61 protein-coding genes and 1 tRNA gene are annotated in these 49,981 nt (G+C 64.0%); 28 read left to right on the top strand and 34 right to left on the bottom strand.

Annotated features, from left to right (window positions below):
- The 24 genes from LL253_RS17820 to LL253_RS17705 form a co-directional block, all read right to left on the bottom strand.
- Nucleotides 1-262, bottom strand: a 262-nt coding sequence (locus tag LL253_RS17820) for a hypothetical protein (RefSeq protein WP_228228033.1), incomplete at its 3' end; no start/stop codon positions are given.
- A 10-nt stretch (nucleotides 263-272) separates the two neighbouring features.
- On the bottom strand, nucleotides 273-1,208 hold the full coding sequence (locus LL253_RS17815; RefSeq protein ID WP_228228032.1) for a phage tail tube protein: 936 nt from the start codon (nucleotides 1,206-1,208) through the stop codon (nucleotides 273-275).
- A 27-nt stretch (nucleotides 1,209-1,235) separates the two neighbouring features.
- Nucleotides 1,236-1,670 carry a hypothetical protein gene (locus tag LL253_RS17810; RefSeq protein WP_228228031.1) on the bottom strand — a complete coding sequence of 145 codons (435 nt, stop codon included), beginning with the start codon at nucleotides 1,668-1,670 and terminating at the stop codon, nucleotides 1,236-1,238.
- A gap of 3 nt (nucleotides 1,671-1,673) precedes the next feature.
- On the bottom strand, nucleotides 1,674-2,357 hold the full coding sequence (locus tag LL253_RS17805) for a DUF6441 family protein (protein WP_228228030.1): 684 nt from the start codon (nucleotides 2,355-2,357) through the stop codon (nucleotides 1,674-1,676).
- Entirely contained in the window at nucleotides 2,354-2,707 is a 354-nt protein-coding gene (locus LL253_RS17800; protein ID WP_228228029.1) for a head-tail joining protein, read from the bottom strand. The genes LL253_RS17805 and LL253_RS17800 overlap by 4 nt, the downstream gene beginning before the upstream one ends.
- A 2-nt stretch (nucleotides 2,708-2,709) precedes the next feature.
- On the bottom strand, nucleotides 2,710-3,048 hold the full coding sequence (locus LL253_RS17795) for a DUF2190 family protein (protein WP_228228028.1): 339 nt from the start codon (nucleotides 3,046-3,048) through the stop codon (nucleotides 2,710-2,712).
- 6 nt (nucleotides 3,049-3,054) lie between these two features.
- Nucleotides 3,055-3,282 (bottom strand): hypothetical protein, encoded by a 228-nt coding sequence (locus LL253_RS17790; protein ID WP_228228027.1) that lies wholly within the window; start codon nucleotides 3,280-3,282, stop codon nucleotides 3,055-3,057.
- Between the two features lie 56 nt (nucleotides 3,283-3,338).
- Entirely contained in the window at nucleotides 3,339-5,492 is a 2,154-nt protein-coding gene (locus tag LL253_RS17785) for a ClpP-like prohead protease/major capsid protein fusion protein (RefSeq protein WP_228228026.1), read from the bottom strand.
- The gene (locus tag LL253_RS17780; protein ID WP_228228025.1) at nucleotides 5,492-7,021 is read right to left on the bottom strand and encodes a phage portal protein; all 1,530 of its coding nucleotides are present in this window, start codon (nucleotides 7,019-7,021) and stop codon (nucleotides 5,492-5,494) included. Before LL253_RS17780 ends, LL253_RS17785 begins: the two co-directional genes overlap by 1 nt.
- 1 nt (nucleotide 7,022) lies before the next feature.
- Nucleotides 7,023-7,241: a phage head-tail joining protein gene (locus LL253_RS17775; RefSeq protein WP_228228024.1), complete on the bottom strand. Its 219-nt coding sequence runs from the start codon at nucleotides 7,239-7,241 to the stop codon at nucleotides 7,023-7,025.
- Between the two features lies 1 nt (nucleotide 7,242).
- Nucleotides 7,243-9,321, bottom strand: coding sequence for a terminase gpA endonuclease subunit (locus tag LL253_RS17770; RefSeq protein ID WP_228228023.1), 2,079 nt, complete (start codon nucleotides 9,319-9,321; stop codon nucleotides 7,243-7,245).
- Nucleotides 9,266-9,859 (bottom strand): hypothetical protein, encoded by a 594-nt coding sequence (locus LL253_RS17765; RefSeq protein ID WP_228228022.1) that lies wholly within the window; start codon nucleotides 9,857-9,859, stop codon nucleotides 9,266-9,268. The genes LL253_RS17770 and LL253_RS17765 overlap by 56 nt, the downstream gene beginning before the upstream one ends.
- Nucleotides 9,860-10,200: 341 nt before the next feature.
- Nucleotides 10,201-10,644, bottom strand: coding sequence for a hypothetical protein (locus LL253_RS17760; protein ID WP_228228021.1), 444 nt, complete (start codon nucleotides 10,642-10,644; stop codon nucleotides 10,201-10,203).
- Between the two features lie 257 nt (nucleotides 10,645-10,901).
- Nucleotides 10,902-14,120, bottom strand: coding sequence for a DNA primase (gene dnaG, locus LL253_RS17755; protein WP_228228020.1), 3,219 nt, complete (start codon nucleotides 14,118-14,120; stop codon nucleotides 10,902-10,904).
- A gap of 76 nt (nucleotides 14,121-14,196) precedes the next feature.
- Nucleotides 14,197-14,673: a hypothetical protein gene (locus LL253_RS17750; protein WP_228228019.1), complete on the bottom strand. Its 477-nt coding sequence runs from the start codon at nucleotides 14,671-14,673 to the stop codon at nucleotides 14,197-14,199.
- The gene (locus LL253_RS17745; RefSeq protein WP_228228018.1) at nucleotides 14,670-15,332 is read right to left on the bottom strand and encodes a hypothetical protein; all 663 of its coding nucleotides are present in this window, start codon (nucleotides 15,330-15,332) and stop codon (nucleotides 14,670-14,672) included. The genes LL253_RS17750 and LL253_RS17745 overlap by 4 nt, the downstream gene beginning before the upstream one ends.
- Nucleotides 15,329-15,763, bottom strand: a complete 435-nt coding sequence (locus LL253_RS17740; RefSeq protein WP_228228017.1) for a hypothetical protein — start codon at nucleotides 15,761-15,763, stop codon at nucleotides 15,329-15,331. The genes LL253_RS17745 and LL253_RS17740 overlap by 4 nt, the downstream gene beginning before the upstream one ends.
- 9 nt (nucleotides 15,764-15,772) lie before the next feature.
- Nucleotides 15,773-16,897 (bottom strand): DNA polymerase III subunit beta, encoded by a 1,125-nt coding sequence (dnaN, locus tag LL253_RS17735; protein ID WP_228228016.1) that lies wholly within the window; start codon nucleotides 16,895-16,897, stop codon nucleotides 15,773-15,775.
- Nucleotides 16,894-17,394 (bottom strand): hypothetical protein, encoded by a 501-nt coding sequence (locus LL253_RS17730; protein WP_228228015.1) that lies wholly within the window; start codon nucleotides 17,392-17,394, stop codon nucleotides 16,894-16,896. The genes dnaN and LL253_RS17730 overlap by 4 nt, the downstream gene beginning before the upstream one ends.
- Entirely contained in the window at nucleotides 17,391-18,200 is an 810-nt protein-coding gene (locus LL253_RS17725; protein WP_228228014.1) for a ParB/RepB/Spo0J family partition protein, read from the bottom strand. The genes LL253_RS17730 and LL253_RS17725 overlap by 4 nt, the downstream gene beginning before the upstream one ends.
- Complete coding sequence (locus tag LL253_RS17720) at nucleotides 18,197-19,996, bottom strand: ParB/RepB/Spo0J family partition protein (RefSeq protein WP_228228013.1); 1,800 nt, start codon at nucleotides 19,994-19,996, stop codon at nucleotides 18,197-18,199. Before LL253_RS17720 ends, LL253_RS17725 begins: the two co-directional genes overlap by 4 nt.
- 146 nt (nucleotides 19,997-20,142) lie before the next feature.
- On the bottom strand, nucleotides 20,143-20,646 hold the full coding sequence (locus tag LL253_RS17715) for a helix-turn-helix domain-containing protein (RefSeq protein ID WP_228228012.1): 504 nt from the start codon (nucleotides 20,644-20,646) through the stop codon (nucleotides 20,143-20,145).
- A gap of 25 nt (nucleotides 20,647-20,671) precedes the next feature.
- The gene (locus LL253_RS17710; protein WP_228228011.1) at nucleotides 20,672-21,166 is read right to left on the bottom strand and encodes a phage regulatory CII family protein; all 495 of its coding nucleotides are present in this window, start codon (nucleotides 21,164-21,166) and stop codon (nucleotides 20,672-20,674) included.
- A 3-nt stretch (nucleotides 21,167-21,169) separates the two neighbouring features.
- On the bottom strand, nucleotides 21,170-21,424 hold the full coding sequence (locus LL253_RS17705) for a hypothetical protein (protein ID WP_228228010.1): 255 nt from the start codon (nucleotides 21,422-21,424) through the stop codon (nucleotides 21,170-21,172).
- A gap of 161 nt (nucleotides 21,425-21,585) precedes the next feature.
- Between LL253_RS17705 and LL253_RS17700 the strand changes: the two genes are divergently transcribed.
- The 5 genes from LL253_RS17700 (at nucleotide 21,586) to LL253_RS17680 (ending at nucleotide 24,976) form a co-directional block, all read left to right on the top strand.
- Nucleotides 21,586-22,263 carry a S24 family peptidase gene (locus LL253_RS17700; RefSeq protein ID WP_228228009.1) on the top strand — a complete coding sequence of 226 codons (678 nt, stop codon included), beginning with the start codon at nucleotides 21,586-21,588 and terminating at the stop codon, nucleotides 22,261-22,263.
- A gap of 84 nt (nucleotides 22,264-22,347) precedes the next feature.
- Nucleotides 22,348-22,806 (top strand): hypothetical protein, encoded by a 459-nt coding sequence (locus LL253_RS17695; RefSeq protein WP_228228008.1) that lies wholly within the window; start codon nucleotides 22,348-22,350, stop codon nucleotides 22,804-22,806.
- A 169-nt stretch (nucleotides 22,807-22,975) separates the two neighbouring features.
- Nucleotides 22,976-23,218: a hypothetical protein gene (locus LL253_RS17690; protein ID WP_228228007.1), complete on the top strand. Its 243-nt coding sequence runs from the start codon at nucleotides 22,976-22,978 to the stop codon at nucleotides 23,216-23,218.
- Nucleotides 23,215-23,586: a hypothetical protein gene (locus tag LL253_RS17685; RefSeq protein WP_228228006.1), complete on the top strand. Its 372-nt coding sequence runs from the start codon at nucleotides 23,215-23,217 to the stop codon at nucleotides 23,584-23,586. Before LL253_RS17690 ends, LL253_RS17685 begins: the two co-directional genes overlap by 4 nt.
- Before the next feature lie 154 nt (nucleotides 23,587-23,740).
- Nucleotides 23,741-24,976, top strand: coding sequence for a hypothetical protein (locus LL253_RS17680; RefSeq protein WP_228228005.1), 1,236 nt, complete (start codon nucleotides 23,741-23,743; stop codon nucleotides 24,974-24,976).
- Between the two features lie 17 nt (nucleotides 24,977-24,993).
- Here LL253_RS17680 and LL253_RS17675 read toward each other — a convergent pair.
- From LL253_RS17675 to LL253_RS17630, 10 genes are all read right to left on the bottom strand, one after another.
- Nucleotides 24,994-25,067, bottom strand: a tRNA-Gly gene (locus LL253_RS17675).
- 27 nt (nucleotides 25,068-25,094) lie between these two features.
- Complete coding sequence (locus LL253_RS17670; protein WP_228228004.1) at nucleotides 25,095-26,228, bottom strand: tyrosine-type recombinase/integrase; 1,134 nt, start codon at nucleotides 26,226-26,228, stop codon at nucleotides 25,095-25,097.
- A complete protein-coding gene (locus LL253_RS17665) occupies nucleotides 26,201-26,428 on the bottom strand; it encodes a hypothetical protein (protein ID WP_228228003.1) in 228 nt (75 codons plus the stop codon). The genes LL253_RS17670 and LL253_RS17665 overlap by 28 nt, the downstream gene beginning before the upstream one ends.
- On the bottom strand, nucleotides 26,425-26,934 hold the full coding sequence (locus LL253_RS17660) for a hypothetical protein (protein WP_228228002.1): 510 nt from the start codon (nucleotides 26,932-26,934) through the stop codon (nucleotides 26,425-26,427). Before LL253_RS17660 ends, LL253_RS17665 begins: the two co-directional genes overlap by 4 nt.
- Nucleotides 26,931-27,239: a hypothetical protein gene (locus LL253_RS17655; protein WP_228228001.1), complete on the bottom strand. Its 309-nt coding sequence runs from the start codon at nucleotides 27,237-27,239 to the stop codon at nucleotides 26,931-26,933. Before LL253_RS17655 ends, LL253_RS17660 begins: the two co-directional genes overlap by 4 nt.
- A complete protein-coding gene (locus LL253_RS17650) occupies nucleotides 27,236-28,954 on the bottom strand; it encodes a DNA cytosine methyltransferase (protein WP_228228000.1) in 1,719 nt (572 codons plus the stop codon). The genes LL253_RS17655 and LL253_RS17650 overlap by 4 nt, the downstream gene beginning before the upstream one ends.
- A complete protein-coding gene (locus tag LL253_RS17645; RefSeq protein ID WP_228227999.1) occupies nucleotides 28,951-29,124 on the bottom strand; it encodes a hypothetical protein in 174 nt (57 codons plus the stop codon). The genes LL253_RS17650 and LL253_RS17645 overlap by 4 nt, the downstream gene beginning before the upstream one ends.
- Nucleotides 29,121-29,384, bottom strand: a complete 264-nt coding sequence (locus LL253_RS17640; RefSeq protein ID WP_228227998.1) for a hypothetical protein — start codon at nucleotides 29,382-29,384, stop codon at nucleotides 29,121-29,123. Before LL253_RS17640 ends, LL253_RS17645 begins: the two co-directional genes overlap by 4 nt.
- Nucleotides 29,381-29,527, bottom strand: a complete 147-nt coding sequence (locus LL253_RS17635; RefSeq protein ID WP_228227997.1) for a hypothetical protein — start codon at nucleotides 29,525-29,527, stop codon at nucleotides 29,381-29,383. Before LL253_RS17635 ends, LL253_RS17640 begins: the two co-directional genes overlap by 4 nt.
- A 359-nt stretch (nucleotides 29,528-29,886) precedes the next feature.
- Complete coding sequence (locus LL253_RS17630; protein WP_228227996.1) at nucleotides 29,887-30,552, bottom strand: LexA family protein; 666 nt, start codon at nucleotides 30,550-30,552, stop codon at nucleotides 29,887-29,889.
- 49 nt (nucleotides 30,553-30,601) lie between these two features.
- On the opposite strand from LL253_RS17630, the gene LL253_RS17625 reads away from it, so the two are divergent.
- The 23 genes from LL253_RS17625 to LL253_RS17515 all read left to right on the top strand — a co-directional run.
- Complete coding sequence (locus LL253_RS17625; protein ID WP_228227995.1) at nucleotides 30,602-30,865, top strand: helix-turn-helix domain-containing protein; 264 nt, start codon at nucleotides 30,602-30,604, stop codon at nucleotides 30,863-30,865.
- Nucleotides 30,865-31,368, top strand: a complete 504-nt coding sequence (locus tag LL253_RS17620; RefSeq protein ID WP_228227994.1) for a phage regulatory CII family protein — start codon at nucleotides 30,865-30,867, stop codon at nucleotides 31,366-31,368. Before LL253_RS17625 ends, LL253_RS17620 begins: the two co-directional genes overlap by 1 nt.
- Entirely contained in the window at nucleotides 31,365-32,081 is a 717-nt protein-coding gene (locus LL253_RS17615; protein WP_228227993.1) for a hypothetical protein, read from the top strand. Before LL253_RS17620 ends, LL253_RS17615 begins: the two co-directional genes overlap by 4 nt.
- A complete protein-coding gene (locus LL253_RS17610; RefSeq protein WP_228227992.1) occupies nucleotides 32,078-32,521 on the top strand; it encodes a hypothetical protein in 444 nt (147 codons plus the stop codon). The genes LL253_RS17615 and LL253_RS17610 overlap by 4 nt, the downstream gene beginning before the upstream one ends.
- A 34-nt stretch (nucleotides 32,522-32,555) precedes the next feature.
- The gene (locus LL253_RS17605; RefSeq protein ID WP_228227991.1) at nucleotides 32,556-33,200 is read left to right on the top strand and encodes a hypothetical protein; all 645 of its coding nucleotides are present in this window, start codon (nucleotides 32,556-32,558) and stop codon (nucleotides 33,198-33,200) included.
- A complete protein-coding gene (locus tag LL253_RS17600) occupies nucleotides 33,197-34,261 on the top strand; it encodes a DUF5131 family protein (protein WP_228227990.1) in 1,065 nt (354 codons plus the stop codon). Before LL253_RS17605 ends, LL253_RS17600 begins: the two co-directional genes overlap by 4 nt.
- Complete coding sequence (locus LL253_RS17595) at nucleotides 34,258-34,950, top strand: DNA-methyltransferase (protein WP_228227989.1); 693 nt, start codon at nucleotides 34,258-34,260, stop codon at nucleotides 34,948-34,950. The genes LL253_RS17600 and LL253_RS17595 overlap by 4 nt, the downstream gene beginning before the upstream one ends.
- 53 nt (nucleotides 34,951-35,003) lie before the next feature.
- A complete protein-coding gene (locus LL253_RS17590; RefSeq protein ID WP_228227988.1) occupies nucleotides 35,004-35,141 on the top strand; it encodes a hypothetical protein in 138 nt (45 codons plus the stop codon).
- A complete protein-coding gene (locus tag LL253_RS17585) occupies nucleotides 35,135-35,578 on the top strand; it encodes an ASCH domain-containing protein (RefSeq protein ID WP_228227987.1) in 444 nt (147 codons plus the stop codon). The genes LL253_RS17590 and LL253_RS17585 overlap by 7 nt, the downstream gene beginning before the upstream one ends.
- Nucleotides 35,575-36,003 (top strand): single-stranded DNA-binding protein, encoded by a 429-nt coding sequence (gene ssb, locus LL253_RS17580; protein ID WP_228227986.1) that lies wholly within the window; start codon nucleotides 35,575-35,577, stop codon nucleotides 36,001-36,003. The genes LL253_RS17585 and ssb overlap by 4 nt, the downstream gene beginning before the upstream one ends.
- Nucleotides 36,004-36,102: 99 nt before the next feature.
- The gene (locus LL253_RS17575; RefSeq protein ID WP_228227985.1) at nucleotides 36,103-39,171 is read left to right on the top strand and encodes a phage/plasmid primase, P4 family; all 3,069 of its coding nucleotides are present in this window, start codon (nucleotides 36,103-36,105) and stop codon (nucleotides 39,169-39,171) included.
- 258 nt (nucleotides 39,172-39,429) lie between these two features.
- Nucleotides 39,430-39,888: a hypothetical protein gene (locus LL253_RS17570; protein ID WP_228227984.1), complete on the top strand. Its 459-nt coding sequence runs from the start codon at nucleotides 39,430-39,432 to the stop codon at nucleotides 39,886-39,888.
- Between the two features lie 385 nt (nucleotides 39,889-40,273).
- Nucleotides 40,274-40,852 carry a hypothetical protein gene (locus LL253_RS17565; RefSeq protein ID WP_228227983.1) on the top strand — a complete coding sequence of 193 codons (579 nt, stop codon included), beginning with the start codon at nucleotides 40,274-40,276 and terminating at the stop codon, nucleotides 40,850-40,852.
- Nucleotides 40,849-42,963, top strand: coding sequence for a terminase gpA endonuclease subunit (locus tag LL253_RS17560; protein WP_228227982.1), 2,115 nt, complete (start codon nucleotides 40,849-40,851; stop codon nucleotides 42,961-42,963). The genes LL253_RS17565 and LL253_RS17560 overlap by 4 nt, the downstream gene beginning before the upstream one ends.
- Nucleotides 42,960-43,166, top strand: coding sequence for a phage head-tail joining protein (locus tag LL253_RS17555; protein ID WP_228227981.1), 207 nt, complete (start codon nucleotides 42,960-42,962; stop codon nucleotides 43,164-43,166). Before LL253_RS17560 ends, LL253_RS17555 begins: the two co-directional genes overlap by 4 nt.
- Nucleotide 43,167: 1 nt before the next feature.
- On the top strand, nucleotides 43,168-44,694 hold the full coding sequence (locus tag LL253_RS17550; RefSeq protein ID WP_228227980.1) for a phage portal protein: 1,527 nt from the start codon (nucleotides 43,168-43,170) through the stop codon (nucleotides 44,692-44,694).
- 7 nt (nucleotides 44,695-44,701) lie between these two features.
- Complete coding sequence (locus tag LL253_RS17545; RefSeq protein ID WP_228227979.1) at nucleotides 44,702-46,840, top strand: prohead protease/major capsid protein fusion protein; 2,139 nt, start codon at nucleotides 44,702-44,704, stop codon at nucleotides 46,838-46,840.
- 85 nt (nucleotides 46,841-46,925) lie between these two features.
- Complete coding sequence (locus tag LL253_RS17540; protein ID WP_228227978.1) at nucleotides 46,926-47,270, top strand: DUF2190 family protein; 345 nt, start codon at nucleotides 46,926-46,928, stop codon at nucleotides 47,268-47,270.
- 12 nt (nucleotides 47,271-47,282) lie between these two features.
- Nucleotides 47,283-47,624, top strand: a complete 342-nt coding sequence (locus tag LL253_RS17535; RefSeq protein WP_228227977.1) for a head-tail joining protein — start codon at nucleotides 47,283-47,285, stop codon at nucleotides 47,622-47,624.
- Between the two features lie 2 nt (nucleotides 47,625-47,626).
- Nucleotides 47,627-48,304 carry a DUF6441 family protein gene (locus LL253_RS17530; RefSeq protein ID WP_228228034.1) on the top strand — a complete coding sequence of 226 codons (678 nt, stop codon included), beginning with the start codon at nucleotides 47,627-47,629 and terminating at the stop codon, nucleotides 48,302-48,304.
- A gap of 5 nt (nucleotides 48,305-48,309) precedes the next feature.
- A complete protein-coding gene (locus LL253_RS17525; protein WP_228227976.1) occupies nucleotides 48,310-48,744 on the top strand; it encodes a hypothetical protein in 435 nt (144 codons plus the stop codon).
- A 28-nt stretch (nucleotides 48,745-48,772) separates the two neighbouring features.
- Nucleotides 48,773-49,708, top strand: coding sequence for a phage tail tube protein (locus LL253_RS17520; protein WP_228227975.1), 936 nt, complete (start codon nucleotides 48,773-48,775; stop codon nucleotides 49,706-49,708).
- Between the two features lie 11 nt (nucleotides 49,709-49,719).
- The coding region (locus LL253_RS17515; RefSeq protein WP_228227974.1) for a hypothetical protein at nucleotides 49,720-49,981 on the top strand (262 nt) is incomplete at its 3' end.

Raw genomic sequence — 49,981 nt, 5'->3', positions numbered from 1 at the left:
GGCGGATCGGGCGAACCTCCTCGATGACCTTGAACTGGTCCTGCTCCAGCACCAGCGCGCCATTTTCGACGGCATAGCGGCGGACCTTGCCGGTCTCGGCATCCGCGAAGATGATCTTGTCGATGCGCTCGCCTGTTTCAGCATCGACGACGCGGATTTCAGCCAAAACCTCGGCATCGGTCACGCCCATCTCGACGCAGGATGGAACCGGACGGGCACTATCGGCACCCATCTCGCCCTGATCTTCGACTTCGTCGCTCATGATGCGCTCCTCAGATATTCTGGACGGACGAAAGGGCGGTGCAAATGACCTTGTGACCCTCGGCGCCACTCGCCTGGCAGTTGAATTCGGCCATGATGCCGCCGGGCCCGGATACGGGACGCTTCACGCGCGGCAGAAACACCTTGGGAAAGGCGAATTTGATGGCGTGGGGTCCACCCACCCAGCCGACCTCGTCCAGATTGATCGGGGTTCCGCTAGTTGCTGCATTGAGCAAGTCCAGCGAACTGAAGCGAGCAGTGAAGCGGATCGCTGCCTGCACGACGCCGGGGACGACGCCGCCGATCCTGCCATCTTCCCGGATCACCTCGACCTTGTCCAAGCCGTTGGAAATGGCGATGTCGGCCGACACGATATTGCCCAGCGCCACACCGTCGCGCTTGATGACGCCGCTCGCCTGCGCAAAGCGCGGGCCTTGCCGTGTTCCCGCTAGCCCCGCGACGGACGTTGGCGAGTTTTGAGACTCTCCTTGGGCGATGAAAGACAGCGAGGCGTTTAGTAATCCGCTCCGCGCCATGCCGATGCGCATCTGGTTCAGCACGGCGCCATAATGCACGGAAAAAGCGGGCACATCAGGATTGCCGATTTCGATCGAATGGCTTGGAAGGCTGGCCTTTCCGGACTCGAACACATGCGTATAGGGGCCGGCTCCTGTCGTCACCGGCGCGCCGAACATGGCTTTGAGCCAATAGACGAAGGCGAACACGTCGATCGGGACCACGATATCGCCGTCGTTCGTCGCCACGTCATAGGTCGGATCAAGGCCCTCACGGCCAAAACCCAGCCGATCGTCTTCGATCAGTGGGCGTTCTTCGCCCATAGAATGCGAAACGAATGGCAGTTTCAGAAAACCGCTGGCGGGCGTGACGCCATAGGTGGTTTCGGTCACAGCATGCAGGACCGAATTGATGCCCATGCCAAAAGCCATGGCCAAACTCCTTGTTGTCAGTTGAATTCAGAGGGGTCGGTCACTCGAATAGGTGGCGACGATGTCGAAGGTCGCGCCCAATTCGGTGCGCGACCCGAAACTGCTCAATGGCTCGACGTCCAGGCCGCTGACGTCCAGATAGCCGACCAGCCCGCCAAGGAACCGATCGGCAGCGATCGCCGCACCGATCTTCCCGGCAATCCGGTCGATCACGACGCGCAGCGGCGTCGTCTGCTTATAGGCGCGCAGTTCCACCGGCACCCGGTGGACCCAATGCCAGGTCGGCGGACATAGGTCGACGCCTTCCTCTTCCAGCTGTCCGTCGCGCAGGGTGACGGTCTCGAACTCACCCGTGCGCCGCGCGCGCTCCGCGCCATCCTCCAGGCCGATGACCTCATGATCGGGCAGGGCAGCGCGGACCAGCGAAAGCACCGCCTGATCGACCTCATGACGAAGCGACATGGCTCAACGCCACCGGGCATTGAGGCGGGCCGCAATGCGATTTGCGGCGCGCCGTGTTGGACCATCAAGGTCGAGCAAACGCGGCTTCTTCACGGCTTTGACGAGTGTGAACATCAGCACGGGCTTGGCCTTGCGCGGCGCCATGCCGCGACGGCCGCGCAGGCGTCCTGCCGTCGCCTGCCGATATCCGCCAGACAGGCCGGAAACCACGTCGATGAATGCAAAGCCCTTGCCGCCCTCGAATGCGATGTCGAACTCTGCATTAAAATGCAGTTCGACTTCCTCGGGCGTCATCGCCGTGCCGCGCGACCGCTTGCCCAGCGACGACGCATAATTGCTCGCCCGCCGCCGGCGCGGCACTGCCTTGGTCGGTATCCACAACCATTTTCCGCCATTCACGGGACGGATCGTGGCGCCATCAATGTATGATGATATAATTTCAGGCGCAGCCGACCAAATATAGCCCGCTGGGTTGAGTGACCTGTCCGACTTTGGATAAACTTCGGCGCGCCAGGTATTTGCAAGCCGCCTTCCCAGCCCGGCGCTGGTCACTTGGTCGCGTAACTCAAGGGTCAGGTCGCGTGTTTCCTCGCGCATGATCTGCGTGATTTCGCTCGCGCACTCGCCTTCTATCACCTGCAGCAACTTGGTCAGCGATCCCGGCCGATACTCCGCCTTGATCTTCACCGCGCCGGCTCCACCGCCTCATAACCCATGGTCCAGGTCATGCCTTCGACATCCGACACCGGCTGACCGGTGAGGACCAGCTCCTCGGCCGGGACGAAAGCCTCATCGACGATCGCGCCGACGAGCAGCCGATCACCATCATTCAGTTCGGGCGCTTGCGAGCGACGGATGTCGACGGTGCAGCTTGCCGCAACCATCTGGCCATCGCCAAAGCGCGCCTCGCGGTCCGCCTTGGACCGGATGATGCGCACATCGGCAATATGCTGCCCATAGATCGTGATAATCTCCGCCGCTTCGGAGCCGGGGCCATAAAATATGGCGTCCAGCGCCGAAGCAAACGGATCAGGCATGGTCAGGCGACCGTGCCATTGAGTTTGGCGCGGCCGCTTGTATCGGCTGATGCCTGATTCTGCACCGCGACGCCGACATAGGTGTTGCCGGAAGCAGTGCTGGTCAGGCGCTTGTTGATATTATCCCAGTAGACCTTGGTCGTGTAGGCTACCCATGCCTCCCCGGTCGCCTTCGGCAAATCCCAGACGCCGCTCGTTTTACCCTCGACGGGAGCGCCCAGCGCCGCAGCATTCAGGGCGACGGAAAATACCGCGCCAACAAGCATGCCGGCGCCGCTGGTGACTGCATAAGGAGCGGTGAAAGTGAGCGTGTCACCCGGCTGAACGAAATTACGTGCCATCGCGGCTTACTCCTGCTTACCCGCAGCCGGCTTTTTTGCCGAACCGCCGGTGTTGATGGTGTCCTTCGGAGCGTCCTTTGCCTGCTCCTCGTCGAAATCGGCGGAAACATCCTCCGCAGTCTCATTGTCGAACAGGCGCTCAGCCTCTTCGTTCGTGACGTGCAGCACGCCTTCATCGGGGTGGCGAAGCACCCCGTTGACGTGAGCTGACGTCAGCAGCTTGACGAACTTCATGGATATTCTCCCTCAATGAGGGACGGGGACCGGGCGGGCCCCGTCTTTTCCTACGGTTATGCCCCCGGCTGCTTGTAGGCGGAGCGCCAGTTCACAGCGCCGACGCCATAATCGTGGCGAACCTTCCATTCGACGCCATCGACGCGCCAGCCTTCCTGGCTGTCCGTGAAGGGCTCGGTAACACCGTTGAGGAAGGCGACCTCAATCGCCGGGGCCACCTGCGGATCGGCGAAGGCGTAGTAAGCGGTGCCAGTCAGGCGCGGCGAAGCGACGATGTCGCTGAACAGCCCCTTCACAATGTTCGGTTTCTGGAGCTTGTTCACCGCGTCTGGATCGTATTCGCTGCCGTTCACGGTGACTGCGGCGCCGCGCAGGCCGCGTGGCACCAGAAGGACGTTCGGTGAAATTTCGAGGAACTCGTTACCGCTGACATCCTTCTGCTGCGACATGGCGACATCGATCGCGTCGAACGCCGCTACAGACGGTGCTGCCCCGGCACCAGCCAGGTTGCCATGGCTTGCATGGAACAGGGCGACGCCATCGTTCATGGTCGGGTTGGAGTTGAGCAGCGCGTAGACATCGATTTCGATCGTCAGCTTGGCGGCCCGGCCGAGGTCCACGGCGAGGCCGGAAAACACCTGCATGTCATCGTTGACGATCGCCTGCCGCGATAGATTGATGATGTTGCCCTTGGTCGTGGCGCTGATCTGTTCCTTCGCCAGATCCGGGATCGGCTTGTTCTTGAATTCGCCGGCTTCGTTCACATTGTCCAGCGCGCCGAAGCTACCGCGTAGGTAGCGGGTGTGCGGGCGGAAGTCGGTCACGGAACCGGTGCCCGCGAAGCGCGACCAGGTGTCAGGCGTGATCGCATAGGACGCCTGAAGCGTGCGGTGGATCGCGTTCTCGAATAGGATCGGGAAGTCGCCGGTCGTCTGGGTGATGATGGCGCTGCGCGCGGTCATCGCCTCGCGTACGATCACCTCCGGGTCGCGGGACTGGCAGCTGATGCCCATGTTAGATAGGGCCTCGCGGGCCAGGTCAACGTTGCGCACGCCCCGGAATTCGCCGGGATCGATGCGAACGGTTTCTCCGCGCGCGGCAGCCGCTTTTTCGACCAAGTTGGCGACGCCAGCCTTGACCAGAATCCAGTTGGTGGCGCCCTCGATGAACTTGTCGCGGGCGTCCTGCGTCACTCGCGCTGGACTGCTGTGTCCGATATTCGCGGCGTCACCAGCCTCGGCCAGCTTGTCCAGGATCTTCTCGCGAGCCGCGTCCAGCGTGGTGTCGTCAGCGATCAACTCCTCGATGAAATCGTCGGCCATGCCGTGCTTGCGGCCCAGATTGCGGATACCGGTGACGCGAGTGCGCTCGGTAGCGACGGCGGTTTGAACATCAGCCGCCGTCAGTCCGGTCGTTCCGGCGCTGCCTGCCATAGCCAGCGCGCCGGTGGTGGGAAGCGCGTCCTTCGCATCGAGCGCGACAGCGGAATTGCGGATCTTGTCGATCTCATCCTGGGTGCCGCCGTCCTTCTGGAACGTGGCGATCGCGGCAACCAGCGCCGCGCGGGTCTGATAAAGGTTCATGGGATTGTCCTTGGTCTTTGGCGCGGGCGCCGTCGGGGTGGTGCGCGCCATCGCCATTGCGGAGATGAGCGGGCTATCGGGCACGTGCTTGAACCCGAATGGCTTGACGTAAGACGCCGATACGGTGATCGCGTCCTCGGTCGATGTGACGAAATTCTGGGCGAGGGCTTCGATGGCCGTCATCCATGTTTCAGCGTCGAGCATGGTGACCAGCGCATCGGCGTCGATGCCCGTCTGCTTGGCATAGATGCCCACGATCTGGTCGCGGATCATGTCCAGCTTATCGGCCGCACGGCGCAGGTCCGCCGCATCGCCGCAGGCGCAGTCCCACGGATTATGGATCATCATCAGCGCATTGTCGGCCATGATGATGTCGTCGCCGGCCATTGCAATGACCGAACCCATCGAGGCAGCAAGTCCATCGATATGTGTGGTGACCTTGCGACCCTTGGCCTTCTGCCGGATGATCGCGTTGTAGATCGCCAGACCTTCCATGACGTAACCGCCAGGGCTGTTGATCCGCACATCCAGTGCATCGTCGCCATCGGAAATCATTGGGACAAGCGTGTTCGCATCGAGACCGTCCCAGCTATCGCCGACGATCCCGTAGATCAGGATTTCAGTCATTATGCGGGGTTCCTCTGGTCCGCGTTGGGAATTTGCACGGCGTTGCCGACTTGCGTGACGCGACGCGGATCGCTGTCGAGGACGATGCCGAGATCATCGAGCGTCTTCAGATCGGCAGCCATCTCGGCAAAGAAGGTGTCAGGATCGTCGCCATTCTCGCGAATGACTTGGCTGGGCGTCTTTTGCCCCGACCGCACCGCATCGCGATTGGCAGGAACTTCGCTAGCCGGGTCCAGCATCTCATGCTTGGGCGGCGTCCAGCGCATGGACACGCCGGTGACGTCGTGCCCTTCCATCTCCGCCGCTTCGATGAACCATCGCTCAATCGCCGCGCAGAATTGCGGGATGAACATCAGCCACTGCCAAGTGTCGACCGCGCGCTTGAACGTCAATCGTCCAAGCCGCCCCGAAATGAAGCTGACTTCCGAAAGATCGCCGGTCAGCATTTCGTAAGGCACACCTAGCCCCGCCGCGATTGCCCGCTGCGACACCTTGGAATAGTCCATGTAACCGTCGACACCGGGCGGCGATGGGAAGGTTATTTCCTCGCCAGGGCGAAGATACTGGACTGTGCCAGATTCTACATAGTCTAGTTGCTCAAAGCCTTGCTGCTCGGGATCAGTGTTATTTCCGCCAGCATCCCTGCCGACGCCGGGTATTTCACCATCGATGTCGCCTGAAACGAAGCCGGCGAAGGCCGATGCGATCTTCTGGCGCGTCAGCTGCGCATCTTCATAATCGCCGAAGTCCTTGAGGCGCAGGATGACCGGCGCGAACCAGCTGGCACCATGTTCCTGTTCCGGGCGGTCGGCGCGGAAGATATGCGCCACGTCCTTTGCCGCCACGAACGTCGAACTTATGTCGGTCGGTCGCGCCGAGCCGGGATGGGCATTGTACAGCCAATAGCCTTCGCGGCGGCCGATCGGCGAAAACTGAATGCCATGCACATGGAAGCCGCCGCCGACGCCCGCCGTCGCCTGCATCGGGCCATGCCGCGACATGTCGATATAGTCCGGTTCCAGCAGCTGGAGTTGCATCGGCAGCGGCAGGCGATCCGACCGGCGTCGCCAGCGCCGCCGCAACAGGACCCCGCCACTGACCACGATCGAACGCGCCGCCTTCAGTTGCAGCCCGTAGAGATCGCACCGTCCCGTCGCATCGCACTCCGTGCGGTCGAAATGTCGCCGCGCGAGGGCGTTCAGCACATCGTCGAGCTTGCCGTTGCGGTACACCTGAAACGTGATGCCAGTGCCTACCATATGTTCGGCGATCTTGTTCGCGCCGGCCGTCGCCCACGGATTGTTGCGGTCCAGGTCGCGCGCGATCGCACGTAGCGCCATCTGAACCGCGGGCGACAATTCACTATTTGCGTCTAGCTTCGTGCGCCGCCACCCCGCCGCGCGCCGGCCGACGGTCGCGCCATCATACTCCGCGCGCGGCCCTCGCCGGATATGCTGGCGCAAAGTGGCAGGCCGCGGCTTTTCGACGGTCGGTTCGGAACGCCCCAGCAGGCGATTGATCAGCTTCACGTCAGAGGCCACTGCGATAATATGGCGTGCGACGACGATTGAGGCCGTTTGCTGTCTGCGCCTGCATCTTCAGCGACGCATCGATCACCCGCTCGGCAGCCATTAACTGGTCGAGCGATTGATATTCGGTTTTGCGTCCATCCGCGAATGTCACCGAACGAACCCCACTCGCGATCGCGCGGCGCACAGCAATGAGGTCGCTGTCTGTCCACGTCGTCATGTCAGCGCCTCCGGCTGGTAAATGGATTGGCCCGTCGCCTTTGTCCCGCGCCGTTGAGGCGCGATGGCACAGGCTTCGAAACAGTTGATGCTTCAGCCACCACCGGGACCGGGGGTTGCTCGATGTCTTTGGCAGCCGAAGGAACCCGCACCCGTTCTGGCCACCGTATCCTGAAATCCTTCGGCACCCAGCGCATGTCGCTGCGCGACTGAGCGAAAGGCGGCTTCAGGATTGCGGCTTCGCCATAGACCAGATGATCCCAGCTCTCGTTGCGCGGGCGCAGCTTTTCCCACTTGCCCTTGCGCAGCTCTTCGGCCGTCAGCTCTTCGATATGCTCGTCGCTCATGTCTTCCGGCAGATGAATGTACCCCGGCCCGGGCGACGTGCGCCGCAGCCGCGCGTCGATGACATTCTTGATCGCATGGACGTTGGGCAGCCACAGCCTGGCGCTGTTCCGTTTGGCCCCGCCCTTGACCTTCTGGTCGGCAAACTGCCCCGGCGGCATCAGCTTGCCCTTGGGGTTCGAACCGCCCTTGACCAGCGTGATGCGCGACGGATGCACACCCACCGCGCGCGCCGCGTTCCAGAACCATTTCGCGCCCGCCGTCGCCTGGTCGCCCTTCTTGTCCGACCCGCCGGTGTCTACGGTCACCGACAGCACTGGTGCATGGCCCACGGGCCTGCCCTTATCGTCAGTTTCCGCGAGCGGATATTTCCGGTCAAACAGCGGCAACAGCACGCGCCAATGCTCCACATGGATGAACGGCGACACCTGCGTCAGTCCGTCGTCCAGCACGTCGATCGCGAAGCGGTGGATCGCCCACCGTTCGCCATCCTTGGCATAGCCCAGCGCCATGCATTCGAACCGGTCATGCTGGACGTCGACGAGAATATTGATGACAACCGGCCCGCGCGGGACCGTCCCCATCTTCCACCCGGCCTCGCGCCGTTGCTTCAACGCCTCGGCCGCGATCGGCTTCTCGCCGCTCGACTGCGACCGGTAGTTCTTGCCTCCCTTCGTGTTGTGGAACGTACGCAGGTCGCTTTCGTCCTGTCGCAACTCCCACGCGATCATCGCCTCGCGCCACAGCCGCGCCAGCTTAGGCCAGCTCGTCAGCGCCATGAGCCCGTCGATCCGGAAGGACCGCCTCCGCTTGCTCGCCGATCCGTCGCGCGGCACGAAACCCTTATTCGGCAACGCCTTCAGGCTGTCGAGCACCGCGCGCCGATCCGACGGCTGCAGGATGCAGCCGTTGCCCGTTCCGCACACGACATGCGCGCTTGCCTCGGCCTCGTCGGCGCTGCCCTTCCGGTCGAACTGCAGGTCGGTCAGTAGGTCGACTTCCCAGCGCTCGCCGCACTGGGGACAGACGGGCTGCAACCTCTCGTCGGTCCCACCGGCGACGAACGCTTCGACCCCGCCGCCGTCCTCGCGCGCCGGCGACGACGAAATAAACTTCTTTTCACGCCCCTCGTGCGACGTGTTGCGACCCTCTAGCAGCGCGATGCCGCTGCCCTGGCCGCCCTTTTCTTTCGACGACCCGATATCCTCGTCATACTGGTCGTAATCGTCGAGCCATCCATATCGCACGGGACGCTGCGTGAACTGCGCCGGTACCGGCCACACCGACGCCAGCGTCATCCCCTGGAACAGCTTTAAGTGGATCGCATTGGCATCCGGTTGCGGTTTCAGCTTTTCCTTGATCGCCGGCGTGTCGTCGATCATCGGGGCGAGCCGCGTCTTCGAAAAGATCGCCGCCATATTCTGGTCGGGCTGGCACACCAGCGAATCGGATGGATCCGTGTCGATGATCCACCCAAGCCAAGCCAGCCCGATTTCCGTGCCGCCGCATTGCGACGGCTTGATCATCCCTACTTCCGCCACTTCCGGATCGGACAGCGCGTCCATGATTTCCGTCTGCCAAGGGAGCACGTCGGGGTCGTAATTGCGGTGCGCGATCGCCCATCGGCTGACCGTCGTCTTGAGTTTGGGGCGGACATTGTGCGCCTGGCGGCGAAATATATCAGCACCCGTCGTTGCCGGCGGCAGACGCCAGCGCGGTGCCGCTATCGCCTCCATCTTCGACAATGTCTCTTCCCCAATTGCGCAGCTGCTCGGCGAACCAGCTCTGGTCGGCGGTGCGCATCGCCTCGATCGCGGCCAACTGCTCGCGCGACAGATCAATCTTCTTGGCAAGCCGCGCGCTGTACGTTGCCGCCCGCTGCGCGTACCGCGACAATATGTCGCCCACGGCAGCCTCGACCGACAGCACTGACACAAGCTCGCGTCGCAGCTGCGCGAGCTTGGTCGCCGCGATTTCCTCTTCGATCAGTGCGCGGCGGTCGGCGATCGAAATGCTAGGTCCGCTGGACGCCGATAGCCCAAGGTCCAGCGCCATCTGCCCCAGCAGCGCGCTCTTCTCGCGCTCGGCCGCGACCTTTTCCGCCTCGCGCTCTTTCCAGGCCGTGATCGCGCCCGGAATGTCGATTTCGTAGGCGTCACCGTTTGAGCCGCGCTTTCTGATCCACGCGCAGTCGCCCTGATCCTTCAGCCACTTCCGCAGCGTCGGTTCGGACGCAAGGCCCGTCGCAACCAGATCGGCAAGGTTCCCGAGCATCAGTTTAAGACCCAAACCGAAAGAAAAACAAACAGTTGCCAATATTTTTTACACATTGGCAGACAATGCCCCTTCGTCTCCCGTACTTCGCTTGTCGCCTGGAAGGACCCAAGCCCCCCCCCTTCCGACCGGCGGCCGATGCACCATCGATGCCCACCGCCCGAAACGGCAACGCCCCGCCATGGCAAAGGACCAGGCGGGGCGCTGCAAGGTTAGGAGAGGTCGTCACGCCGGCCCCGAACATAGGCCCGCCACCAGCGTATCTCCGAACTAGCCGATTTAGCCGAAAAGGTGGACAAACATTATTTGCATCGCGCAACATTCTACCCCTTGCGCCGTGTCTATGCGCGCAATTCTGCGCCGTTCAGCGCCTCACAAATGCAGGTTACAGCGCGGGCATACCGCTTGCGCAGGCCATGCGCACCCAGCTTCAGCCCCATGGGCTTGAGCAAGGCCCGCCACGGCACCGACTTGCGCCCCGCCGCCAGCGCCGTGATGGCCAGCACCACCAGCTTGCGGTCCCGCTCCGGCGCATGGCCGAGCCAGGCCGACGCCTCTTCCATCCGCGCCATCTGTTCGCGCGACAGCGGTATCCTGGGCACCGGCCTGTCCTCATGCGCTGCCCAGTCCCACCAGTCGCGCACGATCAGGTGCCACGGACCGTCACTGGCGAACGCCCACGCGCCCCGCTCCGTGCGCCACTGGAACTGCATCGCCTCGACCAGACGCGCTTCCACGTCTGCAAATGACCAATATATCGATCCTTCCGCCGCCGGAACCGTCATCGCCAACCCTTCCACATTATAAATCACTGAAAACGCTAGTCTAATTCTATCTTTTGGAAGCTTCGGAAGGATTGGAAGGATATCTGTATATTTTCATCATGCATGCGCACGCGCCCGCGCCTGTGCGTGATGGAAACATGCCGCCAACCTTTCCGACCCTTCCAATAGCGCAGAAATCCGCGCTTTCCTCCTTCCAATGATGCTTCCGCCACCCTTCCGACCCGGAAGCATCCGATTCTCCCGCGCAACGCCGCGCGTTAGAAGTCGGGCACATAATCGTCCTCGATCGGCGGCGGATGGCGTTCGTCGACCACGGCCGCGCCGTCGTCGGGCAGCATCGGGATCACCGCCCGCACCTTCCCATGTTCGTCGATGAAGTCGCCGACCTCGCGGACCAGGCGCATGTCCAGCCACTGCATCCCGTCACTGGCCTTCTTCTGATAGCCCTTGTCGAGCATCGCCTTACTGAAGCCCTTCTGGCTCCATTCCCGCTCACCGGCGGCCTTGCACCAGGCGACGAACACCTCATACAGGCGCGACGACTGGATACGGCCTTGCGGGTCGATTTCGGTGCAAAGCTTCAGGAATCGCGCCAGCGGATCGCTGTCCTCGCGATATTGCGCGGTCGCTTCCCGCACCGCATCCGGCTCGATCAACCCATGGTCCAGCCAGTCGATCAGGCCGCGCACGATATGATTGAGCACGCCGGCGGCCTCTTCGCGCAGCTTGGCGGGCAGCAGCTCGTCGCGATCGCCATCGGCGACATGCGCGTTCCACGGCACCAACTTCATGCGCCGCCATATGCCTTCGTCGGTCCCCGGAATGTCGGGTTTGTAATTGCCCCCGATCGTCAGCTTGAACAAAGGCATCAGGTCGAAGAATCCGCGATGCAGCGCGCGCACCGCCATCGGTTCGCCACCGGTCGCCGCCTTGATCAGCGCTTCGTTCAGCTTCGCGCCGCGCTCCGGTTCCGACGCGCGCAGCATGCGCACCCCGCCCAGCCGCGCCAGATCCGGCGACGCCTGTTCCCCGCGCTTCTTGATACCTTGGTCCAGGAACGTCTCGATGCCGATCGTCCCGCTATAATCGCCCAGGACATGGGCCCACAGGTCGATCGTCGTCGATTTGCCGTTCGCGCCCAGCCCGTACCAGAAATGCAGCTTCTGTTCGGATATGTCGCCGCTGGCGCTATATCCCGCCCATTGGTGCAGATATCGCCGCATGCCGGCATCGGGCTGCGCCCATTCGAAAAACCCGTCATAGACCGACGACGTCGCCTCCGGATCATAAGTGACAGGCGCCAGCTTGGTGTTCAGATCCTCGCGCCGGTGCGGCTCCAGCTTCACGGACGCGCCGCCCGCCTTGTCCCGGCGAAAGCGCAGCGTGCCGTTCAGCACATTGATGGCCAGCGGATCGCGGTCGAAATCCTCGATCGGCGCCGTCACCCACCGCTTGGCCAGGCCCGCGATGCATCCAAGCCGCCCCGATCCTTCCGACGCGCGCCCCCATTTGGCGATCTGTTCGGACAGCAGTACCGGCCCACTCTTCAGGTCGACGATGCGGTCCATCGCCGACGCGCGCTCCCCGCTTTCGCGCCAGGCCCGCCATTGCAGCACTAGCAGCAGCGGCGGCTTGCCATCTTCGGGCAAAGCCTCTTCCGGTTCCATGAACCCGGTCGCCGCCACGAAATCGGCTTCGCGCTGGATCGATCGCACCGTGTCGAACACTGCTGCCTGCACTTCCGCCGGCACCGTATCCTTGTCCTGGTCCAGCACCTTCCAGCGCTTGCCGTCCCAGCCCAGCCAGCCCTTGGCCGTGGTGAAGCGGAAACTATGGCCGTATCGCGCCTCGAACCGCTCGGCATTGCCCAGGTCCGTGCGCTGGAACCCGGCGCACCGCATGTCCACCAGCATCGGCCCCACGTCGAACCCGCGCGCCATGCCGGCGGCGAAACTCTTGTCGATATCCTCTTGCCCGACGTCGACGCCGTCCCGCACCGCGTCGATCGCGTTGGCCGCCATGTCCTGGTCGATCAGGCCGGCGGCCACACGCCGCCCCATGCCCCATGCGAACAGCGTGACGCCATCCTTCGTCGGCTCGGCCGCGGCGATCATCCCCGTCAGCCGCCGCGCCGCCACCGCGCGCAGCCGTTCCTGCACCCCCGGCGCCTGATCGCAAAAGGCCGCTTCCATGGTTCCAACCGGAAGCTTTTTCTCTTCCGCCACCCAGCGGGGGGCCGGGGGGAACTGGTCGTCATACAGGCGGCGCCAATAGGCCAGATATTGCGCGCGCGTTTCGTCATGGCCGATCGTTCCGGCCAGATCGCTCAGCTGCTGCCAGATCGCCGCCCGCCCTTCCGGACTCGCCCCGTCCCCAGCGGCCAGCACCGCCGACCAGAGATGGCTGGACAGGCTCAGCGCCGCCTCGACCACATCGTCGATCGCCGCCCGCCCGCATTCGCGCACCAGACTGTCGGGATCGTAACCGTCCGGAAGGGTCGCGACCTTCAGCTGCCGGTGCGGCCCGACCAGCGGCAGCGCGCGCACGCATGCCCGCGTTGCCGCCTTGCGACCCGCCGCGTCGCCATCCATCAACAGCACGGGGCAATGCTCTACGCGCCATGCACGCTCCAGCTGCTCGGCCGTGATCGCCGTGCCCATCGGCGCCACCGCTTCGCTGATCCCCGCCTGGTCCAGCGCAATGACGTCGAAATAGCCTTCGACCAGCAACAACCGGTGCGCCGCCCGCGCCGCCGGCGCCGCGCGGTGGAGGTTGAACAGCACCCGACCCTTGTCGAAATGCTCGGCCTGGTCGCTGTTCAGATATTTGGGCTGCGCTTCGCCGAAGGCGCGGCCGCCAAAGCCGATCACGCGCCCGCGCGCATCATGAATCGGCACCATCAACCGGTACCGGAACTTGTCGCGCCGGCGGCCGTCATCGTCGCTGATCAGCCCCGCCGCGATCAGCTGGTCGGCCGCGATGCCGATCGCCGCCACCCCGCCGCGCATCGGCGCGAAGCCGATCTGGAACCGCGCGATCGCGGCGGCATCGATCCCGCGCGCCGCCAGCGCCTCCATCGCCATGCCCGCGGGCTCCAGCTGCTGCGCATACCACGCCGCCGCCTCGCCCAGTACCTGCCCCACATGCTCGACCCGCCGCGCTCGCGCCGCTTCCTCGGCCGACCGCGCCGGCATCTCCATCCCCGCGGCCGCCGCCAGCTGCTTCACCGCATCGATGAAGTCCAGCCCCTCATGATCGGTCAGCCACCGCATCGCGTCGCCATGCGCGCCGCATCCGAAACAGTGATAGAATTCCTTGTCGTCATTGACGGTGAAGCTGGGCGTATTCTCGGCATGGAACGGGCAGCAGCCCTTATGTTCCTTGCCCTTTTTCTCCAGCTTCACGCGCTGCCCGATCAGGGCGGACAGCGACGTGCGGGCGCGGATTTCGTCCAGAAATGCAGGCGATAGAGACACGAAAACCCACCCCGAAAATCAGGCAAAAAAACAACAGCGATGTCACGAAGGTCGGCGGCGTCAGCCTTCCGGCCCGCTATTCGCCTTCATGCTCGATGACGAGCGACGCGGGATCGGATCGGTCGCCGCGCAGATAGAGATAATAATGCTTGTCGACCGCCTCGACGATCGCCGCTGGCGACAGATGAAAGACCAGCGCCGCTTCACCGACCGTGACGTCGCGGCAGTCGGCATATTGCAGCCCTGCCCAAACCTGCACCGCCGCCGCAAGGCTGCCGAATGCCGGGTGCAGAAGGACGCTCATCGCATCCTGCGCCAGGGCCGGCGGCAGATTGAATATGTCGGCCACGATCTCGACCGTTGGCTGCACCGGTTGCGTAAGTGCCCACCGGGCCACGGCCTGCCCCACCAGCCACCGCCCCGGAAACCCGGATCCGTCGCTTAGGCCGCCTTCTTCGTCCTCTTCCGGGCTTTCCTCATTTTCCTCGATGACGTTCCAGCTGTCGCTTTCCCGGCCCCAGCGCGTCACCCACGGCGTCTTGTCGCCCATCATCCCTCTCCCAACAGGTCCGGTGTCGCGAACGGCGTCAGCACGTCGAACCGGCATGGCCCGTCCTTCGCCGCGTCCCATACGCACCAGATGAATTCCATCGTCGGATTGCCCAGCCCCAGGCAGTCGAGCCGCCAATTGAGCGCATAGATCCGCGCCGGCGGACGCCAGCGCCACAGGCCGGTGCGTTTTTCCGCATGCCAATAGGTCGACTTGAGCAGCAGCGCGACATAACCGCACGCCAGATCGCCCAGCAGGTGCCGGATCATCTCGGCCGCCAGCGCAAAGGGCGGATTGGTCACCACGACGGGCGACAGCGCTCGCCGGCATGTCAGCAGATTCTGTTCCGTCACGCGATGCGCCGGGTCCGCGACCAGGTCCGTGGCGATCGTCACGAACCCCGCCGCCTCCAGCTCGGCCGCGATTGCGCCGCCCCGTCCGCACGGCTCCCATATCGGATGGTCGGCCCCGCTCGCCGGCGCGTCGACCGCGTCCAGCAGCCACGCCCGCTCCGCCGCCAGGAAGGCGCGCGTCGCACTGGGCGGCGTCGGATAATAATCATTGCCGCGCCGCTCGACCTTCGCACCGCCGCCCGCCATGGCGCGGCCCAACCCCCTGGGCGCAGGCCCGGCGATCGGCGGCTCTGGAAACAGGCCGCTCACAAAAGCGGCCTAACCACTGCGAGCGGGTCGAGCGGCTGATTCGCCACATCTTCAGCCATGAACTCAAGGCACGATGGCGTACCAAAATCATCTTGAACCCATGCGCCGGGATACGAGGGATGATAGACGTCGAAGGCCATCGTCATCGTGATGATTTCACAGCCATCGAAGGCGTCGCCCTCCCGCCGGGCACGATCGCGCACGCACTTCGCGCACCAGGCGGACATGAAGATTTCTCCTTCGGTACCGTTCGACGGGCGATAGGGTGACAAGTCAGACATCGTCATACTCCCCTTCATCCGAGCAATCGCCGTCGCATAGGGGCTGACCGCAGTTGAAGCAGACTTCGGAATGGCAGGCCGGGTCGGGACAGCCATCGCAGCCGCAATGGTCGAATTCGTCAGATCCGCAGCACAGGTTTCCGCAGGCATTGCACATGCTCAAACCCTCAACGGCATGAGGACATAGAGAGCGCGCGCCTCATCGCTCTGCTGCCACAGCGACGGGGCGGCGCTATCGCCCAGCAACACCCGCGCCCGCGTGCCCTCCCCGCCCTTCAGCCGCGCCAGCACGTCCAGCAGATAGCGGCCGTTGAAGCCGATCGTGATGTCCGCGCCCGTCAGCTCGATCGGGACTTCCTCGCTCGCCATGCCCTTTTCCGGGCAGGTCACGCGCAAGGTGACCTTGTCGCGCGTGAAATCCATCGCGATGACCCGCGTCTTGTCCGATTGGATCACCAGCACCCGGTCCACCGCCTCGGCCAGCACAGCAGGGTCGAACCACGCGTCGATCTGGTTCGCCGCCGGGATCACGCGGGTATAATCGGGGAAAGTGCCGTCCACCGTCTTCGCCGTCAGCACCGTGCTGCCCAGGTCGAACCGGCACCGTGACGCGGCCACCGCGACGTCGACTGTCCCGCCCTCTTCCTCCAGCAGGTCCGCCAGCACCTTCACCGTCTTGCGACTGACGATGATGCCCGGCATGCCTTCCGCGCCATCGGGCACGTCATGATGGAAGCGTGCCAGCTGATGCCCGTCGGTCGCCGCCGCGAACTGGCAGGCGGACTCGCCGGGCACATGCCAGTAAATCCCGTTCAGATAGTAACGCGTCTCTTCGGTCGATATCGCAAAGCGCACCGCCTCGATCATCGCCACCAGCGACGCGCCATCCTGTTCCCACTGCGCGTCCCAATCGGCACGGACCAGCATCGGGAAATCGTCGGTCGGCAATGTCGGCAGCTTGAACCGCGCGCGGCCGCACTTGATGGCGATGCCGCTATTGCCATCCGCCTCGATCGTCGCCACGCCCTCGCTCGGCAGCTTCGCCGCGATCGACTGCAATGTCGCCGCCTGGACGCTGAAGTCCATCGCCCTGTTGCTGCCCGGCTCTTCCAGGTCGATCGTCTTTTCGACCATGACGTCCAGGTCCGTGGCGATCAGCACCGCCTGCCCCGGCGTCGACCGGATGACGACATTGGCCAGGATCGGGATGGTGTTGCGCGCTTCGACCACCGCCTTCACGGCCTTCAGCCCCTCGCGCAGCGTCTTGACGCTGACCTTCATCATGCGTGCGACTCCCGCTGCAATCCACTGTCGAGCAGGCTGATCATCGCCGCGATCGGCCGCTGGTTGGTGGCGCGGGCATGGCTGCACACCCGCTCCCACACCGGCCCCCATCGGTCCTTCATGATGCTGGCCGCCAGCGCCGGCGCATCGTTGAGGGCCTTTTCCTGTAACAGCGCACCGGGTGTCGGCGCCAGATACTGGCCCTGCCCGCATGTTCGCGCCACGGTCCGCCGCGCGACCGACGCCTGCGCTTCCTCCGCCACCTGCACGGCGACGCTGGGCGGGGCCGGCTCGGCTTCGGGCGCTGCCGCCTTCGCCTCCACCAGCTCCAGCGCGAACGCATGCATCCGCCCCCGTGCGCGCAGATCCGCGACCCCGGCCGCGAACGCCCCGACCGTCAGGCCGGTCATCCGGCGCAGCCCCGGCATGTCCCAACCGCTCGCCGGGGCCTGGCTGTCCTGCATCGCCGATTCGATCCTGTCCGCTGCCTCGCTCATGACTGCGCCTCCCGCGCTTCGTCTACCGCGCGGACGATCGCCATCTCCGCCGCCGCATGCATGTTGATGTTCGGATTGTCCGCCTTGACGCGGTTGATCTCGTCACGCCATTCGGCCTGGTCGCATCCGCCCAGCACCAGCGTGATCAGCTCGGGCGCACCCACGCCATGCTTGACCACCGCCGCGACGATGCCGGGGAAGATCGTGCCGAAATAGCGCAGCACCTGCCCGTGAAACGCCACCGCCCCGGCCAGGCACGCCATGCGCAGCACCTTGATGCCGTGCGTGCGCACGCATTTTTCCAAGCCGGCGATGTTGACCACCTGCATCGGCTTCCAGCTGTCGACATTGGTCGTCGCCGCCACCGACAGGCCCGCCGCCTCCAGCGCCCCGTTGATGTCATGCGCCTCGACATTGCCGGCAGCCAGCGCCGCCTTGAATATCTCGATCCGGCTCAGCTTCAGCCGCTGCTGGTTGAGCGCCACGAACGCCGCCGCTTCGTCCCGCTGGTCGCCCACCGACAGGATGACGCACGGCAGGTCATAGATATCGCCGCGCAGCACCGCCGCCGACAATCGATGCTGCCCGTCGATGACGAACAAACTGCCATCGGTCCGCCGCGCGACATTCAGGGGCTGGCACAGCCCCCAGTCCCAATCCCGCGCGATCCGCTTGATCAGCGCCTGGCTCGGCCCGGTGTCGATCGACCGCTGATAGGCCGGATCGACCATCAGGTCGGCCACCGGGCGAAACTCCAGGCTCGGCCGCTGCCCGCGCTGCGGCCGCTGTCTCCCCGCGCCGCTCATGCCGCCTGATCCACTTGGTCTTCGGCGGCGGAATCGTCCGCCGATCCCGCGTCGTAGGCATCCAGCGTCGGCCAGGACTCTCGAACTGCCGCGCCTTCCGCTTCAGCCCAGTCCAGCACTTCGGCAAGGTCGTCGAATTGGTAGACGGGATCGGCGTCCTCGGCCTCGCGCTCGTCATACCAGCAGCCATCGGCCCAACGAAACAGCAGCAGGTCGCCCAGCTGCAGGGCGGCGGGTACGGGATCCATCGTTGCCAGCTCCGCGCGTTTTGCCGCCTCGGCCGCCGCCGCCTCTTCCTCCGCTCGCTGCTGCGCTTCGCGTTTGGCCTGAAGCTCGGCCTCATGCCGATCCAGCTCGACCTCTGCGACCGCCATCATCGCGTCGATTTCGGCCTCTGTTACGGCGACATGCTGCTTGAGCATGACGACCTCGCCCAGATCGGGCAGGACACGACTACCTTCCCAGATGTAACTCGGCCAGAAGCGCCGCCCCTGCAATCGGGCCTTTGCATTTTCATCGGCCGCGAGCATCGCCGCAAACGCCCGCACCTTGCGCGCACGCTCGGCCGCCGCTTGCTCTTCAGCAGTAGGCATGGTGTGCCCGGACGACTGAACGGGAGGATCGACTGCACGGGCCTGATCCTTCGGAACGAAAAAGCCTTTGGGAATGCGGATCAATGCGCCCGTTTCGTCGACGCCGACCGGCAGTTGGCACAGGATGCGATTGTTACGGATCGTTTTGAGCATGCGCTCGACGCGATCGGCATTGAAGTCGTTGCCGACCCAAGCATAGCCATCCGGTGCCTGCTTATCGAGGCCGTGATAGGCATAGGAGTGAGGACCCCAATACAGGTCCTTGACCTTGACGAAGCCAGTGACGGCATCAGAATCAAGATCCAGCTCTTCCGCCATTTGGCGCAGGCGCAGGATCATCTGGAAGTCGATATGCTGGTGCGCCTGGTGGATAACGGTGAAGGCGCTAGTCAGCTTCCGCGCAGCACCACTATCATCATCGAACAGGCCGCCGTCTTCGTATCCGCCGCCTTCCCGTTCATAAGCTTTCGCGCCGACATAGCGATAGAGCGGCCAGTCTGTAGTCTTGCTCTGGTTCGCGATGTCATATTTTATTCGCTCGGGCGAATGACGGTCATAGCCGCGCTTCGCCTGCGCTTTGAACACCGCACGCTGCACGTCTTGGTCCGCCGCCCGACCATAGGCCATGGCCGCAGCCATAGTCATTTCCGATGCGCGCAAGGCGTCCAGTATCTCCGGTGCCAGGGCGGCGAGCTTCAGGCGCTGTTTCACATAGCGCTCGGAAAAGCCGAACTGCTTGGCCAGATCGCCGGCGGATGCGGTGCCGCGCTTCATCAGCGCCTCGAACGCCAGAAATTCGTCCGCCGGGTTCATGTCGCGCTTGGCCAGATTTTCCGACAGCGACAGGTCGATCGCCTCGGCCGGGCTGCGCAACAGCACGGGCACGGGAAAATCCTCCGCCAATGCGCCCAGGTCCAGCAGCCGCTGCAAAGCCTGCAACCGCCGCCCGCCGCCGACGATATAAACGACGGCCTTGTCGATCGACGTGTCGCCGGCGTAGCCGATCAGATTCTGCAGCAGGCCGTGCGCCGCGATGTCGTCGGCCAGCGACTCGATGTCGACGGCCTGGTTCGTGTGCCGCACATTTTCCGGCGCGCGCCGCAACCGCGCCAGCGGCAACATCTCGAACGCGCTGGCAACCATGGCTTCCGCTTCGCTGTCACTTTCCGGCGCAACCGGCGCCGCCTTCTTGGCTCTGGGCATGGGACGTCCTTCTCTCTGACTGCGCCGCTATTCGGCTTGCTCTGACGGGGTTGATGCGGGCGCGGCGGCGGAAGAGGGGGACGCCGCCGCGCCCGATCCACGTCGCGACCCGACGGGATGGAAAAGGGTGATGGGTACAAGCGCGCTCACAGCATCGCCCTCCGCGTGCGCTGGCCTGTGGCGGCGATCGTCACCACCCGCCGTTCGGTCGGCCCCGGCTCTTCCACCTGGATCAGGCCGTCCTTCACCAGGCGCCGGATGCGGTAGGACGCGGCCAGCGCATCCTTCAGCCCTGCCGCCCTGGCCAGTTCCGCATTGGTGGGACAGGGCTCGCCCCGCGCCGCCGCGCGCTTCAGCAGGCGCAGCACGATCCGGGTCGACAGCTTCGCCCCGTCGCAGCGCCGCGTGAAATGCCCGCGATTGCCCGCCTTGCGCGTGCGCAGCTGCGACGGGCGCGGGTCGGGCAGGCGCTGCGCGATGAAGCGGAACCCGCCGGGAATGCGCTTGCTGGTCATGGTGACCACGCCCGACGCATGCAGTGCCCGAACCGCGGCGCTGATGACATCACCTGGCCGTGCGCCAGTTGCATAGACGACATCGTCACCCGGCCGCGCGCGGGTGGCCCAGCTATGCAATTGCTCCGGTTTCATCGATGACGCCGCCTGCATCTGGATCTCACCCCTCCCCGCGCATCGCCGCCAGCCGCTGGTCCAGCGCCGCCAGTGTTTCCTGCATCGCCAATATGTCGGCGCGGATCGCGTCATTCTCGCGCGGAGACACCGCCTCGCCCGCATCGCCATGCGCGCACAGCGCCGTGCGGATACTGTTGGACAGGTCGCCCAATTCGCCCGCCAGCTCTACCACGGTCAGCGTCAGCCCGTCGGCATCGTCCTGCGGCTCGGGCAGTGGCACGAACACGCCGCCCACTTGCCGGCACAGTGCCCGCACGATGAAAGGATGCCCCTCCGACCGCTGGCCCAGTAGGTCGATCGTCACCGCGTCGCGGATGGAAATACTGTCGCGCTCATTGACGCTGCCGCACCGCGACAACTGGCTGCGCCCGATCGCCGTCTCGGCCGCGCACGGGTCCAGCCCACCCGCCGCTTCGATCGCGCGCTTGGTCGCCAGCGCCAGCGCCTTTTCACCGCTGCTGATATCCCCCCGCGCCATGACTCAGGCCGCCTTTTCGATCGAGGGGGATTCCGGCGCGTTCTTTTCCGGTGACGCATCCTCTCCGGCCGCATAGCTATCCATGAACTCGACCAGCCGTCGGCCGGTGCGCAGGGTGATGGATCGCCCGTCGCGGATGGACTTGATCAGGCCGCCTTCGCCGGTGGCGTCCAGCCCCAGACGGGTCGGCGACATGCCAGTGGCAGCCAGAAAGGCATCGATCTGCTCAAGCAGTGCTTCGTCGGTTGGGATCGTCATGGGGACAGGTGCATAATGCGACAAATCTCATCATGCAAGCCTTAGCATTGGATATATCTCATCGTGCAGTCTCATTGCCGCTATGCGATTTTCCGCACGCAATGGCAGACGGCACGAAAATCAATTATTATGAGGCGCTTAGGCAGGTAATGCCTGAGGATATGAATGAAGCCTCTTGGGCGCGCGCAGCGAAGATCAGCTCCAGCTTCTTCCAGGACCTCAAGAAGAAAAATTCGACGCCACGACATGACACGCTGATGAAGCTGCTGGGCGTGGCCCGCACCAGCATGTCTGAATTCAACGCGATCGCCGGAATCAACCCGCCTGAAATAGCGGAAAGCAACGTGCGTGACGCCGATTCGTCGATCTATCGCCATCGTAGCAATCCGATGGACGTGCCTGTCTGGGGCAGCGCTGAAGGCGCAGACTATTGCCCCGACCTTGACGAACCGGGAACCTGCGTCGAAACTACGTCATTGATGCCAGACGAAATTATCGACCATGTGCGCCGCCCTATAGGCATCGCTGAAAAGCGGAACGTCTACGCCCTTTTTGTCGTCGGTACGTCGATGGAACCCCGCTACATGGATGGCGAACCGATCTTCGTGGATCCGGCTCGCAATCCGGCGATCGGCGATCATGTCGTCTTGCAGCTGGTCGCACCCGATGGCGATGGCGGAGACCGGATCGTGCGCGCCATGGTCAAGCGCCTGGATCGGCGAACGGCGGACTTCTACGTCCTCACTCAATATGAGCCGCGCATGACGTTCAAGGTGGCAAAGACCAACGTCGCCGCAATGCATCGCGTCATCCCGCCCAACGAACTTCACGGAATTTGAAATAGGCTAAATCTCATTGACTCATTGACAATGAGATTTGTCTCATACTAGACAGGCCCCCGCTCATTCAACGGAGGCCCTGTCATGCTTCAGCTTCGTACCGAATTCCCCATGCCCGGCGCGATCGCCCTGTTCGAAGGGCTGCGCTGGCGCATCTTCCAGCATATCGGCGATCAGGCGATCATCACCCGCGAAGGCCCTGCCTTCGGCCTGACGCGCCGCGCGCCGATCGACGAACTGGTCGACCCGGTCGAGGCGGATCACAACGCCCTGCTGCCCTATACCGACATGAGCGCCGCGACCGCGCGCATCGCCCTCTTCGCCGCCAAGCTGCTGCGCGACTGCAACGAAGTCGCCCTGCGCGACTTGGGGACGCAGCTGGCCATGGCCGCCGAACAGGGCCGCGTCCCCCGCTATACCGACAACAGCCATCTGGTCCGCGTCATGCGCCGCCTGGGCTGGCGCAAGGATGGCTATGCCGGCGCCGGCTATGACCGCAGCCCCCGCTACGTGCGCGTAAGCACTGCCGCTAGGGCCGCCTGACATGGACCGCCCCGGCTACAGCCCGGTCATGCCCTTCCTGATCGGCCTGGCCCTGGGCGTCCTCTGGATCGCCTTCTTCCCCACCCTTGCCGCCCTGCTGCGGCTGATGTGCTGATTTCAAGGCTCAACCTATGACAAGCAATGATCTGCCGCCCGTTGGAATGCCGACATGAAGGCGTGCGATTTCCCCGGCGCCCGTCAAATCGGGGCTCCAGCGAATTGGAACGCCGAACTGGACGGCGCGGTCGGCACCATCTTCGTCGCTGACGCGATCGACACGCTGTCGGGCACGAACTTCATGTACTCGGTCTATCAGCCCACCGAGGCAGACCTCGCCGCCCTCAATGCCGGCGGCGCGATCCGGCTTGGAATCATGGGACGATCGCAGTGGGATCTCGGCGAGCCACTATGACCCGGAACCCCGCCCAGCTCCACCAGATCGCGCGCAACGAACGCGCCCGCCGCAAGGCGGCTTGGTCGGCCGCTGGGCAGGGCGATACCACCCGCGCGCATCAGGACGATGTCATCTGGTCCAACATCGTCCTGATGGTCGGCCGCGCTGCCGGCGACGTCGACTGCCAGGGGCGCGGCCCGCGCGACTGGACGCTGCCGGAACGCATAACCATGGCGCGCAACGCCTGGGCCACCGCCTGCAAGGCGGAAGCGACGTTGGGCACCGCCACTGACGATGCGCTGCGCAAGGTCGCCGGACTCTTCGCCCTCTTCCGCTGGCTGCGCCCGACGGGCTGGTCGCCACTGATACCTGAGGTCACAGCATGAATGCCCCCACTCCGCCCGACCTGCTACGCCGCCTGTCCAGACGCCTGGAGCAGGGCAAGGGCATTCAACTGTCTCCGAACGATCTTGACCTGCTGGTCGCAAGCGGCGCCTATGACATGCTGACGCAAGCCGCGGCCGACTATCAGAGGAACCTATGCCTGCAACGAAGCGCTCGAAGCCGCTCTATCAGCGGGGAGCTTATGCGCTCTACCGGCGCACCGGCCGAGCCAACCTCGAAATCATCTGGTACGACTCGGAAAAACGCCGGGAACGATCCGCTAGCGCGGGCACGGACGATGTTGCGCAAGGACGTATCGCACTCGATCGCCTCTACCTGACCCAGACCGGGCACCGCATGTGCCCGCATTGCCATCGGCCATGGGAACATGAGGTGTCGCCCACCCTGGCCGACGCGATCGCTGACTATCTTATCCTGATGGAAGGAAAGGCGAGCGAAGAGACCGCCCGCTATCGCCTGGCGCATGTCATCGACTATCTGGCCGAAACCGATGCGGGCGCGGTCTGCGCTGCGATCAACGAACAATGGATCGACAAATTCCGCGCCTGGGCGCTGAAACGGCCCGTCAAGACCAGCAAAGGCAAATATCTGCGCGAACGATCCCTCGCCCATGTCGAAGGCAGCGTGATGCAGCTCGCGGCCGCGATCAACGCCACGTCGGGGCAAAAGGCGCAGTTCAAATCGCGACAACAGGTCGACGTGGCCCGATCGCCCACCTATCGCGCCGACGTAAAGACGATCGCCGCGATGTTCGACTATTGCCTGCGGCCCGAAGGCGGCCGCTCCGACAAAGAGCGCGCCATGATCGCGGCGAACAGGACAAACCTGCTGCGCTACCTCCAGCTGGCCGTCGCAAGCTGGGCGCGTCCCGAAACGGTGCTGGCCATCAAACGTGACCAGTGGCACGACGCCGCGCGCGTGTTGGATCTCAACCCGGCTCGCCGGCTACGGACGAATAAGCGGCAACCAATGGTCCCGATCGCCGCCCAGTGCGCCCTGCTCCTGGATGCGATGGACGATCTATGGATCCCGGTCAGCACCATTCGTAATTCCTGGGACAAGATGCGCGTCCATCTGGGCTTGCCCGGAGACAGGCAGGCCGGGCCGAAGCTGATCCGCCGATCGATGGCGACGCTGGTGCGCCGACGCATCGGCGAAGCGAACTGGCGCCAGGGGGAAATCATGCTCGGCCACGTCCCCTTCGTCACCAGTGACATCTATGCGATCCCCGACCCTGCGAATCTGGGGCTTGCCTTGGCTGCGACGGAAGAGATCATCAGCGAGATCGAGGCGCTGGCACCCGGCGCTTACCGCACCGTTACCGCAGGCACTCATGGCCTTCGCCTGGTCGAAGGCGGGAAAAACGGCTGATTTCTAAGAAGAGTTGCTGGAGCGGGTAGCGGGGATCGAACCCGCATCACAAGCTTGGAAGGCTAGTGCTCTACCATTGAGCTATACCCGCTTTTCAACGACTTAGGGCCGCTGCCGTCTAGCGTTTTACAGAGCGTTTTACAGCTGCCTGTGCGAGACGTTCGCCCAGTGCCACGACAATGGCCGCGTCGTCAACATAGTGCGCGCGAATTTCTGCGACCTGTTCGGGGCTCCAGCCCATCAGATTGCCGATTTCCTTGTCGGTCAGGTTGAGGCCCGGCGCGGTCATCAGCTTGGTGGCGTAGGTGCCGCGAATGTCGTGCAGGTGCTTCCACCGCTTTTCCCCGTCGCCATCGACGTGGTGCAGGTCTGTCTCCCGAATCGCCTTGCCGAACGCGCCGGAGAGGCCATTGCCCGACCAGGCCGTCCCATGGCTGGTGACCAGAACGGTTTCGACGCCCGGCTTGCGCTTGCGCGCCCTAAGATCGTGCAGCAGCTGCTGGAGCGTCGGCAGGATCGGCATGACGACGCGGCGGCGTTTGCCACGGCTCTTCTTTCGGGCAATGCGGCTGATGGCGACGTCGCCGATTTCGGCCCAGGTGAGGCCGATCAGGTCTGCGCGGCGCAGGCCAGTGTGGGCGGCCAGCGCGGCAACGTCGCGCAGCGCCTGGTTGACCTTGTCATGGCTGTTCCAGGTGGCGAAGTCGGCATCGGTCCAGATGATCTCCGCGCGCTGGGCGCTGCGGTAGAGCGTCGGGATGCCAGCGGCGATGTTGACGGTCAGCTGGCCGCGCAGGCGGCCGAATTCGAGCAGGCGCGCGAGCTGGGCGACGGCGATGTCGGCGGCGCGCGGCGTTTCGGCCATGGCGTCGCGCCATTTCACCACCTGCGTCACCATGCGCGGGTCGCACCAGAGGCGCAGCGGCACGTCCGTCCACTTCTTTTCGATCTTGTCGAGCGCCCTGCCCCATGTGTCGCGGGTCGACGCCTCCAGCGCCTTCCATTCCGGGCTGCTGCGGTAGGCCATGGCGAGGCCACCGATCGTGTCCTTGGGCACGGGCCGGGCCGCCTCCAGCGCGGCTGCGATCGCCTTCACATCATCCTGGGTGATAGTGGGCTTTTCGCCGCCCTCGACCGTGCGGATGCGCGGCCCACCACGCCATGCGTAGATATAATGGCGCACCGGCTTGCCCGGCTTGCGCGACGTGACGATGTGGACGCCCTCTACCCCAATTTGCCGCTTTGCAGCCATTCCTCAAACTCATCCTTGGGCGCGGCGGTCGGAATCGTCGCGCGGTCGAAAATGCGGATCGTGCCGTCCGGGCATATCTCAAGCCCGCCGGGGTTGATACCCATGGCCTCGGCCGCTTCCCTGGCATGGCGAATCGCCACCTTGCCGGGATAGTCGGCCTTTGCGCGCTGCCGGCGGCGGGGCATGGCGTGCGCGGTCATGCCGCCGCCCTTTGCAGCCGCGTCGCGCGGACATGCGCATCGACATAGTGGGCGATGCCGGGGCGGTCGCTGCCCGGCAGATCGCGGCGATACCAGTCGCGAAGGTCGGCCATGGTCCAGTAGCGATCCCATGCCTCGACGAAGGGTGCGGCCGCGTCACCATAGCGATCGAGGATCGCGGCGACGGGCATGTCCTGTTGCCATGCCTCGCGCACGCCAGTGTCGGACTGCGCAAAGGCGCGGCGCATGGCGCGTTCGGCGCGGCGGGCACTTTCCTCCAATGCCGCAACCTTTTCGTCCAGCGTCGCCGGCGGGGCGTCGATCCGCTCCAGCGTCACGACCCAGCGCCATTCCGCCGCTATGGCGCGCCAGACGCGGACTTCCGCGTCGGCCTGATCGGCCGAAAGCTTGCCGCGTTCGACCAGCGCCGGATATTGCGCCTGGCGGCGTTCCACGGCGGCGGCGGCTTCGCGTGCGAGCGTTGCGTAGCGATCGAGGCCGGTCATCCGATCGGCTCCCCCAAGTCCCACATCGGTTCCAGCCCTGCCTGCTCGCAAGCGGGTGGGTTCAGCACGCAAAGCTGGAAGACCGGATGGCTGCGGCCCATGATGCCCAAGCGGATCGCTCCGCCTGCATTTAGCGCTGCCAGATCCTCGGCCGTCGGCTGATAGACCGAATACATGATGTTCATGCCGGACAAGGTGTCGACCACATCCGTCACGAAGATCGTTCCGACCTCTCCATCAAGCTGCGCGTTCCAATCGCGCGGTGCGCCGATCCTGCGGGCGCCGGGGAAGTTGCATGCCTTCATGCCGCGATCCTCTCGGCTTCGTCGTCGTTGGCGACGTTCGCCCGGGCCAGCGCTTCGGACATGACGGGGCTGACGCTGTTGCCGCACATGCGGACCTGTGCCGTCTTGGTCAGGGCGCGGCCGTCGATGGTCAGATCGATAATGTAATTTGGCGGGAAGCCCTGGGCGTTGAACAGTTCGCGCGGGGTGAGCATGCGCATGCCGATGTCGACGATGACATAATCCTCGCCCGCGATCGTGACGATCACCAAGCCGAACCGGTCTTTCGTCGTCACCGCGCCCAACGGGCCGGTCATGCCGTGCCCGTCAGCCTCATTGCCGTAATATTTGACCAGGAAGGCGCGGACCTCGCCATGGTGCAGGCCGCCGGCCATGACCGTGTCGATCGGCGCGTCGACGGGCTTGCCGTCCTGATTATTCTGGAGCTTGACCAGATGGCTGGCCACCAGCTGCTGCTGGGTGCCGCGATGGACGATGGTCGAAAGCGGCGCATCGGCCGCGCGGCCGATAACGCCTCCATTGTGCTGCGCCATGAAGGCGGCGACCAGATATTGATGCGCGCCGCCCGCCGTGATGGTGTGGGTCGGTTCGGCCGCGCCGGTATGGGGCTTGCCGCTGTTGCGCATGGTCATGACGTGGGGTGCGACCAGCGCGATTTCGCCGCGGTTCGCTCCGGTGATCGTGGGGATCGGCTCGCCGGGCGCATAAGTGCGATCGTCGCCCTGATGCGTCAAAGGGACGAAATAGGGCGTCACTACCGCATATTCGCCACCCTTCGCCGTGGTGATGGTGCGCAGCGGTTCGTCGGCGGACCAGGTTCGCGTCGCGTTCCATCCGCTGTTGCAGACCGGGACGATGAAGGGATGCGTTGCGTTGATGACGTAGCGCATGATGCCGGCGGCGATGCGGCGGCACGTGGCGTCCTTCAGCGGCCGGGCCCGTTCGAAGATCGATGGGCAGGGAATGGACCAGTCGATGATTTCGGCCGCCGTGCGCCATGGCAGCATCTGGCCGCTGGTGACCGCCGGCAGGCCGGGCTTGCCATGGGTCGCCCTGGGCCAGACGATCGGCTGACCGTCGCAGCGGGCGATCAGAAACAGGCGCTTGCGCGAGGTGGGCGCGCCATAGTCGCAGGCGCGCAGTTCCTTCCACTGGACCCGGTAGCCGGCGCGGCGCAGCTTGGCGACCCACTGATTGAAGGTCTTGCCCTTCGCCTTCGGGCAGGGTCGGCCGTCTTCGGCCAGCGGCCCCCAGGTGCGGAATTCCTCGACATTTTCCAGCATGATGATCGCGGGGCGCAGCATCGGCCCGAGACGATCGATCCAGTGATGCACGACCCAAGCGAGATCGCGGATGTTCTTTTCAACCGGCTTGCCGCCCTTCGCCTTGCTGAAATGCTTGCAGTCGGGGGAGAACCAGGCGAGGCGCACGGGGCGCGGCCGCATTTCGCCATTGTCGTTGGCGAAGGTAACGGCCTCCAGCGGGTCCACCGCCCAGACGCTCTGGCACAGGTGCCGCGTCGCCGGATGGTTCGCCGCATGCATGGCGACGGCTTCGGGGTCATGGTTGACGGCGACATCGACCTGCCGGCGCAGGGCGCGCTCGATCCCGGTCGACGCGCCGCCGCCGCCAGCAAAGTTGTCGACGATGATGCCGTCGTTCCAGTCGCGCGTGGCGATGGTGCGGTCGGCGTCGAGCAAGAGGGCGTGCTTCATGCTTCGCCTCCAACGATTGCGCGGGCCATGGCGGCGGTTTCGCGAATGTCGTTCCAGCCATCGGGACCATTGAGATAGTCCAAATCGTCTGCGTCATCGTCGACCGCGCGGACCCACTCGACAACGCGGCGGGCGATCAATTCCAGTTGTCGGATGCGATCGTCGCTCACAGCGACAGCCTCCGTTCGATCAGGTCGGCGGGCAGGCCGGTCAGGCGCTCCAGCTCGGCGCGGAAGGCGTCGCGGGCGATGGACTGGTTTTCCAGCTGCTGGTCATATTGGCCGAGCAGGTCCGGCGCGGAGCCGTCGCGCTGGCACGCGAGGCGCGCGGCGATCGAGTTGACCTGACCGCTCACCATTTCGAGGTGGAGCCCGGCGAGGCCGAGGCTGGAGAGATGGGCGCGGGATGCGCGCGGGGCCGCGCCCATCATGCCCAGATCGCCCAGGCGAAGAGCGCGACCGACAGCGTAAGCGCCGCGATCGACACGAGCATGTAGAGGAAAGCGGTGGCTTCAGCCTGCAGCGACCGGTCGATCGCCGCCTGCTGTTCGGGAGAGAAATCGGAATAGGGCATGGGTTTCTCCTGTCTGATGACAGGATGCAATTACGGTTTTCGTAATATCTATGTCAATACGGAAATCGTAATGTCAGGCCTGGCCGATTTTCTAAAGCGAGTTATCCACAGCTTCTATCTCCTCAATGGTTGATGTTTGTTCGTTTTTTGTTCCATCTTTTGAACTCGATTCGGAGGAGCGGAATGCAGGAATGCGTGTGGTATCGAGCCCTCTGCTTTGCAGAGCCCATCGGCCCTTGGCGCAGCAGTCGAGAGAAAGCGCGACGCGATCTGATGGCACGGGGTCTTGGCAGCTACGATGAATGGGGGACGTTCTTCGTCACAGTGCCGGGCAACTTGGAAAGCCGCCGCGAACATATTCAGTCCAAGGCGGCCTGATCAGGTGCTACGGTGATGAGGACGACGCGACCGATTATTTCATAGGAGCGATCGGTGATCGGAATAACCTTATGATCGGGATTTCGTGAACACGGCACAAGTCGGGCAGGACTTTCCCGATATTGCTTGAAGGTAACCTCGCTATCTCCGTTTCGCACGACATATAGCCATTTGTCGAACAAGTCTCGATCATCAGGGTCGATGATAATCGTTGCGCCATCATTTACGATCTTATCCATAGAGTCGCCGACGACCCTGAGTGCGTAAGCATGGGGACGCGCGCCGGGGATCGCTACCTGGACAACCGAACTGCTGTTTTGCACCGCTTCCCGCCAAGGCCCGCCGGGGACGTCGCCCAGAAGGGGAACCGTACGAACTGGCATCGCCCCTTCAGGTGCCGGTGGTATGCGGTCATTGTCCGCAATATTAAGCCAAGCGGCAACGCGATCCATCTCATGCGGCTGGATACGGCGCGTGCCCTTAAGGATTTCGACGATACGAGCCGGCGCGATCTTCAGGTAATCTGCGAAAGCTTTTTGCGTGAATTTCCTTGCGCCTACCTGCGCGCGAAGTTCCGCGAGAATCTGGTCATGTGTCAGCACTAAAGGACATTGCGAAAATCGTAATCCGCCGTCGATAACGAACATCGTAATTTTCCACTTGCCTGCGACTTACGATAATCGTAATTCACCTGTCATGACATCAGCAGCCCACATCATCGCCGCACTGGGAGGTACCAGCGCAGTCGCCCGAGAGTTGGACGTGCCCGCTTCGACGGTCTCCAGCTGGAAAAGCGGAGGAAGCATTCCTCGCTGGCGAATGGCCGGCATTACGTCTCTGGCCAAAAGCCTGGGCGTCGACCTGGATGTTGTCGGCGCCACTGATAACGCACCTGCGTCGGCAGCGTCGTCCCGTAAATCCGGCGATCTTACCGCAGCGCAGCAGAGCGAGGCGGCCTGATGTCGCGAAGCGCCACCCTCTCGCCCGACCAGCAGTCGCTGAAGGCCGCGTTCAAGGCGCTGGCCAAGGCGTTTGGCGGGCAAGTCGCGGTCGAGGCCGAAACCGGCGTCCGGCAGCAGGAAATCAGCGATTTCGGCCTGCCCAACGTCGCCCGCTTCGCGCCGATCGACCTGATCGACCATCTGGAGGATTGCACGCATGGCGCCGCCGGATGGCCGCACATCACCAGCTGGCTATGTCGCCGGCGCGGCGGCGTGTTCGTGCCGTTGCCGCAGGGGTCGAACGACGCGGACGGGATGATGCGCACGGTCGCCGAGATGGCTGCCGAGTTTGGCGACGTGTCGCGCGCGGTCGCCGACGCGGTGTGCCCCAACGGCCCGGATGGCGAGGAAGTCAATCCGACCGAAGCGCGCCTGGCGCTCGATGCGCTCGACGATCTGGACCGGGTGTCGGCGCAGCTCCGCCTGAAATTGATCGAAAAGTTGAAGGGAGAGACGGCATGATCGACCTATCGGGTTTCCGCCCGTTCAGCCTGCGCGCGTTCGACAGCGCATTGACGCCGGGCATCCATGGCCCCGAGCAGCTGATCGTCGCATGCCAGATCAAGCATCTGGGCTTCGTCGACGGGCATCCGTCGAGCGAAGGCGCGCGGGCGCTGGCGGCATGGCTGCTGGCGCATCGCGAGACGATCGACGCCGTGCCGCGCGCGGGCGGCCATGTGCTGAATAGCGGATCGACGATCGAGCGCATCCTTGCCGGCGACATCGTGCCGGAAGAGGCGTTCGCGGCGGAGGTCGCGCGGATGACCGAGGGCGCGGTGCTGCCCGAGATGTTCGAGCGGGCCGCGCCTGCATATGAGACACCGGACGCGGACGGGGTGACGCCCCCCTGCCCCCAAGCGGACGGGAAGGCGCCGGAGGCAGAGGCGGTTATCCCCTGTTCGCTTCCGTGTCCGGCGCCTTCATCGCATCAGGCTCTCCCCGAAATGGGCGGCCTGGGCGGGGCGTTGCCACCGGGACGGCTGTTCGTGCCGATCGCGGACAGCCGCTTTGGCGAAGGCTTCGTCCTGACCGGGTGCGGCATCGCGCTGAACCTTGACGAAAGCACGGCGGCGGCGATGCGCGCGGCGATCGACGCGGGGCTGGAGCATCTGCGCGCGCGGCGTGGTGCGACCGTGGCGAAGCCGGGCGACAATTTGCGGCAGGTGGCAGCATGATGGTGCGCAAAACCATGGTGGCCGCCTGGCTCAAGACGGCAAAAGCGGGCGAGACGATCGTCTATGCCCGCGCGACGTTCCTGCCGGTGCGGTCGGAAGTCGCGGCGATGCTGCGCGAGGCGGCCGAACATGGGCATGTCGTGCTGTATCGCGAGCGCCGCATGCATGGGCCGGGGGAAGAGAATTTCCGCTATGTCGCCAAGCGCACGGCCAAGCCGTTGCCGGGGCAGGTGTATATGGTGCGGGAGGTCCCGCCCCTGCCCGCCGCCAAGCCGCAGGACAAGCGCTTCAATGGCACGGCGGCGCTGCAGCGGGACATAGCGCCTCAGGTTCGCGGGCTGATGGCCGAGGGCGTGCGCAGTGGATCCGCGATCGCGCGGGCGCTTGGCCTCTATAGCGCGCAGCCGGTCTACAGCCTGATGCGGAAGATGGCGGCGTAACATGGCGGACCGATCCATTCTCTTTTCGGCACCAATGATTGTTGCCCTTTTGGAGGGCCGTAAGTCGCAGACGCGCAGGTGCTGCCGACAGGCCAACGATGCCGCCCTGACCTATGTCGTTCGTATTGACGATGCGATTGCTGCCCCCGGATGGTTCGGAGATGAAGAGGGAGAGGTGGCGTTCTTTACCGGCTTTGCCCCGGGAGACCGGCTCTGGGTTCGTGAAGCATGGCGAACGCACAGGGCCTATGATGATCTGAAGCCAAGCGACATGGGCGGCGAAGAAGCGGTCTGGCCGGAGGTCGAGCGCGACAATTGCGACTATCACGGGCGATATCGGGCCGGGCGCTACATGCCCAGGTGGGCAAGCCGTCTTACGCTGATCGTCACGGACGTCCGCGTTGAGCGCTTGCAAGATTGCTCACCAGCAGATGCCATTGCGGAAGGCATCTCAGTTGGAAAGCCGCTCCCCCAAGTTCCAACCAGCAAAGGCGACATCTATCATGATGGCATAACCGACCCTATTGTCGGTTGGACCCGTGATCCGGTCGAAGCCTACGCTCGCCTCTGGAACCACATCAACGGCGCTGGCGCGTGGGAAGCGAATCCCTGGGTTACTGCGGTCAATTTCGACGTCCTGAATGGCAATATCGATAATCTGCCGCAGGTGACGGCATGAGCGACGGCACCAAGATCGAGTGGACCGCCGCGACCTGGAACATTGTCACGGGATGTTCGGTCGTTTCACCGGGCTGCACGAATTGCTATGCGATGCGCCTTGCCGGGACGCGGCTGCGCCATCATTTCAGCCGCGAAGGGTTGACCGACGCGAGCAAGGCCGGGCCGGTTTGGAACGGCAAAACTCGCGTCAACTGGGAATGGATCGACCAGCCGCTCAATTGGGCGCGCCCACGTGCAATCTTCCCTGGCGCACATGGCGACCTGTTTCATGACAGCGTCTCGTCGCATGATATCGCCCAGATTTACGGAGTTATGATCGCAGCCCATCACTTGCGAGGGCATGTGTTCCAAGTCCTGACAAAGCGAACCGCGCGGGCCCGGGCATTGCTCAATGATGCCAATTTTTGGGAGGTCGCGAACGCCGATGCCGGCATGCTGATCATGGACCGAATCGATCCTCTCAACAGACGTGCGAATGACGCGCGCGCGACCCTTGATGATTACGCTCCGACTGCACCGCCGCGAGGGATCTGGCTGGGCGCGTCGGTCGAGGATCAGCAACGCGCCAATGAGCGCATTCCTGATTTGATGGCGACGCCCGCCGCCGTTCGCTGGCTTTCGTGCGAACCACTGCTGGACTTCATCAGTCTGGAAGAGGCTTGGCATGGCGAAACCGCCCTCAACAGCGAATGCTGGGGTGATTGCGGCTGGTGCAAGGCCGGCCACCCGCCCCTGTGGAATTGCCAACGTGATGGACGGCAATATGAGCACGGCGCGCCGCAACGCTCTGGGCTCGATTGGGTCGTCGTCGGCGGGGAGAGCGGGCCCCACGCTCGGCCGATGGAGCTAGAGGCGGCGCGCAGTCTACGCGACCAGTGTGCTGACGCTGGAGTGCCTTTTTTCTTCAAGCAGTGGGGCCAGTGGCTTCCGTCCGGCCAGATGGCCGCCGATGGGAAGATTTGGAGCAATGGCAGCGGTCAGGCGCTGCACGCGGTCAAGTCCATGACGGGACGCTATCTGGACGGCCGGCAACATGACGACATGCCGGTGCTGGCATGATGGTGCGCGAAATCATCATCGGCGCCGCACGGCTGATCCTCGGTAACAGCTATCAGATTCTGCCAACGCTGGGCTTTATCCCGCAGATTTGCACCGACCCGCCCTATGTGCTGCGCACGTCCGGTGGCGGGACGTTTCGGAAACAGCGCGGCCACACTGATCGCATTGCTGAGGAAGGCATGGATCAGGGCTTTGATCACCAGATTATCAATCCGCTGCTCTGCGGATCTGTCGTGGTCTTCTGCCACAATGACCAGGTGCCGAAGCTGTCAACCTACCTCCAGGGCAGTTTCGATCGGTTTGCGCTGTGTATGTGGATCAAGACGAACCCCATGCCGATGGCAAACAAGCATTATCAGGCGGATAGCGAACTCTATATCCACGCCTGGAACCATGGATACCACCCTATCGGTGGTCTGGCTGCGAAGAAGCGGCATGTGACTAGCCAAGTTGGTCGCGGGGGCCAATTTGATCATCCGACGGTGAAGCCCGACAGGGTAATGGACAAGATTGTCGGCAATATAGGTGCCGACCTAATTTGTGATCCCTTTATGGGGACCGGCTCCACCGGGGTTGCGGCGTTGAAGGCCGGCAAGCGTTTCATCGGGATCGAGCATAACCCCAAGCATTTCGACACGGCGGTCAGCCGAATTCGAGAAATCGCTTCATCGCTGCAGGTTGCGGCATGAGTGCGCGGGCCGATCGCTGCGGATGCGGGCGAATGCCCGTCATTCGATCGAGAATGATGGTTGGCGACGATGTGTCGACCTGGGTCGAGTGTCCCGGTTGCCAGCGCGCCGGCGCGGCCGCGATCGACGACGCGCGCAACGATGCCGAGGCCGTAGCGCACTGGAACAATGGCAAGGGGAGGGAATGGTGAAAGCTTTATCGCTGTGGCAGCCTTGGGCGTCGGCGATCGCGCTGGGGCACAAGAGGATCGAAACCCGACACTGGACGACGAGCTACCGAGGCCTGATCGCAATCCATGCGGCGAAGCGCTGGACTGCTGATGAACGCGAGTTCCACGCTGCAGAGCAGCTGGTCGGACGTTTGCCAGCGCAACTGCCCTTAGGCGCTGTCGTGGCAACCGCTATGCTGGTCGCCATTAAACGAACCGAAGAGCTGATATCCAAAATCGACCCTGTCGAGGAGCTATACGGCAATTACGGGCCGGGGCGCTTTGGCTGGATGCTGGAGGACGTTCGGCCGCTGCGCGAGCCTTTCGTTTGCACAGGTCGGCAAGGTCTTTTTGAAGTTGATCTGCCCGACCATGATTGTGGCCCTGCCGATCGGGCGGAACCGGGAATGCTCCTATGACCGCCTGCATCAACAAGAGCGCGCTGCTGGGCTTTCTGGGCGAAGATCCCAAGTCGGCGGACATGACCGGCGGCGGGAGCATCGTGCGGCTGCGCGTCGCAACGACCGAACGCTGGCGCGATGCCGGCGGGCAGCGGCGCGAGGCCACCGAGTGGCACAGCGTCGCGATCTTCAACGAGGCGCTGGGCAAGACCGCCATGTCCTATCTGCGCAAGGGCAGCGCCGTCTATGTCGAGGGGCCGCTGCGTTACCGAAAATATACGGGGCGAGACGGCGTCGAGCGGATGCAGGCCGAGATCGTGATCCCGAAGTTTGGCGGCGAGTTGAAGCTGATGGATGGCCGGCAGGACGATGTCGCACAGCGCCCCGACAGCGGCCGCGATCGCGCCGCCGGCGACGCCCCGGACGATCGCGCACCTTCCTGACGCCAGCACCGCCGTCTGCGTCCTGACAAGATCGAATGACCGGGGAGCAAAGCCGCTGCCGCCGGGGGGAATTTTACGACCGTGAGCCAATCCGCACCCATGCTTTCCCCCCTCGGCCAGGCGGCGTTGTCCTATGCGCGCCGGGGCTGGCCGGTGTTTCCGTGCCGCGAGCGCGATTTCGATCTGACCAAGGGCAATGGCGAGAAGATCACGCTGAAGGCCAAGGCCCCCTATGGCGGGTCGGGCGTGAAGGACGCGACTTGCGACGAAGACGTCATCAAGGGGTGGTGGCGGCGCCGGCCCGAGGCGATGATCGGGTTGGCAATGGGCCATAACGGGCTGTTCGCGCTCGATTTCGACCCGCGCATCGACGATGAGACCGGCGAGGTCTTCACATTGGAGACGCTGAAGGCCGCGCTGGTCGAGCAGATGGGGTGCGACCTGCCGCGCAGCCTGACGGCGATGACGCAAAGCGAGGGCGTGCATGTCTATCTGCTGCAACCGCAGGATGGCGGCGAGCCGATCAGGAATCGCGGCAACCTGCCCCGGCATGTCGATGTACGCGGCCTGGGTGGCTATGTCATCGCACCGCCATCGATCCTCTACCGCGCTGACGGCAGCGAGGGGCGCTATAGCTGGCTGACGAACCGGCATGACGACCCGGTCGAGGCCCCGGCGTCGCTGGTCGAGATATTGCGGTCCAAGGGTCGGAAGGCGCGCGCCGACAGCGATCGGCCGAAGGCGACCTGCGAGGGCGACGGAACAGGGCTTCGACAAGCTCAGCCTGGCCCTTCGACAAGCCCAGGGCGAACGGGTCATGGTGCAGCGAATGCCAGCCAGGCCGAATATGATGCCGTGCGCAAATATGGGCTTTCGGCTTTGGACGCGGAGTGCCAGGCGGTGCGGCGCGCGCCGAGCGGGCAGCGCAACGCGCAGCTGAACGAGAGCGCGCTCAAGATCGCGTCGCTGACGGTCGCAGTGCCCTTCCCCGCGCTGGACGCCCGGTTCGCGCGATCGGCGATCGAGGCGGCCGCACGCGACAATCCCGGCGATGACGATGATCGCCAGCTGGACGCCACGATCAGCAGCGGCTGGACCGCCGGGGAGGATACTCCCCGTGACCTGACCGACATCGCGTCGCGCGCGCGCCAGCGCGCGGCGCGGCCGCATCGATCCTCCCGCGCCTCTCTTCCTGCCTCCGCCCCTCCCCCGGAAACTGAATATGGCGAGCCAAGCTCCCTAACGGGAGGCGATAGGGGCAAGACTGGTCAAAAGGGGGCTGGGGGCGGTCCTGACAGGGTGTGGGACGATGATCTGACGCTGCAATGCGCCCGCTATCCCATGACCGACCTGGGCAATCTGGAGCGGTTCCTTGCCCGTTATGGCGATGATTTCCTGTGCGTGGCGGCATGGGCGCAGAGTTCGACGTCGCCGGGCTATGTCGCATGGGACGGCACGCGGTGGAATCGCAACATGGCCGACGCGCTGTTCGGGCGGGCGGCGCAGGAGGTGATGCGGCTGATCCAGCAGGAGGCGGAGTTCGTGCGCGCGAGCGGCGTCCCCTTCCCGCCGGAGGAAGGCGACCTGCCCGATCCCGACGCTGATGGCGGCGACGAACCGGAGGAAGAGTCGGACAGCGACGATCCGACAGCGGCCGAAAAAGCCCATCTGAAGGCATTGGCCAAGCGAGAGTCGCGGCGCAGCGCCATGTGGTATCTGCAGCGGCACTTGGCCCGGCAGACGCGGCATGACGGCCCGCGCCATGACTATATCGTGCAGGTCAAGAGCAATGGCGATATCGTGCTCTATTCCGACAAGCTGGCGGCATGGGGCCGCACGTCGGAAAGCAGCGGCCATATCGAGTGCATCCGTAAGCTGGCCCCTGCCCGCCTGTCGGCGCGGCCAGAGGATTTCGACGCCGATCCGCTGATCCTGAACGTCCAGAACGGGACGTTGGTGTTTCACCGGCCGGAAGAAGGCCCGGACGGGCAAATGCTGCCGGCGCGGGTCGAGCGGCGCGACCATGATCGCGCCGACAAGATCACGAAGATCGCCAAGGCGATCTATGTCCCCGGCGCGCCATGCACGCAATATGACGCCTTTTTGGCCCAGGTGCAGCCGGCCGAAGACATGCGCGAGTGGCTGCGCCGATGGTCGGGCTATAATGCGCTGGGCATCGCCGACGCGCAGGTGATGGCACTGTTTTACGGCGAAGGATCGAACGGCAAGGGCGTATGGGTGCAGACCCATGCCCATATCCTGGGCGACTATGCCTGGGCCACGGGGATCGAGACCTTCATGGACTCGGGCTTCAAGCGCAATGGCGGCGGCCCTTCGCCCCATCTGGCGGCGTTGCAGGGTCGGCGCATGGTCTATGCCAACGAGCCGGAGGATAATTCGAAATTCTCCGACGGCCTGGTCAAGGCGCTGACGTCGGACGAACCGATCGGCGGCGTGCGCGAGCTGTTCGGCCCGGCGTTCGAATTGATGATCACCTTCACCAATACGGTGATGGCGAACAACCTGCCGCGCATCGGCACCGATTTCGGCATCCGGCGACGCATGCAGGTGGTGCCGTGGAACATCATCATCGCCAAGGAAGCGCAGGACAAGCGGCTGAAGGACAAGCTGCGCGACGAAATGTCGGGCATCCTGAACCAGATGATCGCGGGGGCGCTCGCCTATCTGTCCGAAGGGCTGACGATGCCCGAGGCGATGGTCGAGGCGACGCAGGCCTATCATGAGGATAACGACCTGCTGGGCCAGTTCCTGACGCTGTGCGTCGCCCGAGAGCCGGGCAACACGGTCGGGGCGACCGCCCTGCAGGAACTGTTCGCCGCATGGCAGACCTGGTCAGGCAACCTGCCCCAGACGGGCAAGGCATGGTCGACGAAGAAGCTGCGCGCCGAGATGGAGCGCAAGAGTTTCCGCATCAACAAGTCCAGCACGATGCAGTGGCAGGACATCGTGCTGCGGTTCGACCCCCATGACTTCGTGGAGGATGGCAGGCCGGTGGAACGCGACCTGCCCCCTGCCCGACATGCCGACAAGCCCTCTGCTGGCCTGCCCGCCGGGGCTTCGCCGCCGGTCGCGGCCAACGATCAGCCCCCCGTGCCCCCCTCTCCGCTGCCGCCGATGTCATTCGACGACGACGATTTGCCGCCATGATCCTCCCTCTCTCCCACCTGCGGGAGGATCGCGCATCCTCATAATCCGCAGATTTCCGCCGGTTCGGGAGCTTGCGGGAGATTGGGAGGGAAATCGCCATAGTCCCACGGGCGCGTGCGCGGGCGCGTGACACATGCGCGCATGCGCGCGCGTAAGAACAGGATATTCCCTCCCATGCTCCCTGATGACAGTCATCCTATTGATAATTCACCCTTCTATCCTCCCATATCTCCCTCCCAAGAAAGGGAGGAAGGGAGGATGTATAGTTTTGCCGATGTGGAAGAGCGCTTGGTGGAAGCGATGCTGGTCATGCGGCGGCTGTCAGACCGGGAAGCGGGGTGGCTGCGCGTCAAGGCCAGCTGGCCGGACATCGTGCGCGAGCATGAAGCCGGCGACTATGACGCGCGGGGTTATCTGGGCAACAGCAGCGACATTCCTTTGAAGCCCCTGCCCGCCACGCGCCGCGACATCGCCGAGATGGAAGAGGCGTTCGCGTGGGTGCTGGCGGCGAAGGAACGGGACCGGCGGTTGATCGCGCTGGCGATCGGGGCATTGGCGCGGGGCGAGAAGCGGGTGCCGTGGGGCAGGCTGTTGCGGCCGATGGGCCTCAAGCTGGGGCAGCACGGCCTGCGCAAGCGGTATGAGCGGGCGATGCATTTGGTGGTGAAGGCCGCAAACGCGCAGAAAAGCGCGGCGTTTGCATGTCAAACTGTATAAGTTGCGATCGTAAAATTATGTTTGTCCACATCTCGGGCGATTTGGGCCTATAGCTATCTACGCTTGGGGCAGGCCTGTGGGTCGGCTGCGGCACTCCTCTCCTCACCTTGCAACGCCCCGCCTGGTCCTTTGCCCGGCGGGGCGTTGCCGTTTGGCAGAGTATTCATATCGTGAGGGCTAACCCTTTGTCCGAGGGCAAGTTCGCGTAACATTGTTGCGCGATCACGCAACGGGGAGTGGACCCCCGCCCCCCCCCTTCGGGTCCTTCCCGGGTAGGGGTACCAAGTGCGGTGGGGCGAGGCGCACCATTTTACGGTTCAAGGGGTGTTTTGCATTTTGAACTCTGTGAACTGAACCGGTTCACGGGGCAGTTTGAGGGCTGACCATGGCGCTGATGACGCAGGCTGAGTTCGCCGCGCATCGCGGCGTTGGGAAATCGGCCGTATCGAACTGGAAGAAGGCCGGTTTGCTGGTCTTTGCCGAAGGGCCGGACGGCAAGCTGGCGGTGCATGTCGAACGAACCGATGCGAAACTGAACGCCCGCATCGATCCGACACGGGGCCGCCCGACCACGGCAATCGGCGAAGCGCCGGCCATTGGCGAATTGCCGATGGAGAGCGACGCCGCCCAGACCGGCGGCCGCAATGCTGCGGCGGTCCGGGTCGAGGTGGCGGAGGAAGAGCTTGTCGCCCGCCGCATGAAGAATGCGGAAATGGCGCGCCAGCTGGTGCCGCTGTCCGAATGCGAACGCCGCCTTGCCAGTTTGGGCCGCATGGCTCGCGAAAGAGTGATGGCGGAATTGCGAGGGCGGGCCGAACGGATCGCCGCCGCCCGCGAGACGCGGGAAGCCATGCTGCTGATGGATGAGGCCTGTGACGCGGCCTTCGCGGCGCTGGCCGATGCGATTGAGGGCGGTGCGCTGGATCGCGACGAAGGTGAGGCGCCGGAGGCGGAAGCCGCGTGACATTCGATTTCGAACGCTTTGGGACGGTGGCGGGCGGCGTCCTTCGCCGCAACGTTCGCCGTCTGGATCGGGCACTGGCTTCGGGGATGCGTCCGCCGCCGCGCATGCGCGTGTCGGAATGGGCGGCGGAATATCGGCACTTCCCCGACGATGCGCCGATACCGGGGAAATGGCGGCACGACACGGCGCCGGAACTGGTTGAGATTATGGACGCCTTGTCGCCGCATGATCCCTGCGCCGAAGTGGTGGTCATCAAGTGCGCGCAGTCTGGCGGTTCGGCTTCGGCCGAAAACTGGCTGGGCTTCATCAGCGACCTGGCGCCGGGGCCTGTGCTGTTCGTGCAGGCCACGGCGAAGGCGGCCACCCAGTGGGCGGCGGAGAAATTCTGGCCGATGGTCGAGGCATCACCCCGACTGAACCCGGATCGCGGCGGCACCATTCGCGCGCAGGGTCTGGCCAATGGGGACGGTTCGACCAGTGAGAAAGTGCTGTTCAGCCGGGCAGGCAGCGGCAGCTACATATTGCTGGCGGGCGCCAATTCTGCGGCGAACCTGCGCCAGCGCACAGTCCGCTACGCGGTGGAAGACGATCTTGACCAGTTCCCCAATGACCTTGACGGTCAGGGGTCGCCGGAAGGGATGGTCGATGAGCGGTTGAAGGTCTGGCGGTCGCGCGGTCTGTCGAAACGGTGCAAGATATCGACGCCGACCATCAAAGGATCGTCCAAGATCGGCCATGCCTATCGCGGCAGCGACAGACGGCGGTTTTACCTGAAATGTCCGGAATGCGGGTCGCGTTTCGTGCCGGACTGGGAAGATATTCGCTGGCCCGAGGGTCACCATGAAGAGGCGTTCCTCACCCCGCCTTGCTGCGGCGTTGAGCGGATCGAGCATTGGCAGAAAGGATCGATGAAGCTGGCCGATGGCTGGCTGTCCGACCAGATCAATGGCGAGGCGATGCCGCGCGTTCTGGATGAAGATGTGTTTCAGGCGCTGCGAGCGCGGATGCCCCAGAGCATCAAGCGCGGTTTTCACCTGCCAGGCGAGATATCGCCGTTTCAGAGCTGGGCCGAAATGGCAGTCGGCTTCCGTGATGCGCAGGGCGATATCGCCAAGCTGAAGACATGGACGAACCTGAAGCGTGGGATAGAGTTCGAACTAAAGGGCGATACCCCCGATTACGAGGCGCTTTCAGCGCTGCGGGAACAGCATTGGGGACGCGGCCAGATGCCTGTTGGCCCTGTCGTCGTTGTCCTTGGGGCGGATGTTCAGGGCGACGGTATCTATTGCGAGATTGTCGGCGTGGCCGAGCGGGCGGAGACATGGCAACTCGATGCGCGGTTCATCCCCGGTCATACGGACGTGCCGGGCGCTGGCGCATGGGCCGATCTGGACGCCTATACCAAGCGCGGGGTGACGTTCCCCGGCGGGCGGGAGGTCCCGATCGATCAGGAATGTATCGACGCCGGTTATCATACTGAGGCGGCGCAGGCCTATTGCGCCAAACGGCCCCGGCGGACACCGATTTTCGGCCGGGCCGGATGGAGCCGTCCGCCGATCGGGCGCGGCGAGGCCATCGCCTATGACAAGCAGGGTCGTAGGGTCGGCGAGAAGTCGAAGAAGGTTGAAGACAAGGCCTTCTTGGTCGGGATCGATGGTCTGAAGTTGACATGGTACGGCTTCTTGCGGGCCTCACTCAAAGCAGCGGCTGAGGCGGTCGAGAGTGGCATGGATGCAGTCGTTCCGGTTGGCCGGGTGCATCTGGGCCGGGACACGCCGCCCGATTGGGCGGAACAGGGCACGGCGGAAACGATCGTCGTCAAGATGATCAACGGTTTCCCGGATCGGCGCTGGACGCCGATGCCGGGGCGGCAGAATCATTATCTCGATTGTCGCATCTACGCGATGGCGGCGATGGCGAAGTTGATGCTGGATACGCTGAGCGAGGTCGATTGGGCCAAGCTGCGGGCGGAACGCTATGCGCCGACGAACCCGGATCAAGGCGATTTGCTGGCCAATGGATTGACGCAACCGGCCCCGTCGAAAGCGGAGCCGCCCCGTTCGACGGCCCAAACTGACACATATCTGGATTCGAGGGACGATTATTTGTGACCGACTATTCGACCAAGATCGCGGCGCTGGAAGAGGCGCTGGCCTCCGGCGAGCTGACCGTCGAATCTGACGGAGAGCGCGTCACCTATCGCAGCATCGCCGATCTGAAAGCGGCGATCGACTATTTCGTAAGCCGCAATGCGCCGAGCGTTGGCAGCATCAGCCGCCCCGCGTCCACAGTCGCGATCTACGATCCGCGATAAGATGGCGCTGGGCGACGCGATCGACAGGGCGATAGCGCCCTTCGCCCCCGGATGGGCGGCCCAGCGGCAACAGTCGCGCGCCCGCTACTTGGCGGGAACGATGGCGACCGACGGGATGCGCCGATATGACGCTGCGCAGCCGGGTCGGCGCGCCGCGTCTGCCCGGCCTGACGCCAGTTCAGCGGATGGCGAGGGCGCGCGGGGCCGCCAACTACTGGCCCGCGAGGCGCATGATCTGGTGCGCAACAACAAGTCGGCGGCGGCGGGCGTCCGCCAGATGGTGGCGACGATCTGGGGTGATGGGATCGCGCCACAGTTCACCCATCCAGTCAAGCGCGTCCAGCAAAAGGCACAGGATGATTGGGACCGCTGGGCCGAAAGCAAGGTCGACGGTCAGGGTGACTGGTATGGCCATGGCAAGATCGGCGTCCGCGAACTGATCGTCGGCGGGGAGAGCCTGACCGTCTGGGCGCCGGATGAAAATGGGCCGGATGGCCGTGTTATCGGCCTGGAAGGCGAGCAGCTGGACGGGTCCAAATCCTATGCAGAGACGGCGCATGGCCGCCCGAATGGCAAGGTTGTACAGGGCGTGCATATCGTGGGTGCGGAGCGGGTCGGCTACTGGCTATATCCAGAGCATCCGAACGACCCGGTTCGCATGCTCAGCACGTCGTCGCAATATGTGATCGGCGCGCATGTCGATCATCTGTATGAGCGGTTGCGCTACGGGCAGACGCGTGGTGTGTCCTGGCTGGGGGCCGTGGCTACGACGCTGCGCGACCTGTCCGACATTTCCGATGCGCGCCGGCTGCGCGAGAAAATCCAGAATTGTCTGGCGCTGGTTATCCAGCCCGGCGAAGGCAGCGGCTCGCCGCTGGGTGTGCAGGGCGTGCGCGAAGGTGACGATGGTACCAAGCCGCTAGGTGAAACGCTCAGCCCCGGCATGATAGTGCGGTTGCGGCCCGGCGAGACGACATCGACCATCAATCCGCAGCCATCGCAAGGCACCGTCGAATTCATCCAGCAGGAGCTGGCTGGGATTTCGGCCAATATGGTGCCCTATCATTTGATGACCGGCGATGTCAGCCAAGCCAATTATTCCGGCCTGCGCGCCGCGATGAACGGCAGCTATGCGCTGGTGGATGACTGGCAGCAAAATGAGGTGATCCCCTTGTTGGCGCGCCCCGCTGCATTGCGGCGGCTGCGCCGTCTGGCGCTGTCCACCGGCGACAAACGCTTTTTGGACGTGCGCATGTCGTGGGCGCTTCCCGTCCGACGTCTGGTCGACCCGATCAAGGATTTGATGGGCGAAATCATGGAAATTCGCGCGGGGCTGAAGCTGATCAGTAAAGGTCTGGCAGAGCGCGGGATCAACGCGGAGGACCATTTGCGGGAAGTCGCCCGCATGAACAAGCTGATCGATGATCTTGGCCTTGCGCTCGATAGCGATCCGCGCCGCCTGACCGATAGCGGTGTGCTGCAAATGGCCGCCGGTTACATCGCCCCAAAGGGCGAAGGCCAACAATAAGGAGGGCATGACAATGCCGGAATTGACCGTTCCGCCCCTTGCGGGGACGGGAAGCGATGGCGCGCGCAAGGTGAATGTGCCTTTCGGCCAGCGTTTCGTCGCGCCGGGAAGCTTCGATGCTGCGACCCGTACGATGGAGATTGTCGCGGCCACGGAAACGCCGGTCAAAATGCGAGGCTGGGAAATCGGCCTCGATTGCGACTGGTATTACGAAATCCTCGATTGCCGCGCCGAAGCGGTCGACCTGACCGATGTTGAGGCGGGCAATTGTCCGTTGCTGGATGCTCATAATCGCTGGTCGATGGCGCAGCGCGCTGGCAGCGTGACCGCCGCCCGTTTCGAAGCCGGCAAGGTCGTCGTCACCGGGGCGCTTGGCCAGAATGAACTGGCCAAGTCGATCGAGGCCGAGTTGGCGCCTGCAACCAATGCGCCGCTGAAGGTTAGCAGCGGCTATCGCCGCGAGCAGATGATTTTCGAACGGTTCGAAGGCGAAATACCGGTCTACCGCGTGACGCGCTGGGCACTCCGCGAAGTCTCCTTCGTCCCAATCGCCGCCGACCCGAATGCAGGGGTGCGGTCGGGCGATCATGTTTCCCCCTGCACCATAATGGAGAACCGGACCATGCCGGAAGCGAATCCCCCCGCCGCAGGTGCGGCCACCATTATCACGCCCGCTGTACCGGAAGGCCAGCGTCAGGAACCGGCCCAGACCATCGTGACGCCACCGGCGCCTGCGCCTGTCTCTGCCCCGGATGGCCAACGCGCCGCCCCGGCGGCGTCGGTCAGCCGCTTCAGTGCCGGTACGGCATTGGCATTTGTCGAGCAGGCGCGCGCGTTCGGTGATACGATCGCCACGCGTGCCAACGAGTTGGTGCAGCAGAACGAGCGTGGCGAAGTGAGCGTGGAAACGGCGCGTAGCCAGCTGATGCAGGCGGCCGCAGAAGCCCAGCGTGCCCAGACCGGCGGCATCACCACCGGTGGGGGCAATGTCCAGGTGACGGCCGATGCCGCCGACAAGTGGCAGCGTGGCGCGATGGCTTCGATCATCGAGCGTGCCGGTCTGACCGAAATGGTCACCCGCGCCGCGAAGATGCGTGGCGAAACCATCGACCTGAACCCCGGCGAACTTCGCGGCATCCGCAATGTCGAACTGGCGCGCATGTCGCTGGAAAATGCCGGGGTTCGCATCCAGAGCTATGACCGGGATCAGATCGTCGGGATGGCGCTGACCCATCGCAGCGCAGGCGGCCCCTTCCAGTCGTCCAGTGCCTTCGGCGTGCTGCTCGAAAATGTCATGCACAAGACGCTTCAGGCGGCTTATCTGACCGCCCCCGATACCTGGCGGCGTTTCTGCGGCATCGGATCGGTGTCCGATTTCCGTCCGCACCCACGCATCTTGCGCGGCACCTTCGGCGCGCTCGATGCCCTGACCGAAAACGGCGAGTTCAAGAACAAGGCCATCCCCGACGGCGCGAAGGAATCGATCAGTGCCGTTACGAAGGGGAATATCGTCGGCCTGACCCGGCAGGCGATCGTCAACGACGATCTGGGCGCGTTCAACGATATCACGGTAGAGCTGGGCCGCGCTGCGAAACTGTCGGTCGAAAAGGACGTCTATGTCCTGCTGCTGCTGAATGGCGGCCTGGGGCCGGTGATGGGTGACGGAAAGACCCTGTTCCACGCCGATCACGCCAATATCGCCGCGACCGGCGCAGCGCCTTCCGTCGATGCGTTCGACGCCCTCAGCGTGTTGATGGGCAGCCAGATGGACCTGTCCGGCAACGAATATCTCGATATCACGCCAGATGTGTTCCTCGGTCCGCTGGGGATGAAGGGCAAGGTCGTCGTCATCAACGGCGCCGAATATGATCCCGACACCGCTGGCAAGTTGCAGATGCCGAACCGGGTCAAGGGCCTGTTCCGCGATATTGTCGGTACACCGCGCCTTCAGGGCTCCCGCTACTATGCGTTCGCTGACCCGAATGTCGCCCCGGCAATCGAGGTCGTTTTCCTGAACGGCAATCAGGAACCCTACACCGAGATGAAGGAAGGTTGGCGGATTGACGGGACCGAATGGAAGGTCCGCTTCGATTACGGCGTCGGCGCTCTCAACTGGCGCTCGGCCGCAACCAACGCCGGGCAGTAATCTGAACGGGGCGGCGTTGCTGCCCCGTTCGGCTCGCTATTCAGGCTGATTTTCAGCCGGTGAAACAGCGTACGGGAGAATTATCATGAGCAGTAATTTTGTTCAGCCGGGCAAGGTGATGGACTTCACCGCGCCCGCAGGCGGCGTGACGGAAAGCCAGGTGCTGCTGATCGGCGCACTGATCGTCGTGGCGCAGGCGACCGCCGCGCAGGGAGTCCGCTTTGCGGCGGCGACGGAAGGCGTGTTCGACGCTCCGGCGGCGACCCATGCGAGTTCGCAGGCATGGACCGAAGGGCAGCTTCTCTACTGGGACGACACCGCCAAGGTGTTCACGATCACGGTTGGTAGCAATACCAAGCGCGGCGTTGCTGCCGAAGCCAAAGCGTCCACGGCGGCAAAGGGCCGGGTCAAGCTGATCCAGACGATCTAAGGCTGCATCGCAATGTCCTTCCCCGAAGTCCGTGCGCGTCTCGAAGACGCCGTATTCCGGCGCTTTGGGGAGGATGCGACCTATGTGTCGCGGTTTGGCCAGACGATCGAAAATGTGCGGGTGATCCGGAAGGAGCCGGATGAAGTTCCGCGGTTTGGCGATAGCCGCGTCATCATGCCCACCTGTCAGCTGCGCGTTCGCAGGTCGCAGGTGGATGATCTTGGTGAGGATGACCGTTTCATCCTGATTGAGGATGGTGCTGAGATGGAGATCCTCGTGACGGGCGATCCCATGCTGAATGCACGGCGTACGATCTGGACGACCGGCGCCGAGCCGGTGGATGTGACACGGTGAAGATGCTGGCGGAGATGGTCGGCGGGACGCTGGTCGGGCAGATGGCGGCGATCGAGGGCGATATTGCGCGCGACATCACCGACATCATGAACGACGAAGTTGACGCGCTGAAGCTGGAATTGCGCGAGCAGGTCACCAGCGCAGGACTGGGTGCGCGCATCGCGAAGACATGGCGATCGAACGTATATCCGAAGGCCGGCCGGTCACTCAATCCAGCGGGCTATATTTGGTCGGCAGCACCTGAAATTATATCGTCTTACATCGATGGCGCGACGATCCGTCCGGTCAATGGTGGCAAATGGCTGTGGATACCGACCAAAGCAGTGCCGCGTCGGCGGCGGTCAACCAATTATGCGTCCTCGCTGGGCAAGCGGTCGCGCGGCACGGCGATGACGCCCGAAGAAGTCGAACTGCATTTTAACGCAGAGCTGGACGTCGTGATCGATGGCGGCAAGGGCTTCGCCTTCATCGACGTCGTGTCCGGTGTATCGCGCGGCTATCGTGAGGCGACGGCGGGACGCCTGCGCGGCCGTCGGGGCATGGCACCGCGCAAGGCGAAGCCTGTCCTCATGTTTACGCTGGTCAAGGCCGTGAAGAAGCCGCGTCTGCTCGACCTGGATGGCCCGACACAGCGCGCCGCTTCCCGAATCGCCGCGCGTCTTGCTGCACTCTGGAGTTGATCCCCATGTCGCTACGCCATGATGTCGATCAGGCGGTTCTCGCCATGGTCCGCGTCGCCCTGCCCGATCATGAGGTGATCGGCCTGGAGGATGGCGCAGAGAGGGCGCGACGAACCGGCGAGTTCGAGACTGTCACCCTGCGCGACGGGCAGCTGGAAGAGGAAGGCGTCGATCTGTGTCCGCCGACCTGGCATTGGGTCCATCGGGTGCCGGTAGAACTGCGCGCCTATAAGCAGACGACGGCCCTGCGCGTCGTGATCGACCGGATTGCCGGAAAGATCGGCGCGGCCGTTTCTGCCGATCGTTTTCTCGGCGGGCTGGTATCCTATCTGGACGTCAGCGGACTGGACGTCGAGCCATTGAGCAGTTTCGGATCACGCACCGAATTGGGCGCGACCTTCGACATCGTCGCCACCTATTCGAGCGACCGACCCCTCTGAATTTCAACTGACAACAAGGAGTTTGGCCATGGGTTTTGCTATGGGCATCAATTCGGTCATGCACGTCGCGCAAGAGACGACCTACGGAATGACCCCAGCCAGCGGTTTCCTCAAGCTTCCTTTCGTGTCGAGCGACTTGAGCGAAGAGCGGCCATTGCTCGAAGATGATCTTCTCGGTTTCGGCCGCGAAGGTCTGGACCCGTCCTATGACGTGGCAACCGACAATGGCGATATCGTGGTGCCAGTTGATAGCGGTGCGTTCAGCTTCTGGATGAAAGCCATGTTCGGCGCGCCTGTCACCAGCGGCACCGGGCCGTACACGCATATCTTCGAATCCGGAAAGTCGGCGCTGCCCAGCCACTCCATCGAAATCGGGCATCCCGATGTTCCGGCATATTCGGTGCACTATGGCGCCTATGCCAACCAGATGCGTATTGCGATGGCGCGCGGTGGTATGCTCAATGCCACGATATCGATGATTGCGCAGGGCGAAAGCCAGTTCACCACGACGTCTGTTGCAGGCACGCCTTCGGCGCGTTTCGGCGGTCGCTTTGCCCAGGCGACCGGTGTCATCAAGCGCGATGGCGTTGCCTTGGGCAATATCGTGTCGGCAGATATCGCCATATCCAACGGCATGAACCCGATCGAGGTCATCCGAAATGATGGCCGGATCGGGGGCGCGGTGCCTGGCGTCGTGCAGGCATCCATCCGCTTCACAGCGCGATTCGACAGCCTCGACCTCATGAATGCCGCTACGAACGGGACGCCGGTTAACCTGGATGAGGTCGGCTGGGAGCGCACCACGAACAGCGTCAAGTTCAGTTTTCCCCGCGTCTTCATGCCGAGAGCGAAGCGAAGCGTCACCGGGCCAAATGGAATCACGCAAGATTTCAACTGTCAGGCCAGTGGCGCAAGCGGTCACAAGGTCACAGCGACTGTGGTTTCCAACATAGCAACAGTCTGATGGAGAGTGTCATGAGCGACGAAATCGAAGGTCAGGGCGAGATCGCCGCCGATGGTGCCCGTCCGGTTCCATCCTGCGTCGAGCTGGGCGTGACGGATACGGATATCCTATCGGATATCCGCGTCGTCGATGCCGAGACGGGCGAGCGCATCGACAAGATCATCTTCGCGGATGCCGAGGCCGGCAAGGTCCGCCGCTATGCCGTCGAAAATGGCGCGCTGGTGCTGGAGGATGACCGGTTCAAGGTCATCGAGGAGGATCGCCCGATCCGCA

It is taken from the genome of Sphingobium soli (assembly GCF_020782245.1).
Taxonomy (GTDB): domain Bacteria; phylum Pseudomonadota; class Alphaproteobacteria; order Sphingomonadales; family Sphingomonadaceae; genus Sphingobium; species Sphingobium soli.
The sequence above is the reverse complement of the archived record's forward strand: the minus strand, read 5'-3'. Positions and strand labels throughout refer to the sequence as shown.

Coding starts and splice junctions, on each gene's coding strand:
- LL253_RS17640 (WP_228227998.1), bottom strand. CDS start 29,384: ATGATGGGCGCGGCCCCGCGCGCATCCCGCGCCCATCTCTCCAGCCTC.
- LL253_RS17595 (WP_228227989.1), top strand. CDS start 34,258: ATGATGGTGCGCGAAATCATCATCGGCGCCGCACGGCTGATCCTCGGT.
- LL253_RS17790 (WP_228228027.1), bottom strand. CDS start 3,282: ATGAAGTTCGTCAAGCTGCTGACGTCAGCTCACGTCAACGGGGTGCTT.
- LL253_RS17690 (WP_228228007.1), top strand. CDS start 22,976: ATGAAGGCGTGCGATTTCCCCGGCGCCCGTCAAATCGGGGCTCCAGCG.
- LL253_RS17810 (WP_228228031.1), bottom strand. CDS start 1,670: ATGTCGCTTCGTCATGAGGTCGATCAGGCGGTGCTTTCGCTGGTCCGC.
- LL253_RS17750 (WP_228228019.1), bottom strand. CDS start 14,673: ATGATGGGCGACAAGACGCCGTGGGTGACGCGCTGGGGCCGGGAAAGC.
- LL253_RS17740 (WP_228228017.1), bottom strand. CDS start 15,763: ATGCCTGCGGAAACCTGTGCTGCGGATCTGACGAATTCGACCATTGCG.
- LL253_RS17660 (WP_228228002.1), bottom strand. CDS start 26,934: ATGACCGGCCTCGATCGCTACGCAACGCTCGCACGCGAAGCCGCCGCC.
- LL253_RS17785 (WP_228228026.1), bottom strand. CDS start 5,492: ATGACTGAAATCCTGATCTACGGGATCGTCGGCGATAGCTGGGACGGT.
- LL253_RS17605 (WP_228227991.1), top strand. CDS start 32,556: ATGATTGTTGCCCTTTTGGAGGGCCGTAAGTCGCAGACGCGCAGGTGC.
- LL253_RS17695 (WP_228228008.1), top strand. CDS start 22,348: ATGCTTCAGCTTCGTACCGAATTCCCCATGCCCGGCGCGATCGCCCTG.
- LL253_RS17700 (WP_228228009.1), top strand. CDS start 21,586: ATGAATGAAGCCTCTTGGGCGCGCGCAGCGAAGATCAGCTCCAGCTTC.
- LL253_RS17625 (WP_228227995.1), top strand. CDS start 30,602: ATGACATCAGCAGCCCACATCATCGCCGCACTGGGAGGTACCAGCGCA.
- LL253_RS17730 (WP_228228015.1), bottom strand. CDS start 17,394: ATGAGCGAGGCAGCGGACAGGATCGAATCGGCGATGCAGGACAGCCAG.
- LL253_RS17775 (WP_228228024.1), bottom strand. CDS start 7,241: ATGACGACGTGGACAGACAGCGACCTCATTGCTGTGCGCCGCGCGATC.
- LL253_RS17590 (WP_228227988.1), top strand. CDS start 35,004: ATGATGGTTGGCGACGATGTGTCGACCTGGGTCGAGTGTCCCGGTTGC.
- LL253_RS17715 (WP_228228012.1), bottom strand. CDS start 20,646: ATGAAACCGGAGCAATTGCATAGCTGGGCCACCCGCGCGCGGCCGGGT.
- LL253_RS17550 (WP_228227980.1), top strand. CDS start 43,168: ATGGCGCTGGGCGACGCGATCGACAGGGCGATAGCGCCCTTCGCCCCC.
- LL253_RS17815 (WP_228228032.1), bottom strand. CDS start 1,208: ATGGCTTTTGGCATGGGCATCAATTCGGTCCTGCATGCTGTGACCGAA.
- LL253_RS17585 (WP_228227987.1), top strand. CDS start 35,135: ATGGTGAAAGCTTTATCGCTGTGGCAGCCTTGGGCGTCGGCGATCGCG.
- LL253_RS17575 (WP_228227985.1), top strand. CDS start 36,103: ATGCTTTCCCCCCTCGGCCAGGCGGCGTTGTCCTATGCGCGCCGGGGC.
- LL253_RS17665 (WP_228228003.1), bottom strand. CDS start 26,428: ATGACCGCGCACGCCATGCCCCGCCGCCGGCAGCGCGCAAAGGCCGAC.
- LL253_RS17770 (WP_228228023.1), bottom strand. CDS start 9,321: ATGGAGGCGATAGCGGCACCGCGCTGGCGTCTGCCGCCGGCAACGACG.
- dnaN (WP_228228016.1), bottom strand. CDS start 16,897: ATGATGAAGGTCAGCGTCAAGACGCTGCGCGAGGGGCTGAAGGCCGTG.
- LL253_RS17525 (WP_228227976.1), top strand. CDS start 48,310: ATGTCGCTACGCCATGATGTCGATCAGGCGGTTCTCGCCATGGTCCGC.
- LL253_RS17680 (WP_228228005.1), top strand. CDS start 23,741: ATGCCTGCAACGAAGCGCTCGAAGCCGCTCTATCAGCGGGGAGCTTAT.
- LL253_RS17760 (WP_228228021.1), bottom strand. CDS start 10,644: ATGACGGTTCCGGCGGCGGAAGGATCGATATATTGGTCATTTGCAGAC.
- LL253_RS17540 (WP_228227978.1), top strand. CDS start 46,926: ATGAGCAGTAATTTTGTTCAGCCGGGCAAGGTGATGGACTTCACCGCG.
- LL253_RS17545 (WP_228227979.1), top strand. CDS start 44,702: ATGACAATGCCGGAATTGACCGTTCCGCCCCTTGCGGGGACGGGAAGC.
- LL253_RS17520 (WP_228227975.1), top strand. CDS start 48,773: ATGGGTTTTGCTATGGGCATCAATTCGGTCATGCACGTCGCGCAAGAG.
- LL253_RS17710 (WP_228228011.1), bottom strand. CDS start 21,166: ATGGCGCGGGGGGATATCAGCAGCGGTGAAAAGGCGCTGGCGCTGGCG.
- LL253_RS17800 (WP_228228029.1), bottom strand. CDS start 2,707: ATGCCTGATCCGTTTGCTTCGGCGCTGGACGCCATATTTTATGGCCCC.
- LL253_RS17765 (WP_228228022.1), bottom strand. CDS start 9,859: ATGCTCGGGAACCTTGCCGATCTGGTTGCGACGGGCCTTGCGTCCGAA.
- LL253_RS17650 (WP_228228000.1), bottom strand. CDS start 28,954: ATGAAGCACGCCCTCTTGCTCGACGCCGACCGCACCATCGCCACGCGC.
- ssb (WP_228227986.1), top strand. CDS start 35,575: ATGACCGCCTGCATCAACAAGAGCGCGCTGCTGGGCTTTCTGGGCGAA.
- LL253_RS17615 (WP_228227993.1), top strand. CDS start 31,365: ATGATCGACCTATCGGGTTTCCGCCCGTTCAGCCTGCGCGCGTTCGAC.
- LL253_RS17610 (WP_228227992.1), top strand. CDS start 32,078: ATGATGGTGCGCAAAACCATGGTGGCCGCCTGGCTCAAGACGGCAAAA.
- LL253_RS17705 (WP_228228010.1), bottom strand. CDS start 21,424: ATGACGATCCCAACCGACGAAGCACTGCTTGAGCAGATCGATGCCTTT.
- LL253_RS17725 (WP_228228014.1), bottom strand. CDS start 18,200: ATGAGCGGCGCGGGGAGACAGCGGCCGCAGCGCGGGCAGCGGCCGAGC.
- LL253_RS17795 (WP_228228028.1), bottom strand. CDS start 3,048: ATGGCACGTAATTTCGTTCAGCCGGGTGACACGCTCACTTTCACCGCT.
- LL253_RS17720 (WP_228228013.1), bottom strand. CDS start 19,996: ATGCCCAGAGCCAAGAAGGCGGCGCCGGTTGCGCCGGAAAGTGACAGC.
- LL253_RS17685 (WP_228228006.1), top strand. CDS start 23,215: ATGACCCGGAACCCCGCCCAGCTCCACCAGATCGCGCGCAACGAACGC.
- LL253_RS17620 (WP_228227994.1), top strand. CDS start 30,865: ATGTCGCGAAGCGCCACCCTCTCGCCCGACCAGCAGTCGCTGAAGGCC.
- LL253_RS17670 (WP_228228004.1), bottom strand. CDS start 26,228: ATGGCTGCAAAGCGGCAAATTGGGGTAGAGGGCGTCCACATCGTCACG.
- LL253_RS17535 (WP_228227977.1), top strand. CDS start 47,283: ATGTCCTTCCCCGAAGTCCGTGCGCGTCTCGAAGACGCCGTATTCCGG.
- LL253_RS17600 (WP_228227990.1), top strand. CDS start 33,197: ATGAGCGACGGCACCAAGATCGAGTGGACCGCCGCGACCTGGAACATT.
- LL253_RS17530 (WP_228228034.1), top strand. CDS start 47,627: ATGCTGGCGGAGATGGTCGGCGGGACGCTGGTCGGGCAGATGGCGGCG.
- LL253_RS17630 (WP_228227996.1), bottom strand. CDS start 30,552: ATGTTCGTTATCGACGGCGGATTACGATTTTCGCAATGTCCTTTAGTG.
- LL253_RS17655 (WP_228228001.1), bottom strand. CDS start 27,239: ATGAAGGCATGCAACTTCCCCGGCGCCCGCAGGATCGGCGCACCGCGC.
- LL253_RS17565 (WP_228227983.1), top strand. CDS start 40,274: ATGGCGCTGATGACGCAGGCTGAGTTCGCCGCGCATCGCGGCGTTGGG.
- LL253_RS17635 (WP_228227997.1), bottom strand. CDS start 29,527: ATGCCCTATTCCGATTTCTCTCCCGAACAGCAGGCGGCGATCGACCGG.
- LL253_RS17570 (WP_228227984.1), top strand. CDS start 39,430: ATGTATAGTTTTGCCGATGTGGAAGAGCGCTTGGTGGAAGCGATGCTG.